Here is a 57,671-nt window from a genome sequence, read left to right as displayed (position 1 = left end):
TCATTTCAGGCATGCCGCCTTTTCTACCACCGATTACAGTTTTACCTTTTAGTTTATCAAAGGTAAAGCTATCGTCTTTCTCCCTGCCTACTAGGAAAGAACCATCCCTTTGTGTTAATTGAGCAAAATTAATTACATAATCATCCCTTCCTTGATTATATACATATACCGATGCCTCAGGTCCCATAAATCCTATATCAGCTTCTTTACTTAACAAAGCAGCCATGCATTTATCGGCTCCTTTACCATTGATTAAATCAATTTTTAGTCCTTCTTCTTCAAAAAAACCTTGGGTTAAAGCTACATATTGTGGGGTATAGAACAATGAGTGGGTAACTTCAATTAATTTTATAGGTTCTAAATCAGTGTCTTTTTTGCATCCTGTTGATCCTAATATGATTATAGCTAAAATTAAAATGAAAGAAATTCTTTTAAAAAAACTTGACATCTTATCCCTCCTCGCATAATATGTGTATACGAAAGCATTATTTAATGTTATAATATTCTAAAACAAAATAAAAGTTCCAAATTAGTTTTTAAAGGTGGGAAAGTATGAATATACCAAATATGCTAACGATTTTAAGGATATTGCTTATTCCAGTGTATCTGTATTTTTTCTATTCTAATATTGAAAACAATATTTTATTTGCAGGATTAATATTTATTTTAGCTGGGATTTCAGATGTTCTAGATGGATATATTGCAAGAAAATACGATATGAGTACTAAACTTGGTATAGTATTAGATCCTATTGCAGATAAATTAATGACCTTTACTATTTTAATTAGTTTTACAACAAAGGGCATTATACCAATATGGATATTAATTGCTTTGGGAATAAAAGAAGTAATGATGATTTTAGGAGGCGTTGCATTATATTTATTTAAAGGAAAACAAGTTCTACCTTCAAATAAATATGGTAAAATAGCAACAATGTCTTTTTATACTGCAACATTGTCCATAGTATTTAAATTACCTAGGACTATTTCACAAACTTTGTTTTTTATAACAGTAGTTCTTAATATAATAGCTTTTATAAATTATTTTATAATTTATATAAAAATGAGAAACAATATAAATAACAGTATTAAAGAATAAATATTTCTCTAGATAAAATCTCAAAATATGCAGTAAAAAAGGGGATAGTTATAATATATAACATGTTAATAGGATTGAATTTAATGGATATTTTAGTAAAAATACTAACTAGAGAACAAAAAGAGAAAAAAGTTGAAAAATAAAAATCTTGACTGAACCTGATTAGGTATACGTGATAAATAGTATATTTGATTGGGTTCAGTTTTTTATATTTTAAATGAGCTAAATACGAATATATATATTAATAGAAGTCATTAGATAAGAAATACTTCTTCATTCTTGACCTATTATTCAGCATAACATATTATAACTTGACTTTTTCACTAAAAAGACAAAAAAATAGCCTGTAACTGTTGTATAACAAAGATTACAAGCTTTCTAAATCAATCATAAAGTTGTTGTGAAATAAATCATCTTTTCATTTTGCCAAAATATTTTTAATCTCACCTATGGTCATAAAATGCTTTGTAAAATCTACACCCACTAAATCTCCTAGATCCTGTACAATTGCACTATTACGGTCAAACATATAATAATTTTCTGCCAAGTATGTCCCAGAAATGTTATTCATTTCATTAACTAATTCTTTTGTAGAATATTTATGTTTAGTTTGTTTCTCTAATAGTCTTAGCAAAAGTAAAGATACAAAGCAAGTTAAAAAATGTGCTTCAATATGTTCCTTTAAAATCAAATATACGGGTCGAGTTTTTAATTCGCTTTTAGTAATTTTAAAGGTTTTCTCTATCTTCCACAGATTTCTGTAGGCATCTAGTATTTCATTGTTTGGCATTTTTAGCTCACTAGTTACAATTACATAATACCCATCATATTTTTCTTCTTCTGATATCTTATCTCTATCTACAAAATGATAGTCTGATAGTTCATCATGTATTTCTCCAGTCTCTTTATCACAAGGAGTAGAGGCAATGTACTTTTGAGCACCCTTCGCTGGAAACTTCACATTCCCGCTTTTTTCAATCAATTTCTTTGCTTTTTCAACCGCCTTTTCTCTTTCGTGTTTAGATCTTTTATCATAATCAGGGCTGTAGAATGCTACTTGCTTTTGTTCTATTTCTACCTGTACGTTTTTAGCCTTAGCATTTTGTACCCATATTTTTGTGGTAACTATTCTGGATTTAACTTTAAATCCATCAGAAGATACTTCATATCCTTCATCTACTAAAACATAATCCTTTAATTCTCTACCTGCTCCACGAACAGATAGGGAATAAATATATCCATTTTTATGAATAATATTGTAGGCGATATTCTCACCTGTATTCATTCCTTTATCAGCTACTACAATAACACGACCAAAGTTATAGTCCTCCTTTAATTCATCCAGAACAGGCATTAACGTAGTAGAATCATTAGTATTACCTTCAAATAATTTGTAGGTAATAGGAAGACTTGAATTATCCATTAATAGTCCCATCTGGACAATAGGAGTAGTTCTATGTTCTTTAGAAACTCCTTTTTTTCTAAAGTCATCTGGCTCTTTAATCTCGAAATAATAATTAGTTACATCATAATAGACATTGCTGGTATCCCTGCCATAATTCAAACGGACCATCTCATGAATATGAAGAAGTAAATCATCCTTGTAAGTATTAAAATAATCCAAGGCTCTGTAAATGTGATTAATATGAAAATTAAAATCTAAGAAATAATTATCCATATTTTCAAATGATGCTTTTTTAGAACAAGGGAGTAAGACTTTTGAATACACTAACATTTGAAAAATATTATTGAGAGAATACTCAATATTTAAGTTTCTCTGCCTGTTAATAAAAAACTTATTAATCTCTAATTGATGATAAAAGTAACTTAAAACAGCGAATCCAAGGTTTTTTCTTAACACAGTAGAAGCATCAATGGTTTCATTAGCGATAAAATTGAAGGTTAATATTTTAGAAGCTTCTTTAGCCTCTTCTGTCATTTTTTTAGCGACGCCTTTGTAGTAGGTAACGGGATCATCGTGCTCTTTTTCTAACTCGTCTAAATATCCTATACTCATAACAGTTCTTTGTTTAACTTTACCTGTACCAGGTTCTCTGTATCCTTCGACAATTGTGAGGAATGTTCTACCAGTTCTTTTTTCAAATATTTGCTTAACATACATTTTTTACCGCCCTGTATTATTATACCATAACGGACTATAACGGATAACCATATAATGTATTAAATTTGACAAAAAATATGCCTTGTATCAATTAAGAGTACAAGGTTACGTAGCTTTTTTATTTAGAGGTTAGTGAAAAACTAGGGAAATATATTAAAAATTTATTTGGAGAATGAAAATAGTGATGTAGTTGACAAATAAAAATTATACATATATAATTAAATCAATAATTTTAGATTTGCTTTGATAAAGAGGAGTAGGTAAATAACACTATACAGAGAGAGGATTCTAGGCTGAGAGATCCTAAGCTAAGTATTTACTGAAGGTAGCTTTTGAGCGTTCAAGCTGAACTTAAGTAAGCTTGAAGGGTGTTAACCCTTATATTATTAAAGAGCCATAGATAGAACTATGGAACTAAGGTGGTACCGCGAATTACCCTTCGTCCTTATAATTATAAGGATGAAGGGATTTTTTTATGACCTAACTTAGCGAACGACAGTGAGCTCTAGTAGGTCAAACGCAATGAGCACCAAATCTATACGAGCATAGCGAGTAAATAGATTTGAGTTGCGAAACTGCGGGAAATGACCTAACTTAGCGAACGACAGTGAGCTCTAGTAGGTCAAACGCAATGAGCACCAAATCTATACGAGCATAGCGAGTAAATAGATTTGAGTTGCGAAACTGCGGGAAATGACCTAACTTAGGGAACGATAGTGAGCTTTAGTAGGTCAAACGCAACGAGAACCAAATCTATACGAGCGTAGCGAGTAAATAGATTTGAGTTTCGAGACTGCGTAAAATGACCTAACTTAGGGAACGATAGGTCCTAACGGACACTACTGTAAATGGATGTTGTAAGTTATTTAATTAAATTGTAAATTATAAATTGAATTAGGGAGGAGATAAAAATGTTAGAAAATTTGCCAAAGACGTATAATCCAAAAGACTTTGAAGATAGACTTTATAAATATTGGAATGATAATGGTCATTTTGTGGCTCATGTTGATAAAACTAAGAAACCATATACTATAATGATGCCACCGCCAAATGTAACAGGAAGCCTTCATATGGGTCATGCATTGAATAATACTATTCAGGATATTTTGACTAGATGGAAGAGAATGGAAGGATATTCAGCATTATGGTTACCAGGTACAGACCATGCTAGTATATCTACTGAAGCCAAGGTAGTAGATAAGATAAAAAAAGAAGGAAAATCTAAAGACGAATTAGGTCGTGAAGGATTTCTAGAGGAAGCTTGGGATTGGACTCATAAATATGGAAGTACAATTAAAAATCAACTTAAAAAGTTAGGAGTTTCTTGTGACTGGTCCAGAGATAGATTTACATTAGATGAAGGACTTAGTAAAGCAGTAGAAGAAGTATTTATTAAGCTATATGAAAAGGGATTAATATACAGGGGAGATAGAATAATCAACTGGTGTCCTAGCTGCAGAACTGCAATATCAGATGCAGAGGTAGAGCATGAGGATTCTCAAGGCCATATTTGGCATATTAGATATCCAATAAAAAACAGTGATGAATATATAGTTATAGCTACTACAAGACCTGAAACTATGCTTGGAGACTTAGCCATAGCAGTTCATCCTGAGGATTCAAGGTATACTAATTTAGTAGGTAAGATGGTTATTCTTCCTCTAATGAATAAGGAAATACCAATAATTGCTGATGAATATGTAGAGATGGAATTTGGTACAGGAGCAGTTAAGATTACTCCATCCCATGACCCTAATGACTTTGAAGTAGGAGAGAGACATAATTTAGGGCAATATATTATAATGAATGAAGACGGCACCATTAGTTCTAATGGTGGAGTATATGAAGGACTAGAAAGATATGAAGCTAGAAAGAAAATAGTAGATGATTTGGAATCGCAAGGATATTTAGTAGAAATTAAAGAACATCAAAATGCAGTAGGACATTGTGAAAGATGTAATACTATTGTAGAGCCTCTAATTTCAAAACAATGGTTTGTAAAGATGGAGCCATTGGCTAAACCAGCTTTAGAAGCATATAAAAATGGAGAATTAAACTTCATACCTGAAAGATTTGGTAAAATCTATACGAATTGGTTAGAAGGAATTAGGGATTGGTGCATTTCTAGACAATTATGGTGGGGACATAGACTTCCAGTATATTATTGTGATGATTGCGGAGAGATTATAGTATCTAGAAATGATCCTGAAAAATGCAGTAAATGTGGCAGTACAAACTTACATCAAGATACTGATACTTTAGATACTTGGTTCTCATCAGCATTATGGCCTTTTTCAACTTTAGGATGGCCAGATAAGACAGAGGATTTGGAATATTTCTTCCCTACAGATGTGTTGATTACAGGATATGATATTATATTCTTCTGGGTAGTTAGAATGGTATTTTCAAGTATTGAGCAAATGGGAGAAGTTCCATTTAAGGATGTCTTCCTAACAGGACTTGTTCGTGATTCCCAAGGAAGAAAGATGAGTAAGTCTCTAGGTAATGGTATAGACCCATTGGAAATAATAGATGAATATGGTGCAGATGCTTTAAGATTTACTTTAGTTACTGGAAATTCTCCAGGAAATGATATGAGATTCTATACTGAAAGAGTAGAAGCAAATAGAAATTTTGCCAATAAGTTGTGGAATGCTACAAGATTTGTGCTTATGAATCTTGAGGAAGATATAGCTAAGGAAGAACTAAGTTTAGATAATCTTGAGGAAGAAGATAAATGGATTTTATCCAGATTAAACTCTGTAATAAAAGAAGCCACAGAAAACCTAGACAAATATGAAATAGGTATGGCTGCTCAAAAAATCTATGATTTTATTTGGGATGAATATTGTGACTGGTATATTGAAATGGTTAAATCAAGATTATATGGCGAAGATGAATCTAGTAAACAAATAGCTGAAAAAGTTCTACTATTTGTTCTAAAAGATATATTAAAATTACTTCATCCATTTATGCCATTTATCACTGAAGAAATTTGGCAGCATCTACCAGATAATGATAATCCATTGATTTTAAGTTCTTGGCCAACATATAAAGATGAACTTAATTTTAAAGAATCTGAAGAAGCTATTGAATTTATTAAATCAGGTATAAAGGGTATAAGAAATGCTAGAGCTGAAATGAACATTATACCTTCTAGAAAATCTAAACAAATATTTATAACTACAGATGAAAATATAAAAAATATTATAGACTATGGTCAAAGATATTTCTTAAATCTTGCATCTGCAGAAGAAATAGAGATAAGATCTAATAAGGATAATATAGGAGAAGATAATATTTCAGTAGTATTAGATAGATGTGAAGTATTCTTACCTTTAAAAGATTTAATTGATTTTGAGAAAGAAATTGAAAGATTAGAAAAAGAAAAGGAAAAACTTGAAGGTGAAATAAAGAGAGTAGTAGGAAAACTATCTAATGAGGGATTTGTGAAAAAAGCTCCTGAAAAAGTAGTAGCTGGAGAGAAAGAAAAACAAAAGAAATATGAAGAAATGCTTGAAAAAGTAATAGAAAGACTTCAAAGCATAAAATCTAATAGATAAGGCGGAGGTTAATATGAATTATCAAGAGGCTTTAGAATATATTAATGATAAAAATAAATATGGTTCAAGACTTGGACTTGATTCAATAGGTAAACTTTTGAGTCTCTTAGGAAATCCTCAAGAGGGATTAAAATATATTCATATAGGTGGAACGAACGGTAAAGGTTCCACCTCCTCTTATTTAGCTCATATGCTAGAGGCAGGAGGATATAAGGTAGGACTCTTTACTTCACCTTATATAGAAAGATTTAACGAACGGATACAAATAAATGGTCAAGATATTCCTGATGAAGCCCTTGGAAGGATAACTAGTCTAGTTAAGGAAAAGGCAGATATCATGGTAGAAGAAGGCCTTGAGCATCCTACTACTTTTGAAATAGTTACTGCCATAAGCTTTATATATTTTAAAGAGGAAAACACAGATTATGTAGTATTAGAAGTAGGATTAGGAGGAAGATATGATTCCACTAATATTATTTCTTCACCATTAGTTTCAGTTATTACAACTATAGATTATGATCATATAGATGTTTTAGGTGATACTTTAGATAAAATTGCATATCAAAAAGCAGGTATAATAAAGAAAAATGGCATAGTGATTTCTTATCCTCAAAAAGAAGAAGCATTGGAAGTAATAGAGGAAGTATCAAAAGAAATGAATGCAGAATTTCATCTTTGTCCCATGGAGAATATTAAAATAAGAGAAATATCCAATACTGGAGCTATATTTGATTATCATTATGAAAAGATAAATATGGAAAATATTAATATATCCATGTTAGGGGAGTATCAGATATATAATGCTACATTGGCTTTGACAACATTATTGATTTTAAAAGAAAAAGGTTTAGTAGATATTTCTGAGGAGCAAATAAGGGAGGGATTAATAAATACTAAATGGCCTGGCAGACTTGAAATTATGAGAAATAATCCAATATTTTTAATAGATGGAGCTCACAATGTACAAGGTGTTGCCCAATTGAAGAAAGCAATTAGCTTATTTAAATATAATCATCTTATATTAGGTCTGGGAATATTAAAGGATAAGGATTCTTCACATATGGTTGAATTATTAGCTCCTATGGCAGATAAAATCGTAGTTACTGAAGTTAATATGCCTAGGAAATTAGATGCAGAGGAGTTGGTAGATGAAATATCAAAATATAATAAAGATATTTTGATAGAAAAGGATATAAAAAAGGCCATAGAAAAGACTTTGGAATTAGCAGAAAAAGACGATATGATAGTATTTGGCGGCTCGCTTTATTTGATAGGAGAAGTAAGAAGTATAATAAAACTACTGTAGTTTAAAACTCAGTAGTTTTTTTATACTTCACCAATATATCATCTACTGCATAAATTACTTATATACAGGGGGTGATATATTGTGTCATAAAATTCTAATAGCTAATACCAGGGAAGATAGTTTGACATTAAAAGATGGTTCCATTTGTAAAACAATTTTTCTATCTAAACTTATAGAAGAAAAAGGAGATAATTGGATTCAGGAAAGTAATATATTAGGTCCATATGATATTGATATAGGAGAAGAAGGTTATATATATATTGCAAATGCTTATGATAATTCTATTATGAAAATAGATATAGAAAATATTAAATTATTGGAATTTATCAAAGTAGGAAGAAATCCTACCTGTATAAAGAGATTTAAAGATAAAATTTATGTTGCTAATAGTGATTCTAATTCCATATCAATTATTGATGAAAAGACATTTTCACTAATAGAGGATATATCAGTAGGAGAAAGACCTACTGATATACAAATAGATGAAGATGGCTTAAAGGTTTTTATAGCCAATGGCAATTGTTACACAATAAATGTATTAAATTTAAATACCGAAAAGATATCTTCTATAATTTTAAGTAAACAGCCAGTAAAAATGGTTATAGAAGATAAAAGGTTATTTGTTTTGTCATATGTAAATAATGGAGTTACTAATTATAGTAATTTATCAGAATTGAAAGCAGAAGATTATAAAACCATAATGAGCATAGATTTAAAAGGGATTTTTGGTAATTTTATTAAAATAAGAGGAGAAGAAATATTTTATCTTTCAAATATGGAGGATGGATATATTTATAGGGTCTTCATAGATAAAGAAGTAAATGTTTCTAAGATCCACTTAGGAGGTATGCCAAATAATATTAAATGGGATGGAAAAACTAAGCTTTATATTGCCAATATATTGGATAACAATTTAACTATAATAGATAAGTCAAACAATGAAATAGTAGATAATATAAGAGTAGGAAAAGAACCTAATGGTATTCTCCTACTCTAATGGAGTTATATTCTCATCTATGAGTATATTAATTATGTTCTGATATATGAAACCCGGATTTTCCTTCCATTTGTTGCAGATTAATTCAACATGCTTTTTTGTTGACACATCTAAATACAGACTAAATAAGGTATCTTCATTTTCTATTAATTTTAGATTTACAACATATTGATTATTTGCTTTTTCATAATAATCCGTGAGAACTTGAGTTTTAATTTTATTTTCCTTCTCGATTTGATTAAATTCTTTATTTAATTCTTCTTTGACTTTATTGGAGATTCTATCCTCAAAATAAGATAGGGCGACCTCACCTTTCTCTAAAATATTATATACTTCCTTTTCATCATCACTTATTAATTCTACAAATTTGGAGTCAACTAATTCAATTAGATATTGTTGAACTAAAAAGAAATTCATATAATTTTTTTCTAATACAAATTCAATTATTTCACCATTAGTAAATGGATTAGGTGACGATTTTATTATGTATAGAAGTAGTAATTTGTTTTGTGCTAATTCTTCGGTATTTTCAATAAACATTATTTAACACCTCTTTTATTGATTGTATCAATATATTATATCATAATAAATAGAGAAGTGGAATTCCACTTCTCTATTTATTATCATATAATGTTATTTTCCAGCTAATTGATTCTGAGCAGACTCAACTAATTTCTTTACCATGTATCCGCCTACGTATCCATTTTGTCTTGAAGTCAAATTGCCTTTATCCACAGAGTTGTAATTTGTCATACCTAGTTCGTTTGCTATTTCTAATTTCATTTGGTTTAAGGCTGCTCTAGCTTCTGGAACAACTATTCTGTTACTATTATTAGCCATTTTATAAACCTCCTTTTTCAACAACATAATTCTGTCGTTGTAATATTAATATAACCTTTATGTAAAAAAATATCCTGGTAAAAAATTATAATTTGTATAAATATAGTCAATTTAGTCAATAATCATAATTTAAATTAGTTTTATGATTATTTTATTATGTAATGATCTTTAGTAATATAAATTAAAATATAGAATAAATTATATTATACAAGTATTTGGAGGTGTAATAATGAGAAATAGATATTATAAGAATGATGTCAACATTACTGTTAGATTGTTAATTATCCTATGTGTAGCGTTAGTTTTTTTAGTTTATATTACAGTTCAGACTACTGGAAATATAGCATCTGTATTTGCCCCTACTAGAGAATTGCCTATATATAGTGTTGAAATACCAGAGAAAAAAATAGCTATAAGCTTTGATGCAGCTTGGGGCAATGAATACACAAATAGTATATTGGATACACTAGATAAATATAATATAAAAAGCACATTTTTCTTAGTAGGATTTTGGGCAGATAAATATCCAGACGATGTCAAAGAAATTGCAAAGAGAGGTCATGATATAGGCAACCATTCAACTACTCATCCTAATATGACAGAATTAAGTCCAGAAAAGATATTAGAAGAAATCAATACAACAGGAGCTAAAATTGAAGAACTAACTGGAAAAAAATCAATCTTATTTAGACCACCATTTGGAGATTATAATGACAATCTAATTCGTATATGTAGAGAAAACGGTTATTATGCAATTCAGTGGGATGTTGATTCTCTTGACTGGAAGGAATTGGGAGTACAGCCAGTAGTTGATAGAGTAACGAGAAATGTAAGAAATGGTTCTATTGTACTATTTCATAATAACGCAAAATATATTAGCGAATATTTACCATTGGTTATAGAAAGATTGCAAGAAAGTGGATATGAAATTGTACCGATATCTGAATTAATATACAAAGAAAACTTTACAATGGATAATACGGGAAGACAGATTTTAACAAAATAACTGATGATTTGTGAGGGGATATAGTGCAAGCGCAACATATGATAACAATTGGAATAGTAGAAAATTCTACGGAAAGAATAACTTTTAAATTTTTGAAAGAGATTTTCTCTATATTCAATTATAAATTATGTTATGAAAACGAAACAGGAAGCATTGCAGTATTAAATAAGGAAAATAATATTATTTTTGTAATTGACATAAAATCTAATTTAATATCTCCCATAACGGAAATCAGCATTGATTTTAATATATTGATTCATACTTTTTTAGATGATAATGATTATAAGAATCAAAATTTACAAAGATTATTTAGTAAATCAGAATACGCAATAATAAATTCAGATGAGGAGAAATGGAATTATCTTTTTAACGATAATATTAAGCCTATAGTTATAACTTATGGATTTAATAACAAGGCAACTATAAATCCATCTAGTTATAATATTGACGACCTAATAGAACTTAATATATGTTTTCAAAGGGAAATAAAAAGAATAAATGGAACTATGATAGAACCTTTTGAATTACCTATAAAAATTCATTCGGGAGAAAAGCTAGATATTTACCCGGTTATATCTGCTATTACTTGTATTTTACTATTGGGAATAGATAAAATTTCTATGGATAATCTTATTGTTTCCAATATTAATATAGTAAAAGGCGAAAAAGAACAATAAAAAATTGAAAAAAAATTAACAAATTTTTCAGGAAAAGAAGGATTTTTGAAACTTTTGTCTAATAATAGATATATACGAAAGATAAAAATTGATTATATCTATTATTTTTTTGTTTTTAATCATATTAATTTTCTAAGAAGAATATATTAGATATAGATTAAAAAACATAGGAATAGAGGGGGACAATAGCAATGTTTGATAAGATTATGGACACTAATAGCGTAAAGTTAGTAGGAAAAGTGGCAAGTGAAAGAGTTTTTAGCCACGAAATGTATGGAGAAGGATTTTATAATGTGGATTTAGAAGTACCTAGATTAAGTGATTCTGTAGATGTATTACCTATTACAGTTTCAGAAAGACTCATGGTAGATGTGGATTTATCCATTGGTCAACATATTATAGTAGAAGGACAGCTTAGATCCTATAACAGATATATTGATAGCGGTAATAGATTGGTTTTAACCATTTTTGCAAAGGATATATATATTCCAAATGAAGATGAATTAACGGAAGTCTTGAGAAAGCCTAATGAAATCTATTTGGATGGATATATATGTAAGAAACCAATTTATAGGACTACACCTTTTGGTAGAGAAATAACAGATATTTTAATAGCTGTCAATAGATCCTATAATAAATCTGATTATATACCATGTATTTCATGGGGAAGAAATGCACGTTTTTGTGAAAAGATGTTAGTTGGAGATCATATTAAACTTTGGGGAAGAGTACAAAGCAGAGAGTATCAAAAGAAACTTGATGATGGAGAAGTACAGAAAAAAATTGCTTTTGAAGTATCAATATCAAAATTGGAATATGTAGAAAATGATAATAATAGATTGGAAGTATGCGAACAAGAGGGGTAAGATAATTTATAGATACAAAAATCATATTTAGTGCTATAATATTGATAATATTAATTTGAGGGGAGAGAATAAGTTTGGATGGTAGCAAAAGAGAAAGAACCCTTTATAGTAGGGAAGATATAAGCACTAGAGTTAAGGAATTAGGAGAAATCATATCTAAAGAATATAAGGATAAAGATTTATTAATAATATCATTACTTAGAGGCAGTTTTATCTTTGCTTCAGATCTAGTGAGGGAATTATCTATACCAGTTGAGATTGATTTTATGACAACTGCTAGTTATGGACATGATGAAGTATCATCAGGTAAAGTGGAAATTGTACATGATATTAGGACAGAAGTAGAAGGAAAAGATATTTTAATTGTAGATGATATTATTGATTCTGGGTATACTTTAAATAAGGTGAAAGAAATTTTAAGTTCAAAAAATCCAAACTCTGTTAAGATATGTGTAATGTTGGATAAGCCTAGTAGAAGAAAGATAGATATAGATCCAGATTTCGTAGGATTTAGCATACCAGATGTTTTTATTGTGGGATATGGGCTTAATTATGGAGATCATTATAGAAATATACCTTATATTTTCACATTTGACTAAAAATTCACCTACAGGAGTTATTCTGTAGGTGAATTTATTGTTATAGAATATCATTTGAAGGAGATGAAAAAATGAAACCATTAAAAAGAAACTCTATTTTAGAAGTCAACTTTTTATATTTAATACTTGGGCTTTTATTATGTTTTGTTGGTTCAATAGTTCAAGATAGAGAAATTTATTCGGGAATACTTATTACAGAGTATATAATAATACTTTTACCTAATTTAATTTATTTAAAATCAAAAGGAGAATCTCTGAAAAAATCATTAAGATTAAATAGAATTAGTTTAAAGCAAGCATTATATGTTATTTTAATTACGATTTTTTCTTATCCTATAGCAATATTTTTGAACACTTTAGTAATAACTATATTAAGTTTCTTTGGAGAATTATTACCTAGTTCAGTTCCTTTGCCTGAAAATATGAGATTATATTTTTTAAGTATTTTTATTATTGCATTTGCGCCATGTATATGTGAAGAAGTAATGTTTAGAGGTACAATAATGAATGCATATAATAAAATAGGAAAGAAAAAAGCAATAATTTATTCAGCTTTTCTCTTTGGGCTTTTTCATCTAAATCTTCAAAACTTTTTAGGGCCTATGTTTCTTGGAATAATATTTGGGATTATTGTATATAAGACTAATTCAATTTATTCTTCTATGCTTGGACACCTATTGAATAATAGTATAGCAATGACCATTGGATACTTTGGTATGAAGGCTCAAAATAAAGTAGCCGAAGTTCCAGTTTATGAAGTCCCTTATATAACTCAAATGTTAATTTTATTATCAATAATTGGTGTATTAGCCATAGCATCATTAATTATCCTTCAAAAATTGATAAAAAAATTACCAGAAGGGGAAAGTATCGTGGAAGAAGATATACAATATGAGGAAACTAAGTTTTTTCATTATATTCCAATAATAGGTATCATTGTTTTATTTATTATAATAAACATTAAATATTTATTTCTTTAAGAATAATTGAAGGGGTTCTTTCTCATAATATAATTAGGAGGGAGCCACTATGAAAAAGGAAAAAATAGAAACCTTAGAAGATAAATTAAAATATGAGATAGCTGAAGAACTTGGTCTAATGGAGAAAATTAAAGAAGTAGGTTGGGCTGGACTAACAGCTAAAGAATCCGGTAGAATAGGCGGATTAATTACTGTAAGAAAAAGAGAAATAAATAAAAAAACTAAGTAGATTTTTAAAGGGGGACTTAGTATGTACGATAAATTTGCTAGTATTTATGATGAATTAATGATGGATTTTAACTATGAAGATTGGTTTAATTATATAGAAGAGATATTTAAAAAATACAATAAAGAACCTAAAAAGGTCATTGAGATGGCTTGTGGAACAGGAAACCTTTCTTGTTATCTTGCTAAGAAAGGATATAATTTAACTTGTTTTGATTTATCAGATAATATGTTATCTCAAGCTTATGAAAAGCTCAGAAGGTTTAAAAATGTAAAGATAATAAGGCAAAATATGATTGATTTTAATTTAAATGGATTATATGATTCAGTTATTTCCATATGTGATAGTATAAATTATATAACAGAGGAAGAAGAGTTGTTTAAAACATTTAAAAATGTCTGGAATCATTTAGAGGATAATGGTATATTTATATTTGATATAAATTCTTTTTATAAATTAAAATACATTATAGGGAATAATACTTTTGTAGAAGATAGAGAAGAAGTATTTTATACATGGCAAAATTATTATGATGCAAATAAAAACATTTGTGAATTTTATCTGACATTTTTTTATAGTGAAGATGGAGAAACATATGAGAGATTTGATGAGGAGCATAAAGAAAGAGCATATAAGTTAAAGGATATAGTAAAATTACTTGAAAAAGCAGGATTCAAATATATAGACTATTTTCAAGCATTTGGATTTGAGAAACCAATGGAAAAGACTGAGAGAATAAATTTCGTTGCAATAAAATGATAAATTATATTTGGGAGTGATTAGAATGAAAGATTATCTAATAAGAGGTATGGATAAAAAGGGAAATATACGAATATTTGTAGCTACTACAACAAATATGGTGGAGAAAGCAAGGAATACTCATAATACTTCACCAACAGCTACAGCAGCATTAGGCAGAGCATTAACAGCTGCAGCTATGATGGGAGTAATGATGAAAAATGATGAAGATAGACTTACATTAAAAATATCTGGAGATGGACCTATAGGAACTATTATGATGGTAGCAAACAATAAAGGAGTAGTTAAAGGATATGTAGACAATCCTTATGCAGATGTACCTAGCAGAGAAGATGGTAAATTAGATGTAGGAAGGGTTGTAGGTTCAAATGGTACTCTTACTACTATTATGGATCTAGGGCTTAAAGACCCTCATGTAGGACAAGCCAATCTAGTAACAGGAGAAATAGCTGAGGATTTAGCAACTTATTATGCGCTATCTGAGCAGCAGCCATCTGCTGTAGGATTAGGAGTACTTGTTGATAAGGATATATCAGTTAAAGCAGCTGGAGGATATATAATTCAGTTATTACCTGATATATCAGATGACGATATAACTAAAATTGAAGAATCCATAGGAAAGATACCACCAGTTTCTTCTTTAATAGATAAGGGATTATCACCAGAAGATATTATGCATGAGTTATTAAAAGAATTTGAGATGGAAATTTTAGGTAAAGTAGATATTAATTATAAATGTGATTGTTCCAGAGAAAAGATAGAGACTGTATTACGTAGTATAGGAAAAGAAGAAATAAAGGATATGATAGAGGAAGATGGTAAGGCAGAAGTAGTATGTCATTTCTGTAATACTAAATATAATTTTTCAAAAGAAGAATTAGAAAAATTGATGGTTGACAAATAGAGGGAATTAGTGTAAACTAAATATTGTTGTGTTTCGAGTAGATAGCTTATTTGATATAAGTAGAGTACTAAAATTGTAGTTTTCATTTTTGTACTCATTGTTTATATCATGATCAGCTATTTAGTTTAAGACACAAGTTATATCTGCCAATATGGCAGTATTATGCCCGGATAGCTCAGTCGGTAGAGCAGTAGACTGAAAATCTACGTGTCGCTGGTTCGATTCCGGCTCCGGGCACCAGTTTATAATAACAGTTAAGAATTAGAAAATTAAGTATTGACAATTTCTGTGAATTTATGTTATTATAATAAGGCAGTGAAAATTGTGCGGAAATGGCTCAGTGGTAGAGCATCGCCTTGCCAAGGCGAGGGTCGCGAGTTCGAATCTCGTTTTCCGCTCCAATTATTTACTCATAGGATATTAGTATCTGAAGAGTTATTTTTAAAGAAGTCCTAAGTTTTTAGAACTATATATTTGGCGCCATAGCCAAGTGGTAAGGCAGAGGTCTGCAAAACCTTTACTCCCCAGTTCAAATCTGGGTGGCGCCTCCAGGAAATACACGTTTATAGGACTTGGAGAAAAGGACGAAAGTTAAAAAACGTCCCAAAACAGTCCAACATAAAAAATATTCATTAGAATCTATTGCTTAATCAAATAATTGAGTGGTAGATTTTTTTATTTATTCAGTAACTGAATAAATATCATCTGCAGCAGATACTCTTGAATGTCTTAATCTTTTAGATATTTTTTGACATTGGCTCCAACTACATAATAATTTATAAAAGCATAAATATATTATATAAAAACTAAGTGGAGAGATTCTATGAAAAAGAAATTTAAACAGGGTAGAAATGGATGGCTGTTTAGTGGATGTATATGGTCATTTATTTTTTTAGCAAAGTTAATAGATGAAGGGTTAACTTTTTATACTATTATAAGTGGAATTACAGGTGTTTTAAGTCTTACTAATGCTTATATTCATCATAAAGAAATTGTGAAAGGTAACGAGGATTAAATATACCTGCCATAAGTCTGTATGAAAAATTACTATATGATAATGAGCATAATCTTACGTAGAATTACTTTATGATATTTAGTTCTATTATAGCATTACTTATATCTATGTTTCTTCTAGACTACAGAATAAAAGCTAAATCTAAAACAATAGTATATTACACTATTATTTTAGAAATAATAACAAAATTATTAGATGAAGAAGACTAAGAATTTAAAAAGTGCAGTATAAAGATTAGAGAAATTAATTGAGTATATTAAGAGCCATTAGGCTCTTTTTTCATACATAAATTTAAGGCAGATGGTGAATAGGTAGATATGGAAAATATAAGAGATTCAGGTTATGAATTTGTTCAAAAGACTATATGGATGGAATGAAGTATAAAGATATTGCTAGGAAATATAATATGTCTTTGAATACAGTTAAGAATTCAAAATGAAGATATAAGTGAAATAGAAATGTGTGTATACATAAGGAAGAAGTATGCACACAAAAAGAAAACAAGATGAAAAGTATAAAAGAATCTTTAATATAAAAGAAATAATTAAGGAATATATTTACTAATGGAGGCATATAAAATAGTATTGAGAAATTTCAATATTATTTTAAAGGAGGACATAAAATGAGTTTAAAAAAATTACTAATTAGTTCTGTAACAGCAATAACCCTTCTTGGTACAGGAATAATACCAAGTACAGTTGTTGAGGCAGCTATAGTCTGCCCAATTTGTGGAGAGAGAGTTGGGAAAGGCGAGAATCATACTCATAAATCTGCAAAAGCAGCATATGTGGGTTGTCCGATTTGTGGAGAGAGAATACGTCCAGGACAAAATCACGTTTGTAGATAGTTGTAGGTCATATGATCTGGAAAGATTGTATAAGTATGTATATATGGAATAGAGAAATTATATTAATCTAAGATTAATTAAGGCTAGGTGTTGTTTCATAACTGATTTATCGGTTATGAAACAACACCTTTTAATTTTTCTTTAGTACTATTTAGTTTTTAAATACGGATCATTTCTGTGCTTATTAGAGAAGTGAAGTTCTGTCTTTTAGAGTATATTTATTAAAAAGAGATGGATGTTCATTAAGATAGCATGTTAAATCTTATCCTATATTTTCTCAATAATTTGTAATTATGACGAAATGATAAACCTTTTATATTGTTTTTCATAATATATTATAGTGGCAAATTATATGATTAACTTTTGTAATGAGAAGTAAATAATAAACTTTCTATTTCTATGGGACTATATGTACTTTAGATATGAAGTGTAAAAATCATTTTAGTTTTTAAATATAGAGAGGAGATTTAATATGTCGTATATGTATAATAATTGGAATGCTGCAAGATATGACCCTTGTAGAAAAAAATATGGACACTGCAAACGCGAATGTACCATAAAATGCCCAACAGGACCGACAGGGCCGACGGGACCAACAGGACCACCTCCTACAACAGTATCTAACGTTTATGTTGTGAACACTAATGATAATACAGTATCAGTAATCGATGGGAATACAGGGACAGTAATAGCAACTATACCAGTTGGAAATTTTCCTGCTTATATAGGAGCAAATCCGAATACTAATTTAATTTATGTTGCTAATAGAGATGAAGATACAGTATCTGTTATAGATGGTAGTACAAATACTGTCATTGCAACTATACCAGTCGGAGATTTCCCTGTGGATGTAGGTGTAAATCCTAACACTAACTTAATTTATATACCGAATTTTGGTAGTGATACAGTATCGGTTATCAATGGAAATACAAATTCTGTGATTGCTACAATTCCTGCTGGAAATGGTCCTACTGGAGTGACTGTAAATCCAAATAACAACTTAATCTATGTTACTAGTCAGTTTGATAATAGTTTATTGGTTATTGATGGAGCAACAAATTCTGTAACTAGTACAATTCCTGTGGGAGATACACCACTTATACCGAGAGTGAATCCGAACACCAATAGAATCTATGTTCCAAACTTTGGTGATAGTACAGTATCCGTTATAGACGGAAATACTAATTCAGTTATTGCTACAGCACCTGTAGGGAATTCACCGGAAACAGTATCTGTAAATCCAAATACTAACTTAATTTATGCGCCAAATGAGTTTGATAATACAGTATCAGTGATAGATGGAAATACTAATACTGTAATTGCTACAATTCCTGTAGGTAATCAGCCTTTATATGCAGGAATAGATACAGTTAAAAATTTAATTTATGTTACCAATGCTGCTGATAACACAGTATCAGTAATAGATGGAGCTACTAATACGGTAATAGATACAATTCCAGTTGGAGATTTTCCTTTTGGATCTGTAGTATTAAATTCATAGGTTTTGCTAAGTTAGGAAATAAGATGATACTTTAATCAATAAGAAATAGAGAAAGCTAGCTGTGGGTAATAGTGACTTTTGTATTCATGAGTAAAACTAAAGATTTATTCAAAAATAAATGTTATTTATGGATAGCTCTTTCTTGGAAAGTTAATTAATAAAATTATATAAAATAAGGAGGAAAGAAAATTGAGAAAAAAACATTCAAAACTATTATTAATAGCTGCAATTTTAGGATTACTGTACACAATCTATCTAATTTCATACTTTGGAGGAGGGATACTTAATAGTGCAGAATCTACTGAAATAGTTGGAGCTGCCATTGCTACAGCATTAGTTATTCCACATATACTATTAGTAGGGTTAGCTACAATATTTAATTGGGTAGCATATTTTACTAATAAAAGAGGATTGGCTCTTACAGGAGGAATTTTATATTCTATAGGAGGACTTCTTTTTATTTTGTATATTATTTTTGTAATTCCACCATTAGTTTTAAGTTTTGTAGGTTATGCTAAGTTGGAAAAAATAAATGAATACAATAAATCGTTAATGGAGGATTCTAAGGCAGAAAATTAATGATATATTAAACGATAGAGATAAGAGCACTCTTTAATAGAGTGCTTGATTTTTAAATATCTTTAATATATTGTATAATATCATTATCATACAAGCCTTATGAATATTTAAAGGAAAATTCTTTACACTATATAAGGTAAAAGGTATTATTCTCAATAGTGTAAAGGATGAAGAAAATGAAGCAATTGATTAAGTATTTAATCTTATTTATAATTGGTGGAATATCTTATTTTTTTATCGAAATTTTATGGAGAGGATATTCTCATATGGCGATGGTTATTGTAGGTGGATTATGTTTTATATCAGTAGGTTTAATAAATGAATATTATTTTACATTTAAAAAGTCTTTATTAATACAGCAGTTTATATCTTGTTTAATTATAACTGTAATAGAATTAATATTCGGGCTGATTTTAAATATAATGTTAGGATTAGATATCTGGGACTATAGTAATTTTAAGTTTAATTTTATGGGTCAGATATGTTTAGAATATACTATATTATGGTTTTTTCTTTCATTACCAACTATAATTCTTTATGATTATTTAAGATATTGGTTATTTGGAGAGGGTAAACCATATTATAAATTTATTTAGCTTACGATAGTACTAATTTTTACTTTTTCTAAAAAAGCGAAGAGTAAATAATAGAAAAGATATTTAAAATAACTTAACCCAATATGCTAATAAATTGGGTTAAGTTGTTTTTGAAGATTTACTTTAACGTATTGGAAAAAAGCAAAAATATTAACCAAGCAGACTTGAACTTTTTCTATCCTATGTTTGCCTTATTATATTTGATAATAGTTAAAAATGATATATAATAATTAAGTGTAAAAATATAAAATAAGGTTTTTACTGTATTTTAGACGGATTATTACTTGATAGGACACTTTAGAATCAAAAATTCTAAGGTTTTTTTATATTTCAATTGAGGTGATTTAATGAATCCTTTTATTCCAGCTAAAGAAGCTAATATAGCCATAGTAGATGGCAGGATAGATAATGAAATAGAAAATAATTTAAAAAGAATGAACTTAAAAATAATTAAGACCATAAGATGTAGTGAGGTGCATGATAGTATTTCGTATCATCCTGATATAGTAATTCATCCAGTAAACTATGATACATTGGTCATTGCACCTAATGTTTTTGATTATTATAAGGAGATATTAGGCAATATGGGTATAAGATTAATTAGAGGAGAGAAATATTTAAGTAGTAAATATCCAGAAGACATTGCATATAATGTAGGGAGACTTACAGGAAGCGCCATTCATAATTTCAAATATACTGATGAAGTTTTAAAATTTTATTTAAAAAAGGAAAATCTTGACTTTATAAATGTAAAACAAGGCTATACAAAATGTTCTCTAGCTGTAATAGGAGAAGATGCAGCTATAACTGCTGACTATCCTATGTATAAGAAATTAAGTTTCCTTGGATATAAAATTTTATTAATCGAACCAGGTTATATAGTATTAAAGGGACAAAACTATGGATTTATAGGTGGTACAAATGGAAATTTGTGTAATGGAAAGTCTATTATATCAGGGAAAATAGATGAGCATCCTAATAGAGATGAGATTTTAAACTTTTTTGTTGAAAATAATGTAGATTTTAAATTTTTATCGCAAAAAAATATACTAGATATTGGTACTATAATTACTCTATATTGCCATTAGAGTAAGTCTTTATATTGTATATGTCTACTCTCTAAGTACATACTAGTAAAAGAAGGGAGTGATACAATGCAAGCTATAAAAATTGGTGGAAATTCCAATAAAGATGAAGTAATAAATTTAATAAATAGGTATTTCTCCAATTCTAAAGTAACTATTCAAGAGGAAGATTATGAAGGAAGATATGAATTTTCACTTTCTTTAGGAATTAAGAAAAGTTTAGAAGATATTGCATTTTATAGAGCTATAGCAAATTTAGTTCAGGATATTATTTTGGAAATATATATTAAATCAGTAATAAAGGAAAGAGTAATAAAAATATGTGGGGATTATTCATTAGATGAGAGAGAAGTAATAGTTAAATCAACTCATTCTACAGTAATAAGTGAAAATTATTATATAAAGGAAAAAAATATGGTTAATGAAGAAATCCTCAATTATTTAATTGAAAATAACTCCATATTTATAGATGGTTTTATGAATTTTAGATTAAGAAGATTTATGTATATATTAGATATTTCTATAGAAAAAGCTATAGGTGAGTTTGAGATAGAAAGGGAGTATCTAGAGTTTTTAAATATGCTTCAATATTTTGTAGATATACAAGAACCTAGATATGAATTAGTTAATGTCATAATCAAAGATGATGATTACTTTCTATTAGATGATGGCAATAATATAATTGAAAATGGTTTGTTAGAGTATGCACCAGATGATAAATGGTATGAAGATATAAGTAAAGCCGACCTTCTGGTCAGTTCTTTAATAGTTCTTTCACCTGTGAAATTAATATTGCATGTAGAGGAAGGGAAAGAAAAAGAGTTAGTTAATGTTATTTCCCAAGTTTTTAGAGATAAAGTACAATTTTGTGATGGATGTGAAGTTTGCAAATTGCAGAGTAAATTGAAAAAGGGGAAATGAAGAGAAGTTGATTAAATCAGCTTCTTTTTTAATAAATAATAGATTGGAAATAATGATTTTATCTGTTATTATATTATAAAAGGATACATATGGAGGTATAATATGAGTAAAAATATAGTTAAGCCATCGATTTTACCGGGCTTTATGGAGTTAACACCAACAGATCAGATTTTATTTAATAAAATGTTAGATACCATTAGAAAGAATTATGAGAAGTTTGGATTTCTTCCCGTAGATACGCCTGTTATAGAAAAAACAGAGGTGCTTTTAGCCAAAGGTGGAGGAGAAACTGAAAAACAAATTTATAGATTTGAAAAGGGCAGTACGGATATGTCGTTGAGATTTGATTTGACTGTGCCTTTAGCAAGGTATGTAGCTCAGCATTATTCAGAATTAAGCTTTCCATTTAGAAGATATCAAATTGGAAAAGTATATAGGGGAGAGAGAAACCAAAAAGGCAGATTTAGAGAGTTTTATCAATGTGATATAGATATAATAGGGAATGGAACAATAGATATTATCAATGATGCAGAGATACCTTCTGTTATTTATTCTACTTTTAAAGAGTTAGGATTTGAAGAGTTTACTATAAAGATAAATAATAGAAAAATATTAAATGGATTTTTCCAAAATATCGATATAGAAGATCCAGCCTCAGTACTTAGAGCCGTAGATAAATTAGATAAAATAGGAATAGAGGGTGTAGAAAAGGAACTTGGAGAGTTAGGAATTAGTACGGATATAGTAGATAAGATTAAAGACTTTATTAGTATAAAGGGAAGTAATCAAGAAATATTATCAAGACTTAGAGAATTAGAAATTGATAATGAGGTATTTATAGAAGGTTTAGAAGAGTTGGCTACAGTAATTAAATATGTAGGACTATTTGGTGTACCAGAGGATAATTATGCAATAGATTTAACTATTGCTAGAGGTCTTGATTACTATACTGGTACTGTATATGAAACTTTTTTAGATAATTATTTATCAATAGGTTCAGTTTGTTCTGGCGGCAGATATGATGATTTAGCTACTCACTATACAAAACAAAGATTGCCAGGAGTAGGCATTTGTATTGGTCTTACTAGACTTTTCTATCAGTTAATGGAGGCTAATATTATTAAATCTACTGATAAGTCCCTGACTACAGCATTAGTTATTCCTATGAAAGGTTGTATGGAGAATGGTGTTGAAATAGCTAATGAATTAAGAAAAGAAGGTATATATACTCAAATATACTTAGAGTCAGGGAAGATAGGAAAAATCTTTAATTATGCAGATAAATTAAATATTCCTTATGTAATAGTAATAGGACAAGAAGAAGTTGAGAATAAAGCTTATTCCCTTAGAAATATGAAAACAGGGGAACAAGAAAGTCTTTCCATAGAAGAGATAATTAAATGTTTAAAATAATAAAAATTATGGTATAAGTATGAATAGTTATCTTGACAGATAGATATGATAATGTTAAAATATATTCTACTTTAATATTATAGGTGTTGATGGGAAGAGTAATATATTATTTCCATGTAGAGAGAGAAGATCGTGGCTGGAAGTCTTCTTATGAGAAAGATATATGAAAACTACCCCTGAACCGAATCCAATTGAAGGATTTCCGCTTATTAGCGTTATTTATATTGAGAAGTAATTAGGGTGGAACCACGGAAAATTTAGCCTTTCGTCCCTACATAGAAATATGTAGGAACGAAAGGTTTTTTTATGACCTAACACAACGAGCGTAGCGAGTTGATGTAGGTCAAACGCAATGAGAACCCAATTTATGTGAGCGTAGCGAGCAAATAAATTGGTGTTCGAAACTGTGGGAAATGACCTAACACAACGAGCGTAGCGAGTTGATGTAGGTCAATAATGTTTTAATTGTGAATGGAAATGGCTATTAATTAAATAAATAGGAGGAATAGGATATGGAAAGGATTAAGATTACACTACCAGATGGTGCTGTTAGAGAATACGATAAAGGTGTATCTGTATATGATGTCACTAAGGATATATCAGAAGGATTAGCAAGAGTTGCTCTTGGTGCAGTTGTAAATGGTGAAACAAAAGGAATGCAGGAAACTATTGATGAAGATTCTTCATTTAGAGTAGTTAAATTTGAAGATAAAGAAGGAAAGGCTATATTTTGGCATACATCAGCCCATATAATGGCTCTTGCAGTACAAAAGCTCTTCCCTGGAGTTAAATTTGCCATAGGACCTGCAATAGAAAATGGATTTTATTATGATTTTGATACAGACCACAGATTTACTCCAGAGGATTTAGAGAAAATTGAAAAAGAAATGGCTAAAATAGCAAAAGAAGGTTATGTTCTTGAGAGATATGTAATGGATAGAAATGAAGCACTTGAATATTTCAAGGAAAAAGAAGAAGTATATAAAGTTGATTTAATTGAGCATTTTCCAGAAAATGAAGAAATATCTTTCTATAAATTAGGGGAGTTTACTGACCTTTGTGCAGGTCCTCATTTATATGATACTAAGAAAGTTAAAGCTGTTAAACTTTTAAGTATTGCAGGGGCTTACTGGCGTGGAGATGAGAAGAATAAAATGCTTCAAAGAATTTACGGAACAACTTATGAAAAGAAAAAGGATCTAGAAGAATATCTTCATATGCTAGAAGAGGCGAAAAAAAGAGACCATAGAAAATTAGGTAAGGAATTGGATTTATTTAGTATTCATGAAGAGGGTCCAGGATTCCCATTCTTCCATCCAAAGGGAATGGTTTTAAGAAATATATTAGAAAATTTCTGGAGGGAGGAGCACACTAAAGCTGGTTATGATGAGATAAAGACACCTCTAATATTAAATGAGAGATTATGGCATCAATCAGGACACTGGGATCATTATAAAGAAAACATGTATTTTACTAAGATTGATGAAGGTGACTATGCAATTAAACCAATGAACTGTCCTGGGTCTATTTTAGTATATAAATCAAAAATGTATAGTTATAGAGATTTACCTCTAAGATGGGGAGAACTTGGATTAGTTCATAGACATGAGCTTTCAGGAGCATTACATGGACTAATGAGGGTTAGGTCATTTACTCAAGATGATGCCCATTTATTTGTATTACCATCTCAGATAAAAGAAGAATTGGTTAATATAATAAACTTAGCTGATTATATATATAATGTATTTGGATTTAAATATTATATTGAATTATCTACTAGGCCAGAAAATTCAATGGGATCTGATGAACAATGGGAAATAGCTACAAATGGTCTTATAGAAGCCTTAGAGGAAAAAGGCATAAATTATATCGTAAATGAAGGCGATGGTGCATTCTATGGACCAAAGATTGATTTCCAACTAGAGGATGCTATAGGTAGAACTTGGCAATGTGGTACAATTCAATTAGATTTTCAAATGCCAGAAAGATTTGATATAACTTATGTAGATAAAGACAATGAAAAGAAAAGACCAGTAATGATTCATAGAACTATATTTGGTAGTATGGAAAGATTTATGGGAATATTAATAGAACATTTTGCAGGTAAGTTCCCAGTATGGTTGGCCCCTGTACAGGCAATTATTCTTCCAATATCAGATAAATTTAATGATTATGCTTATGAAATCAAGAAAGAAATGTCTGGTAAAGGTATTAGAGTTGAACTAGATACTAGAGCTGAGAAAATAGGTTACAAGATTAGAGAAGCTCAGTTACAGCAAATACCTTATATGTTAGTAGTAGGGGAAAAAGAAGTAGAGGAAAAATTAGTTTCTGTAAGGAAGAGAGACGAAGGAGATAAGGGACAAATTAAAGTTGAAGACTTTATTGCTCAAGTAAATGAAGAAGTAAAAGAAAAAAGGAAATAATATCAAAAAAGGAAGAGTCATGACTCTTCCTTTTTAATTGGATTCACTTGCATAAGGTAATGGCTTTTTATACAATTTAAATATATTATCTAATTCATCACTATCGATAGTTTCTTTCTCTAGCAAAGTATTAGAAATATAGTGAAGTAAATATTTGTTTTCATCTATAATTCTAAGTGCTTCACTATATCTTTCGTCTGTAATTTTCTTAATTTCAATTCTGATTATATCAGAATTATACTTCATGAAGTTCTCATCTAAGGCCATAGTGCCTAAGCTGCTCATACCATAACTGCATACCATTTCCCTAGCTATATCTGTGGCTTGATTTAAATCATTTTTAGCACCTGTGGTGATTTCCTTAAATATTAATTCTTCAGCAGCTCTACCAGCCAGTAAGCAAGTGATTTTATTTTTTAATTCTGATTGGGTTAGTAAATATCTTTCTTCATCTGGGAATTTAAGTACATATCCTAAAGCTTGACCTCTTGGGATTATTGATATCTTTTGAACTATATCAGTTTCTAGAATTTTACCAACTAAAGCATGCCCAGCTTCATGTATTGCTACAGTTTCTTTTTCTTTTTTAAGCACAGAAGGATTTTTGACTTCAAGTCCTGCTAAGACTCGTTCAATAGCTGCATCAAATTCATTTAAAGATATAATGTTTTTATTTTTCCTAACTGCAATAATAGCTGCTTCATTGGCAATATTAGCTAGTTGTGCTCCAGATAGTCCAGTGGTTTTTTTGGCAATCATTTTAATATCAATAGACTTATCTAATGGTTTATTCTTTGTATGAACTTCTAAGATTTGTTCTCTAGCTCGTATATTAGGGTTACCTACAAATATATGTCTGTCAAATCTTCCAGGCCTAAGTAAGGCTTCATCCAATAAATCTATTCTATTTGTTGCACCTATTACTATAATAGTTTCATCAGTATTAAATCCATCCATTTCTACTAAAAGTTGGTTTAAAGTTTGATCCTTTTCATTATTGGATTCTAGATTTCTCCTTGCACCTATGGCGTCTATTTCATCTATAAAGATAATGCTTGGTGCTTCCTTTTTTGCTCTTTCAAATAGAGTTCTAACCCTTTTAGCACCTACTCCTACATATTTTTCTACGAATTCTGAACCAGATGCATAGAGAAATGTTGAATTAGTTTCCCCAGCTACTGCTTTAGCCAACAGAGTTTTACCAGTACCAGGTGGACCATGAAATAAAATACCTTTAGGTATTTTGGCCCCCATTTTTTTGTACTTCATAGAATTGTTGATAAAGTCTATGGTCTCTTGTAGTTCCTCTTTTATTTCTTCTAATCCTGCCACGTCTTTGAAGGATACATCTGACTTGTCTTTTTCTCTTCCTGAATCTTTTTCAATAGATAAAACAGAGGGGACCAGTTGCGGGTTTGTATCTGTTTTTATATAAAGAATAAATAGGACTAGAGTGATTCCCCATACTGCTAATCTATCTCTAATTCTAAAGGATGAGAAACTGGCAGTTGGGAAAAAGCCATCGTAAATAAGTATAGAGGATGCAATCAACCCTAATACTAGAAATAAAAATATTATCCTTTTCTTTTTCAATTTATCCCCACCTCATATATTGTTCTAAAAATAGTGTAACCATTTAATTCAATTTCTATAAAAGAAAATATAAAAGTTGTGAGAAAATAACAAGAAAGGTATAATAGTGATAGATATGAAAGGAGAGATGACCAAATGAATTACATTAATTTAATTGATGATTACAAGGAAGAAATTGTTAAATCAACTCAAGAAATCATTAAAATTAAAAGTGTAGAAGAAGAAACTAAACCAAATATGCCCTTTGGTGAAGGACCATATAAAGCTTTGGAGTATGCCTTGGAATTATCTAAAAGTTTGGGATTTGAAACTAAAAATTTAGAAGGTTATGCTGGATATGCAGAATTTGGAGAAGGAGAAGAAAGTGTAGGTGTTTTGGTTCATCTAGATGTTGTACCAGAAGGTACAGGCTGGACTTATCCTCCATATGGAGGAGAAATCCATGATGATAAAATATTTGGCAGAGGAACTATAGATGATAAGGGTCCCGCTATATCTACTCTTTATGCCATGAAAGCATTAAAAGAATCTGGCGTAAATCTTAATAGAAAAATTAGAATAATATTTGGTACAAATGAAGAAAGTGGATGGGGTTGTATGGACTATTATTTCAAACATGAAAAGCCACCAACAATGGCATTCTCTCCTGATGCAGATTTTCCTGTGATTTATGGAGAAAAAGGAATAATAGTATTTGATTTAGTACAGAAATTAAATTCAAATGGATGCTGCGGGATTAAACTTGTAGATTTAAAAGGTGGAAATGCACCTAATATGGTACCAGATTATGCAGAGGCTGTTTTAGAAGTTAAAGATATAGCTAAACTTGAAGATAAATTTAAAAAATATAAAAAAGAAAAAAATAATCCAGTGGATATTGATATAAATGACAATATTGTTAAAGTAATGGCTAAGGGAATATCAGCCCATGGAAGTACTCCTGAAAAAGGATATAATGCAATATCTTATTTAATGGATGCATTATCATATTTTATGGAAGGAAAATGTGAGCTTTGTGAATTTATCAATTTTTATAATGAGGGAATAGGATTTAAACATTATGGAGAAGGCATTGGGTGCGGTCTTGAAGATGATGTATCAGGTAAGTTGAATTTTAATCCCGGAATTATAAAATTAGAAGAAGATAAAATAAAATTAACTATAAATGTAAGATATCCTATAAAAAGCAGTGCAAAAGAAGTATATGATGGAATAAGAAAAAATATTGAAGGAACAAAAGTTGAATTAGTAGAAGGTAAAGGGGATACGAAACCTTTATATGTACCTAAAAATAATTTTTTAGTTGAAAAATTAATGGAGGTATATAAAGAACAAACTGAAGATTTAGAAAGAGAGCCGATTACAATTGGCGGAGGAACTTATGCTAGAGTAATGGATAATGCAGTAGCATTTGGACCAATGTTTCCAGGTCAACCAGATGTTGCACATCAGAAAGATGAATATATATCTATAGAGCATTTAATAAAGATAACTAAAATATATGCTCATGCACTATATGAATTAGCAAAGTAAATATAATTAGATAGACTTTCTCTATTATGAATTAATGGAGAAAGTTTTTTATTAATATAACGACAAATAAAATCTTAAATTTGACAATTCAAATTTGCTATGATATATTTTACTTAAAATTTAATACTTTGACCATTGGTATAATCTTATAATAGGATTATTTAAAAGGGAAGTTCGGTTAAATTCCGACACGGTCCCGCCACTGTGATGGATAGAATCTTACGGATACCACTGTATTAGTATATGGGAAGGTGTAAGATTTGTTATTCTTAAGTCAGGAGACCTGCCAATGGAAAAACGCTGTTTATTACTCACGCGGATGAGGAGGTGTTATTTATAAAGTAGATTAAATATTTATTCTACTATATTGATAATATCCTTTCTATTGCAGAAAGGTTTTTTTATTCTGTAAAAATAATTGTAATAACTCAGCAAAAATTGTTGAGTTATTTTTTTATAAAAATAGAATTGGAGGTATAAAATGAATATTCATGAGTATCAAGCAAAGGAACTATTGAGAAATTATAGAATTCCAGTGCCTAATGGAAAGGTTATATATGATGTCAAAGATGCAGAACCTACATGTTGGACAATAGGCACTGATATAGCAGTTGTAAAGGCTCAGATCCATGCAGGAGGAAGAGGAAAAGCAGGTGGAGTTAAAATAGCTGAATCAATAGACGAAGTAAAAAAATATGCTAAAGAACTCTTGGGTAAAAAACTGGTGACCCATCAGACTGGGAAAGAAGGAAAAGAGGTTAATGCTGTTTTAATTGAAGAAGGATGTAATATCAACAAGGAATATTATCTGGGATTTGTATTAGATAGAGATACATCAGGGATAACTCTTATTGCTTCTGAAGAAGGTGGAACTGAAATCGAAAAGATAGCATCGAAAAGTCCAGATACGGTTTATAAAGAGCCTATAGACTGTATAGTAGGATTAACTGAATTCCAAGCTAGGAGAGTATGTTTTAATATTAATATTCCCTCGGAAATAATAAATGAAGCAGTAAAACTTATGATGAATTTATATAAACTTTTTGTTGAGAATGATTGTGTATTAGTGGAGATAAATCCCTTAGTGGTCACTGAGGAGAATAAATTAATTGCATTAGATGCAAAGATGAACTTTGATGAAAATAGTATATTTAGAAATAAGACTATACTTGATTATAGGGACCTAACAGAGGAAGATGAAAAGGAAACAGAAGCATCAAAATATGGATTATCTTATATATCTTTAGATGGAAATATAGGGTGTATGGTAAATGGAGCAGGTTTAGCCATGGCAACTATGGATATAATAAAGTTTTATGGTGGTGAGCCAGCAAATTTTTTAGATGTTGGCGGAAGTGCAACTGAAGAAAATGTTAAGAAAGCTTTTGAAATAATATTATCTGATGAAAAAGTTAAGGGCATATTCGTAAATATATTTGGTGGAATAATGAAATGTGATGTAATAGCTAAAGGGATTGTAAATGCTGCTAAAGAATTAGAATTAAAGGTTCCAGTAGTAATTAGACTAGAAGGAACTAATGTAGATTTAGGTACAGATATAATAAAAAAAGCCAATTTAAATGTATTTGCAGTGAAAGATATGGGTGAAGGTGCTCAGAAAATATTAGAGTTAATTAAGTAGGAGGGATAGGTAATGAGTATATGGGTTGATAGATCTACTAAATTAATGGTGCAAGGAATAACAGGTAGCACGGCTATTTATCATACAAAACAAATGCTAGAATATGGGACAAATATAGTGGCTGGAGTAACTCCGGGTAAGGGAGATATGGAAATTGAGGGAGTGCCTGTATTTAATACTGTAAAAGAGGCTGTGGATAAGACTGGAGCAAATGTATCTATAATATATGTTCCCGCAAAGTTTGCAGCAGATGCTATTTTAGAAGCTGTAGATGCTGAATTAGATATGGTAATTTGTATTACAGAACATATTCCTATAAAGGATATGATAGTAGTTAAAAAATATATGGAAGGTAAAAAGACCAGATTAATAGGACCAAATTGTCCGGGAATTGTAGTTCCTGATGAGTGTAAAATTGGTATTATGCCAGGATATATACACAAAAAAGGAAAGATAGGTGTTGTATCTCGTTCTGGTACTTTAACATACGAAGCAGTTTATCAATTATCACAAAGAGGAATAGGACAATCTACAGCCATAGGAATTGGTGGAGACCCTATAAATGGAACGGATTTCATTGATGTACTAAATGCATTTAATGAGGATGAAAATACTGATGCTGTAATTATGATAGGGGAAATAGGTGGAAATGCAGAGGAGAAAGCTGCATATTGGATTAAAGAAAATATGAAAAAACCAGTAGTAGGATTTATCAGTGGTAAAACTGCACCTTCAGGAAAAAGAATGGGGCATGCTGGAGCAATTATTTCATCAGGTAAAGGTACAGCAGATGAAAAAATAAGAATAATGAAAGAATGTGGGATATATATTTCTGAGATTCCTACTAATATAGCTAATACCTTAATTAGAGCATTAAAAGACAATAATCTTTGGACAGATGAATATGAAAATGCATATAAAAACTTATATAAAAATGCCATAATTTAGCCTATATACTATCTATTCAAAGTTATTATTATTTGTTATCATATACTATAGATAGAGTTAATTTTAAATAATCCTTGAGAGGTATAATGGTGATGAAATCATGGTTAAAAATCATAAAAATATAAAACTTCCAGGAATGAGAGTTATTAAAACAGTTATAGCTGTATATATATGTTTCTTAATAAATTTCATGAGAAAAGGAATACCTTTCTATTCAGCAATAGCTGCGATTCTTTGCATGCAAAATGATCATATTAACGGTTTTAAAACGGGTAAAAACAGGTTGATAGGTACATTAATAGGAGGAACATATGGATTTTTAGCAATAGTATTAATAAATTTTTTAAATGTTGAATTATTTAACTATATTCATTATTTGATTTTAAGTTTGTTTCTAATTCCAATTATATATACAAATGTATTTTTGAAATCCAGTAGCTCTGCTTATATTAGCTGTGTTGTTTTCTTTAGCATAACTATTTCCCATGGAGGAGATATAGCCCCTATGTACTTTGCTTTAAATAGGGTAATTGATACATTAATTGGAATAGGAGTTTCCCTTATTATAAATAGAATTATGTAAAGGAAGCTTTTATATATTATTTCTTTTGAAAGATTGATTCTAAAATAAAATATAGAAGAAGTATTTTTAGTATTTTGTTTATTTTGGAAAATCACGACTAAAATATAAAAAATAATTGACAAACAACTGTACCTAATGTATAATCATAGGGTAAACTAAATATTGGGTATAAGTAGAAGTGTCCGCTTCTCACCTTATAGCTTTGCTCATAAGGTTTTAGATGAAAAAAATAGTCTTTATTATATAAGGCTCATGTTTTTGTGAATTTAAGCGGGTATTCTATACCCGTTTTTAATTTTTTTTGAAAAACTTAGGAGGTGCTGTACTATCAAAGAGCTTCAAATTAATGAAGAGATCAGAGATAAAGAAGTAAGGCTAATTGATGTAGATGGAACACAACTTGGAATTTTGCCTATAAGAAAGGCAATGGAGATTTCAGAAGATAAAAAGCTAGATTTGGTAAAGATAGCTCCAACCGCTAATCCACCAGTATGTAGGATAATGGATTATGGAAAATACAAGTATGAGTTAGCTAAAAAGGAAAAAGAGGCTAGAAAAAATCAAAAGGTGATTAATATTAAGGAAATTCGACTAACACCTAATATTGAATCCCATGACCTAAATGTAAAGGCTAGAACGGCTAGTAAATTTTTACAATCAGGAGATAAAGTTAAGGTATCTGTTAGATTTAGGGGTAGAGAAATGGGACATACAGAAATTGGTAAGGAAGTATTAAATGATTTTGCTAAATTAACTGAAGAAGTTGGAACAATAGAAAAGTCAGCAAAATTAGAAGGAAGAAGTATGGTAATGTATTTAACGCCAAAAACTGAGTAATAAGGGAGGTAACATCATGGCAAAAATGAAAACTCATAGAGCATCAGCAAAAAGATTTAAAAGAACTGGTTCAGGATTATTAAAGAGATTTAAGGCTTATAAGAGCCATAAGACTGGTAAAAAATCACCAAAGAGAGTGAGAAATCTAAGACAAGGTACTTTAGTAAGTAAAGGTGACCAAAGAAGAATAGATTCAATGATACCATAATAAGAAAAGATTATTAGAATTAGCTTTTCTTGAAACTTATTTATGAAAAGTTCTTGAAATAAAAGAGGAAAGATTAGAACTTTTCTATTCGTTATAAAACTATATTAGGAATACGGGAGGTACTAGAGATGGCAAGAGTAAAAAGAGCAGTAAATGCCAAGAAAAGACATAAAAAAGTATTAAAACAAGCCAAAGGTTATTACGGAGCGAAATCTAAGTTATTCAGAACTGCTAACCAAGCTGTTATGAAATCACTTAATTATGCATATATAGGACGTAAACAAAGAAAAAGAGATTTTAGAAAACTTTGGATTGCAAGAATTAATGCTGCAACAAGATTAAACGGAATGAGCTATAGTAGATTTATTAATGGTCTTAAAAAAGCAAATATTGAAGTAAATAGAAAGATGTTATCAGAAATGGCTATACATGATGCAGCAGGTTTCTCTAAATTAGTAGAGATTGCAAAGGCTGCAATTTAATAAGATTTGTAGATTAGAGTAAAAGTTCCATAAAGGGACTTTTATTTTTCTTTTATTTTATATATTATTGTGATTATGGGATAATATATGTATTATAGAAGGTGGGGGGATTTTTATGAGTTTTATAAAAGAAAGACTTAAAAGAGTAAAATTAAATCCTCCAAGAGTCTTAGCCTTAGGATTTGGTAGTCTAATACTTATTGGAGCTATATTGTTAAATTTGCCTATAGCCACACAAAATGGTGAAAGTATTGGTTTTATCAATGCTTTATTTACTTCTGCCTCGGCAGTATGTGTTACAGGGTTAGTAGTTGTAAATACTGGTGAGTTCTGGTCGTTGTTTGGGCAGATTATAATAATTTTACTTATACAAATGGGTGGATTAGGCTTTATGACTATGGCTACCATCGGGGCATTGATTATCGGAAAGAAAATTACATTAAAGGAAAGACTTATAATAAAGGAACAATTGAATCAGGAAACCATGTCGGGATTAGTTAAATTGACTAAATACGTTATACTCTCCACCTTTGTCATAGAAGGTATAGGAGCATTACTATTATCAACTAGGTTCATACCAATATATGGAAGGGTAAAGGGAATTTGGTTTTCAGTATTTCATGCCATATCTGCTTTTTGTAATGCAGGATTTGACCTTACTGGAGATAGTATAGCCCCATTTGTAGGAGATTTTATTATAAATATGACTATAGCATCTTTAATAATCTTAGGAGGACTTGGATTCTCTGTTTATATAGATGTTTCAAGAAACAAAAGTTTAAAAAAACTTAGCCTACATTCAAAATTGGTGTTATCAATTACAGGAATTTTAATATTAGTAGGGATGATAATGATTTTTTTGATAGAGTATAATAATCCTCTTACACTAAAACCCTTAAATGTTTTTGAAAAACTTCTTGCATCATTTTTTCAATCTGTAATTCCTAGGACGGCAGGATATTACTCTGTTAACTTAGCAGGACTTTATGATACAACTGTATTTCTCATGATAATATTGATGTTTATAGGAGGATCTCCTGGTTCAACAGGAGGTGGAATAAAGACTACAACTTTTGGTACTCTTATATTAACTACCATAGGAGTAATAAGGGGAGATAAGGATATTGTAGCATTTAGGAAAAGAATATCTTATGATGTTATAAATAGATCTTTAGCTATAGCTACTGTGGGAATGATTTTAATACTAGGTGTATCCTTTGTTTTAACAGTAACAGAACCAGCTAACTTTTTAGATGTATTATTTGAAACTACATCAGCTTTTGCAACTGTTGGATTAACGAGAGGACTTACACCAAATCTTACACATTTTGGTAAGATAATGATAATTTTAACTATGTATATAGGTAGAGTGGGACCATTAACTATGGCGTATGTATTTGCTAGAAAAAGCAGACATAGTAACTTTAGATATTCAGAAGGAAATATTATGGTAGGATAGAGGGGGGTTGTTTAGTATGAAATCATTTGTAGTTATTGGCTGTGGAAGATTTGGTGCAGCTGTTGCTCGAACTTTATATAGTTTAGGTAATGAAGTTTTAGCAATTGATATTTCTGAGGAAGTCATTAAAGAGTTATCTGATGAAGTAACCCATGCTGTCCAAGCAGATGTAATGGATGAAATGGTATTGATGGATTTAGGATTGCGAAATTTTGATGTGGCAGTTGTAGCGATTGGTTCCGATATTGAAGCATCTATAATGGCAACATTAGTTGTAAAGGAACTAGGTATTAAAAAAGTAATTGCAAAGGCACAATCAGAGCTTCATGGAAAAGTTCTTAATAAAATAGGAGCTGATAAGATAATATTCCCTGAAAGAGATATGGGTGTTAGAGTAGCTCATAATTTAGCATCTACAAATATATTAGATTTTATTGAATTATCACCAGATTATAGTATTTTAGAAATTGCTGCCTTAAAAGAGTGGGAAGAAAGATCTTTGGCCCAATTAAAGTTGCCCACTAAGTACGGAATTAATATAATGGCTATTAAAAGGGGAAATGGCATTAGTGTTTCACCAAATGGAGAAGTTACTATTGAACAAGGTGATGTTTTAGTCATTATAGGAAGTACAAAGGATATAAAAAGAGTAGAGCAAAAAGCTGGTGAATAATATGTTAGAAATCACTAGTACTAAAAATCCATTGATAAAGGAAATAAAATCTCTATATAGAAAAAAAGGAAGAATAAAAAACAACTCTTTTATTATTGAAGGTATAAAAGTAATTGAGGAAGCAATAGATAATGGATATTCTATTAAAAATATTATATATACAGATCAAATTTTTAAAATTAAGGATGGAGAAGATTTCTTTAATAAAATAAAAGATTTAGATAGGACAATATATGTACCTAATAATATTTTCAAAGAAATATCAGACACTGAAAATCCCCAAGGAATATTGGGAGTTGCTAGAATTGAAAATAATTATATTAAAGAAATTGAAGATAAAGAAAGACCTTTCTTATTATTCCTAGATGGAGTGCAAGATCCGGGAAATATGGGAACCATAATTAGAACAGCAGATGCTTTTAATGCAGATGGTATAATAATTACAAATGGGTGCGTGGATCCATATAATCCTAAGGTAGTTAGAGCTACAATGGGTTCTATTTTTAGAGTCCCGTTATACTATGTTTCTAATGGTATTGATGAATTGAAAAGTTTAAAGGGTATAAATATAAAGATATATTCAACATCTTTAAATGGTAGTATTCCTATATATAAAACTAATTTTAAGGAAGGATTTGTTTTAACCATAGGCAATGAGTCAAATGGTGTAAGTGAGGAAGTATTTAGTTTATCTGATAAACTAATAAATATACCTATGTTAGGAGGAGCAGAATCTTTAAATGCCGGTGTAGCAGCCTCCATTATAATGTATGAAGTAATGAAGCAGAGAACCTAATACTTCTTGAGTTTTAAAATTCTAGGTGCTATAATTGAGTAAATACTTTGAAATTTTGACCTTTGTTATTTTGAAAGGTCTTGTTTTTATACTATGGCAAAGGAGTAGAGATATGAAGGAAAATATGAGAGAAAAACTACTAGAAATTAAAGAAATTGCATTGAATAATATTAATGAAGTGACAGCTTTAGAAGAGATAGAACAATTAAGGGTAAAATTTTTAGGGAAGAAAGGCGAGTTGACTTCTGTATTAAGAGATATGGGAAAATTAATAGCAGAAGAAAGACCTATAGTAGGACAAATCGCCAATGAAGTAAGAGATGAATTAGAAGATGCTATTTCTTCAATGAAAGAAAGATTAACTGAAGAAATGAAAGCAGCTAAGATCAGTAAGGAAAAGATAGATATAACCATGTCTACAAATAAGGAAAAACTAGGTCATAGACATCCGCTTTTGGCTACAATTGAAGAATTAGAGGATCTATTTATATCCATGGGATTTTCAGTAGTTACTGGACCGGAGATAGAAACAGTTGAAAATAATTTTGATGCATTAAATTCTCCAGAGAATCATCCTTCCAGAGATTTATCAGACACATTCTACATAACTGATGATATACTTTTAAGGACTCATACTTCTCCAGTACAAATTAGGGCAATGAAGGAAATGGGTGCACCTCTTAGAATCGTATCTGCAGGTAGAACCTTTAGATTTGATGATGTAGACGATACTCATTCGCCAATGTTCCATCAACTTGAAGGTTTAGTTGTAGGGGAAAATATTACTATGGCTAATCTTATTCATACCTTAGATATATTTATAAAGGAATTGTTTGGCAGTGATATGAAAACTAGATATAGGCCACATTATTTTCCATTTACTGAACCATCTGCTGAAGTAGATGTATCTTGTCTAAAATGTAGAGGAAAAGGATGCCCAGATTGCAACTATACTGGATGGAGTATGGAACTTTTAGGATGTGGTATGGTTCATCCAAAGGTATTAGAGCATTGTGGAATTGATTCGGAAAAATATAGTGGATTTGCCTTTGGTATGGGAATAGACAGGATCACTATGGTTAAATATGGAATAGATAATATTAGATTATTATTTGAAAATGACAATAGATTTTTGGAACAATTCTAGATAGAAAAGGGAGTGGAAAGATGCTATTACCTGTAAAATGGTTAAAAGATTATATTGAAACGAAGGAAGAGACTAGGATCTTGGCAGATAAACTTACTCTGTCTGGCTCTCATGTGGAGTCAATTATATCCTTAAATAAAGGCATAGAAAATGTTGTTGTAGGAAAAATCATTAATATAGAAAAACATCCAGATGCAGATAAACTTTTAATATGTAAAGTAGATATAGGGAGTGAGACTTTACAAATTGTAACTGGTGCTGCTAATTTAAAATTAGATGATTATATACCTGTAGCTGTAATAGGATCTAAATTGCCAGGTAATATAACTATAGATAAAACTAATTTTAGAGGAGTGGACTCCTATGGAATGTTATGTTCTTTAAAGGAATTGGGATATAGTGACAATGTTATCCCAAAAGAAATGAAGGATGGAATCTTTGTATTAGATAAAGAATATACATTGGGAACTCCTATAGTGAGTATAATGGGGTTAGATAGTGAAGTTATAGAATTTGAAATAACTCCAAATAGACCGGATTGTTTAAGTATTATAGGAATGGCAAGAGAAACTGCGGCTACTTTTAATATAGACCTTAATGAGCCTGAAATCAGTATAAAAAATGAAGTTGAAGATATAAAGGATTATTTAGATTCTATTGAAGCACCATCAGATAATTGCAATAGATATTATGCCAGAGTAATAAAAGATGTAAAAATAGAACCATCACCACTTTGGATGCAAACAAGGCTTATGGAGGCAGGAGTAAGACCTATAAACAATATTGTAGATATAACAAATTTTGTAATGCTTGAATATGGAGAGCCATTACATGCTTTTGATTTGGAAAAGGTTGATGGTAGAAAAATAATTGTAAGACAAGCAGAAGATGGAGAAAAACTATTAACACTAGATGAAGTAGAAAGAAATCTTAAATCATCAGATTTAATTATAGCAGATGCTAAAAAACCTATTGGAATAGCTGGAGTTATGGGAGGATTTGATACAGAAATTACAAAGAATACTAAATATGTACTTTTAGAAGGTGCAAATTTTAATAGTAAAAATGTAAGACTGACATCAAAAAGATTTGGACTAAGAACAGAGGCTTCTACTAGATTTGAAAAGGGAATTGGCCTAAATTTAAGTCAAGTTGCTGTAGAGAGAGTATGTCAATTAATTGAGGAAATTAATGCTGGTGTTGTTATTAAAGGAAATATAGATATATATAAAAAGGTTAAAGAAGAAGATATAATAACTGTAAGACCAACTAGAGTAAATGAACTTTTAGGAATAGATATTTCTCTTGAAGATATGATTAAGTATTTAAATGGATTGGGATTTGAAGTTAAAAATGAAGAAGAATTAATTAAAGTGAAAATACCAACTTTTAGATTAGATATTGAAAGAGAAGTTGATTTAATCGAAGAAATTGGAAGGCTTTATGGTTTCCACAATATAGAGAGCAAGCCTTTAATAGGGGTATTAACTAGGGGAGAGAAACCAAAAGCAAGAAGAATAGAAGAAAGAACTAAAAAGATACTACAGGGATTAGGATTAAATGAAGTAATGACTTATTCATTTATTAGTCCTAAAGCATATGATAAAATAAATCTTCCAGAAAATAATAATTTAAGGAAATATATAAAACTTATGAATCCACTGGGCGAAGACTATAGTGTAATGAGAACCACTCTTATACCTAATATGTTAGAATTACTTAGCAGAAACTATAATCGTGGTGTGTCCCAGTGTGCCTTATATGAAATAGGAAACACATTTATAGCTAAGGAGTTTCCTATAGTAGAATTGCCGCAAGAAAAGAAAATTTTATCATTAGGAGTATATGGAGACAAAGATTTTTATTATCTAAAAGAGGTTGTAGATAAGACATTATATAGACTTGGAATTAAGGATGTAGAATATATTAGAGAAGAGAATAACTCAACTTTCCACCCAGGTAGAACAGCTAAGCTTATATTAAATGGTGAAGAACTAGGAATATTAGGTGAAATCCATGTTGATGTAGCTGAAAATTATGATATAAAAGACAGGATATATGTTGCACAATTAGATTTTGATAAAATAGTGGAATTGACAAATTTGGAAATCAAATATAAGCCATTGCCAAAGTATCCTTCAATGCTTAGGGATTTAGCTTTAGTAGTTAAAGAAGAAGTGTTAGTGGGAGAAATCCAAAAGATAATATCTAGACATGGTGAAGGATTGATAGAAAAAATAGAGTTGTTTGATATATATACAGGAAATCAAATTCCAGAAGGCATGAAGAGTGTAGCATATTCTATTACTTATAGATCCTATGAAAGAACCCTTCGAGATGATGAAGTAAATAATATTCAGAAATCTATTATCAAAGATTTAGAAGATACCTTTGATGCAAAACTCAGATCATAAAAAGAGTAGATTCATCTACTCTTTTTTCTAAAAAAAGAAGGAGATTTAAGAGTTGCGTCGAATATATTAATATAAACTATAAAGGAGTGGTATAGTTATGACGGAAAAAAACAAAATAAATATATTAATAGATGGTCGTAACTTTACAGTTGTGGGATCAGATAATGAAGATTATGTTAGATTTCTAGCTAGCTATGTTGATAAAAAAATTAAGGAATTATCAAGTAAAAATGATAGACTGTGTCAGACAAGTTCAGCTACATTAGCAGCTTTAAATATTGCAGATGAGCTTTATAATACTAAATCAAAATTAGAAAAATTACAAAACCAAGCTAAGGACCCTATGGAGAAATACGGGAATCTAATATCTGAGCTTGATAAAGCAAAGGCTACTATACAGAGTTTGGAACTACAATGTTCTGAGTATAAAGATGATTTACTTAAAACCAAGATTGAAAATGAAAATATAATGAAGGAAATGAAAAAGAATAGTCAAGCTTTGGAGTTAAAGGAGAAAGAGCTTGTAGAAAGTCAAAAGATGATTAAATCTTTACAGGACAAGATATTTGACAATCAAATTGAGTTAATAGAAACTAAAAAAGAATTGGGAGAAGTAATAAGAAAATTAGACAGGGAAAAAAATATATTTGTCAAGGAGGAAGTTTAATACTTGTGAATAATAATATTGAATTACTGGCTCCAGTAGGTAGTATGGAATCACTTTATGCTGCTGTACAAAATGGGGCAAATGCAGTTTACTTAGGTGGAAAGCTTTTTAATGCAAGACAATATGCATCTAATTTTGATTCTGAGGAATTAAGAGATGCTATTACTTATGCTCATTTAAGAGGAGTTAAAGTATATGTAACCGTTAATATTTTAGTAGACAATTCTGAGATGGAAGATGTAATAGATTATATAAAATTTCTTTATGAAATAGATGTAGATGCTATTATTGTACAGGATTTAGGTTTAGCTAATCTTATAAGAGAATTTTTTCCTGATTTTCATGTTCATGGAAGTACACAAATGACAATAAATAATTTACCAGGAGCAGAATTTGTCTATAATATGGGATTTACTAGAATTGTACTTGCTCGAGAAACACCTATTGATGAAATAAGATATATTCATAAAAATACCCCCATTGAGTTAGAAGCATTTATTCATGGGGCTCTTTGTGTTTGCTATTCGGGACAATGCCTAATGAGCAGTCTTATTGGAGGTAGAAGCGGGAATAGGGGTAAATGCGCACAGCCTTGTAGGATGCCTTCTTCTTTAGTAGATAAAGAAGGAAATACAATTAGTGGCTGGGAGAAAAAACATTTACTTAGTCCCAGAGACTTAAATACAATTAATGAAATTGAAGAAGTAATTGATAGTGGAATTATATCCTTAAAGATAGAAGGAAGAATGAAAAGACCAGAATATGTGGCCACTGTAGTGAAGAACTATAGGAAGGCATTAGATGAAGGTAGTAAAAATCTAAATCCAGAGGATAAAAAAGATGTGGAACAAATATTTAATAGAGGATTCACCAAAGGTTTAATATTTGGAGATTTTGGCAGAGATTTTATCACCATAGAAAGACCTGATAATAGAGGAGTTCTAGTAGGAAAAGTAGCAAGAGCAGATAAATATAATGTTTTTATATCACTTGAAGAAGATGTAAATGAAGGTGACGGACTAGAGTTTGTTACTGGAAGAGGTGAGTATAAAGGTATAAAAGCTCCATTCCATGGTAAAAAGGGGACAACTATGAAACTGGAAAAGCCAGGATATATATTGAATGATTCTTTAGTATATAAGACTTCTAGTGTTAATCTATTAAATAGTGCTAAAGCAAGTTATCAAGAAGAAAATATAAAGAAACCTATAGATATGGAAATAAATATAAACATAGGAAAAGGTCCACAGCTAATGGTTATGTTTAAAGGTAATATGGTTATAGCAGTATCTGATGTACAAGTAGAAAAATCTGAAAAAGTTTCTTTGACAAAGGAAAAGGTAGTGGAGCAGTTATCTAAACTTGGTGATACTACTTATACTTTAAACAATGTAAATATAAATTTAGATGATAATTCTTATTTACCAGTATCAGTACTAAATCATCTTAGGCGAGAAGCAATACAGAAAATAGATATGGAAGTAAAGAATATAAACAAAAGAAAGCCTATAGATGAAAAAATATATAATGAGAAAAAGCAGAGATTTTTTGGACATAAGAATATTAAAAAAGAAATAAACAATAAGCTAAGTATAAGAGTCAACACTATAGAACAATTTAATAAATTGGACTTAGAGAAACTTGATAGAGTTTATGTAGGATTTTATAATGGTTTAGAAGAGGTAATTTCTAAAGTCAAAAAACATAATAAAGAGATATATATTTGGACTGACAAGATTTTATATCAAAAAGACTTGGAAACTTTAGGAGAGATTATAGAGCCTATAAAGGAAAATTTAGATGGTATTTCTGTATCTAACTTAGGCAGTTTAAAATATATGAAAGATAGATTTAATGTAAAGATTCATGGAGATATAGGCTTAAATGTATTTAATAGTTTTACCTTAGATTATCTAGATAATACAGGTTTAGAAAGTATCACATTATCACCTGAATTAAACTTAAATCAAATTAAAAAAATTGAAGAATCATCTCATGCCTTTACAGAGGCCATTGTATACGGATATCTACCTCTTATGGTGACTAAGCATTGTCCTATGTCTTTAGTAAAGGGATGTAAAGATGATAAGAATTGTAGCAGTTGCAATTTTTCCAAAGGATATGGCATAAAGGATAGAATGAATGCTGTTTTCTATATGGATAGAAGAAGAGGATTTTCAAATATTTACAATTCAGTACCATTAATGGTAATAGATAGCTTAAATCAAATAAGAAATAGTGGAATTTCAATGATGAGATTAGATTTTACAATTGAGACAAAGGGAATTAGAGAAATTCAAAGAATTCACTATGACTATATCAATAATAAAATAGACGAAATGGAAGTAAAAGAATTTTTAAATAAATTTAAAGAAGATAAAAACATAACAAATGGTCATTATTTCAGAGGTATTATGTAGTAATAGAATAATAGGTTATAGTTTAAAAACATAAACAATTAGAAAGAATACATTAGTGGAGAATGGAAATTTGATAATCACCATTCTCTTTTTTATTATGAATAACTAACAAGTTATTACTTTGGTATATTGAGATAGTTATTTGAATGATTAAATATGAAAATTCTTAATTTAGTTAATTAATCATATTATAATTATATAACTAAAAATATATTATATATTATACAATAAAATTTTACATAAATAGTATCCTTTTTTATTATATATAAATATGTTATAATTGCATTACTATAAGGTAATTTATGAGAAGGAATGATTATTGAAATGAATTTAAAGACCTTAAAAACATTAGAATACGATAAAATAATAGACTTACTTCTCGAAAAAGCTGAATCTAGCTTAGGAAAAGAGAAAGTAAAAGATATAAAACCACTGACAAATATAGAAGATATAGAGTATCTCCAAAGGGAAACAGAGGAATCGACTACATTATTAATCAAAAGAGGAGCACCGCCTTTATATGGAATACACAGTATTACACCAGAAGTTAAAAGAGCAGAAATAGGAGGAGTTCTTAGTCCTTCTGGACTCCTTAAAATATCAGATTCTTTAAGAGTATCCAGGGGATTAAAAAACTATATAAAAGAAACAAAAGAAGATAAAGTATCGGATTATCCTATAATTGAAGGTTTAGTTGAAGGACTTAGGGCTTTTAAATCTATTGAAGATGAAATAAATAATGCCATAATATCAGAAAATGAAATCTCAGATAATGCCAGTTCTACGCTTAGAAGTATTAGAAGACAGATAATAAGCAAAAATGAAAGTGTGAAGGATAAGTTAAATTCCATAATAAATTCCCAAAACAATAAAAAATATCTTCAAGATAGTATTGTAACTATTAGAGAAGGAAGATATGTAATACCGGTTAAATCAGAGAATAGAGGAAATGTGCCTGGATTAGTCCATGATATGAGTGGAAGTGGGGCAACATTGTTTATAGAGCCTATGGCAGTAGTACAGTTAAATAATGAGTTAAGAGAGTTAGAATTAAAAGAAAGAGAAGAGATAGAAAGAATTTTGAGGGAACTTTCCAATTTAGTTGCAGAGGAAGCCGAGGGTATTGCCAATAATCAAAATATACTTCAAGAATTGGACTTTATTTTTGCTAAAGGGAAACTCGCTCTTAGTATGAAGGGAACAAGACCTATATTAAATGGGAGAGGTTATATCAATATTAAAAAAGGCCGTCATCCATTGCTCAAGGTAGATAAAATAGTACCAATAGATGTATATTTAGGTAAGGATTTTAATTCTTTAATAATAACAGGACCAAATACTGGTGGTAAAACTGTTACATTAAAGACTGTAGGATTACTTACTTTAATGGCTCAATCAGGACTTCATATACCAGCAGATTTCAATTCTGAAATAGCTGTATTTAATCAAGTTTTTTCAGACATAGGTGATGAGCAAAGTATAGAACAGTCTCTTTCTACTTTCTCATCTCATATGGTAAATATAGTAGATATATTATCTAATGTGGAATATAATAGTTTAATTTTATTTGATGAGCTTGGGGCGGGAACAGACCCAACAGAGGGAGCAGCACTTGCTATGTCAATCCTTGACCATTTATTAAAGTTAAACGTTAGAACTATTGCTACAACCCATTACAGTCAATTGAAACTATATGCATTGACTACAGAAGGAGTAAAGAATGCCTCAGTAGAGTTTGATGTAGAGACATTAAGTCCTACATATAGGCTATTAATTGGAGTTCCTGGAAAATCCAATGCATTTGAAATATCTAAAAGACTTGGATTAGAAGATTATATCATTGGCTATGCAAGAAATCTTATTTCTAAGGAAAATGTAGAGTTTGAAGATGTATTACAGGCTATGGAAAAAGATAGATTAGCTACAGAGGCAAATAGGCAAGAAGCAGAAAGATATAGATTAGAAGTAGAAAAGTTAAAAGAAGATTTAGAAACAGAAAAAGACAAAACCAAGGAAATGCGAGATAAAATAATAAATAAAGCTAAGGAAGATGCAAGAAATATATTAAGGTTAGCTAAGGAAGATGCAGATTCTCTAGTAGGAGAAATAAGAGAAATTTCTAGTGAAATAGAGAAGGATAGAAATAAAAAACTTCAAGAGGCACAAGATAGATTAAAAGATAAATTAAATAAGGCAGAGGGAGAAGTATCTCGAAGTATATTAAATGTAAAGTCTAATAAACCTCCAAAGAATCTAAAGGTTGGAGAAACTGTAGAAGTACTTACATTTAATCAAAAGGGAACTGTATTAGAAGAACCTGATGACAACGGTAATGTAAAGATTCAAGTAGGTATAATGAAAATAACTTCTCATATATCTACACTAAAACGAACTACCTCAGATGAAGAGGAGAAAATTCATGTTAGTACTAAGAAAATCATGGGTTCTAAGTCTAAGGATATAAAGAGTGAGATTGATTTAAGAGGAAAAAATTTAGACGAGGCATTTTTAGAATTAGACAAATATTTAGATGATGCATATATTGCAGGACTAAAGCAAATTAATATAATTCATGGTAAAGGTACTGGAGTGCTCAGAGATGGCATAAAAGGATATTTAAGAAGTCATAGGCATGTGAAATCATCGAGATTAGGTGTTTATGGAGAAGGCGGAGATGGTGTTACAGTAGTAGAAATTAAATAAATGATGTATTTAAGATTATAGAAAAGATACTTGTTTATAGTAAAACAAGTATCTTTTCTATAATAAAAATTGAAGGGTGTAAATATTTATCTTATGATATTAATAATATTAGGTGGTGATTTGATGAGAATAGGGAAATTTGCTGAGAATAGCAATCTTACTATTGATACTGTTAGACATTATATGGATTTGGGATTGATTATACCTGAGATGCATGGTGGTCAATACGATTTTGACAATAGATGTGAAATAGACTTACAAGATATTTTAGATTTAAAGAATATGGGATTCACATTAAATGAAATTAAATCTATATTTATGTTTAGAAGATTAGGAAATCTTACTCCATATGAACAAAATCAGTATTACAAAACATTTTTTGAAAGTAAATATGAGATTATAGGAAAAGAAATAGAAAATCTCAAAGAAATGAGAAATAATCTCAGGAAAAAAATAGATAAATTACAGAGCTATAATAAAGAAATAAAAAATAAAATAGGTATAAATCTTAAAAATTTAAGTATATTTAAATGTCCAAGATGTAACAGGGATTTGATGATTTCCAAAGGGGATATAGATAATAACCAAATAATTAATGGAGAGTTAATATGTAATTGTGGAGTAGAATATAAAATTGATGATGGAATATTAATAAGTAACAGTAAACATATAGAACATAGGTTGATTTTTGATAATAATTATATAGGAGAATATATAAGTTCAACGGATATACAATATTTAGATAATGTATACAAAGGTTTAGAATTAATACATAAAAAAATAGATTATAATAATTTTAAAAATAAAACAATATTGGAATTAGGTTCTGGAATGGGTTTCTTTTTAAGGCATATCTATGATGAATTACCAGAGGGTTCCACTTATATAGCTGTTGATAATGATTTAGGAAGACATAAATTTTTGAAGGGAATACTAGATTTTATAAATTGTAATAAGAATATAATATTTATATGTTCTGATTTTACTGAAGTTCCCATAGAAAATAAATCTATTGATGTTCTCGTAGATTTTTCAGGAAGTAGTAATTATGGGTTTGAAAATGAACAGTTTTTGTTAAATAAAATTGATAATTATATTAAAGAATCTGCTTGGCTAATAGGGACATATATAATGTTTAAAAACTTCAATGCAAATAGTAGAATAGATAGTAAATATAGAAAGAACTTTAATATAAACTATGTAAAGAAAGAAATAGAAAAATTAAATTATAAAATTATTTATGATAATATATCACAGCCTATTAATAAGGGTGGAAAATATGAAGATTATTTTGTAAAAGGAGAAGAGGTATATTCTTATTTATATTATGGAAAAAGATAGGGTTAACCCTATCTTTAGTTATTTGTGCAAACAAAAAGACTTAGAAATTATATTGACATCGGCTAAGGACTACTATTTAGAATGTAGTTAAGATAGGAGGAATCAATATGAAAGATAAAAGACAGAGATTAAATTTTATATTATTTTCATTGGGAAAATTCGTATCTATTTTTGGTGCATCTATTTATTCATTTGCCACAGGACTTCATGTATTAAAGATTACAGGATCAGGGATGAACTTTGCTTTGAGCATTATAGTTAGTATAATACCAATAGTAATTATAAATCCTTTTGCAGGGGTTATAGCTGATAAATTTGATAAAAAGAAGATAGTCGTTGCTATGGATATAGTAAATGGAATATTTCTTATATTATTATATATAGTTAGCGGCATATATGGTCTAGGAGTACAAATGATATATATAAGTACATTTATTACTTCGATCTTCACCACTATATTTGGTATATCTATGGAATCAGCTATTCCTAATATTGTATCAGAAAATATGTTGATGAATATTAATTCTGCTAGTAAGATTATAGATTCAATGTCATCCATACTAGGACCGATGGTTGGAGGAATAATATTTGCTTTCATAGATATTAGATATTTTATTTTATTCAATGGAATATCCTATATATTTTCAGGAATATCTGAAATGTTTATAGATTTTAAATATAATTATAATGGGAATAATAAGCAAGAAAATAGCATTAGTTTTGCAGAAGATATGAAAAACGGATTGAAATATATTATAGAGAGAAAAGATATAATAGGGATTTTAAGTGTGTTTATTAGTTTGAATTTTTTTATGGGCTTATCAATCACAATACCTTTACCATATATAATTAATAATGTATTGGTGTTAGATTCTAAGAGTTTAGGAATAATTCAGAGTGCATTTCCAGTGGGAATGATAATTGGTGCATTGCTGATTAAAAGAATTATGCAAAAAACTCCTTATAAAAAAATTTTAACATTTGCCAGCTTAGGATTAGGTATATGTATAAATTTATTAGGAGTTCCAATATTGTTTAAAAATTTATTATTTACTAATACTATATATACTTTATATTATTGTGGAATAATGATAATCTTTGGAGTTACTATTTCCTTTATAGATATACCAATTATGTATATATTACAAAGATTAATACCTGATGAATATAGGGGTCGTGTTTTAAGTATAGTTATGAGTGCTGCTAAAATTATATTACCATTAGGATTAATGTTATCTGGATTTTTATTAAATAGAATACCAGCTTATTTTATAACAACAATAGGAGGCACACTTTTATTTTTAAGCAATATACTAATTTTAAATAAGAAAAAGGTAGTATTTTTGGAGATAAGTGGAGAAAACTAATATTAAAACCATATATTAATAATGGGTGGAAATAATAATCCTTGTATTTATATAGATAATATTGTATATTATAAAGTAATAATTATATATAATTCGTAGATTAAGAGAGTAGAATATTTAACCATGTTAAAGCGAGCTGGGACGGTGGGAGCCAGTATATAGGAAATATTTGAAGAGAACTTAGGAGAATATATCTGAACTTAGTAGGATATTACGCTAGTAGCGTTAAAATTTCGAGTGGGCATTTGCCAACAAGAGTGGTATCACGGGATAGCTCTCGTCTCTTATATTAGAGATGAGAGCTTTTTTATGACCTAACACAGCGAACGACAGTGAGCTGATGTAGGTCAAACGCAATGAGCACCAAATTTGCACGACCGTTAGGGAGTGAACAAATTTGAGTTGCGAAACTGCGGGAAATGACCTAACACAGCGAACGACAGGTCCTAACGGACACCACTGAATTATACCCTACGGAGTAGATAGAGGTTGTGAGTTGATGTAGGTCAAACGCAACGAGAACCAAATCTATACGAGCAAAGCGAGTAAATAGATTGAGTTTCGAGACTGCGAGAATTATTTAAGGAGGATGAAACAATGTTTAACTTTAGAGAAGAAGTTATTAAGTTGATTAAATCGGAGGTAGACTCATTTACAGAAGAAGAAATATCTTCTTTAATAGAAGTACCGCCATCATATGATATGGGTGATTATGCTTTTCCGGTATTTAGATTAGCTAAAACTTTTAGAAAGGCACCACCTGTAATAGCAGAAGAATTAGTGAGCAAGTTTGGACAAAATGATTATTTTGAAAAAATAGAGAATAAAGGTCCATATATAAATTTCTTTATAAATAAAAATAAACTTACAGAAGTTACTTTAAATGAAGTAAAAGAAAAAGGACCTAAATATGGTTCTTCTGATATGGGGAATGGGAAAACAGTTATAGTAGAGTTCTCATCACCTAATATTGCAAAACCTTTTCATATTGGACATATTAGAACAACAGTTATAGGAAATGCTTTATATAAAATATATACTTTCTTAGGATTTGATACAGTTGCTATCAATCACTTAGGTGACTATGGAACACAATTTGGTATGCTTATTTCTGCATATAAGAAATGGGGAGATAAAGAAGTAATAGAAGCTGACCCTATAAATGAATTATTAAAATTATATGTTAGGTTTAATGCCGAGGCAGAAGAACATGAAGAGTTAAGAGATGAAGCTAGATATTGGTTTAAAGAATTAGAAAATGGAAATGAAGAAGCTTATAAATTATGGGAATGGATTAGGGAAATATCCTTAAAGGAATTTAATAAAGTATATGATATGCTAAATATTAAGTTTGATTCCTATGCAGGAGAATCATTCTATTCCGATAAAATGCCAGCAGTAATTGAAGAATTAAAGGAAAAAGGGCTGATGAAAGAATCAGAAGGAGCATATTTAGTAGATTTAGAGGAATATGGAATGCCTCCTGCGCTTATTATGAAGAGTGATGGCTCAACCTTATATACTACAAGAGATATTGCAGCAGCTTTTTATAGAAAGGAAACTTATGATTTCTATAAAAATATCTATGTAGTGGCTTCACAGCAAAACCTACACTTTAAAGCTTGGTTTAAAGTAATAGAGCTTATGGGATATGATTGGGCAAAGGATTGTGTTCATATACCATTTGGTATGGTTAGTCTAGAAGATGGTACTTTATCTACTAGAAAAGGCAGAGTTGTATTTTTAGAAGACGTATTAAATACTGCAGTTAGGAATACTTTAAATATAATAAATGAAAGAAATCCAAAACTAGAAAACAAAGAAGAAGTAGCAAAACAAGTTGGAATAGGGGCTGTAATATTCCAAGAATTATTTAATCAAAGAATTAAAGATTATGTTTTCTCTTGGGATAGAACATTGAGCTTTGAAGGTGAAACAGGTCCTTATGTTCAATATACTCATGCAAGAATAAATTCCTTACTTGAAAGAGGAGAGTTTAATATAGAAGATAAGGCAGACTATAGTATTCTCAATAAGGAAGAGGAAATAAATATAGTAAGACTTATATACGATTTCCCTAAAGTAGTAGTAGATGCTATGGAAAAGAATGAACCGTATTTCATCACTAGACATATAGTTGAAATAGCAAAAGCATATAATAAATTCTATAATTCTTGCCCTATAATAGTAGATGATATAGAAGTTAAAAAAGCAAGGCTAATGTTATCATTTACAGTTGGAACTGTATTAAAAACAGGATTAGGCTTATTGGGCATGGAAGCACCAGAAAGAATGTAGATATCCATGGGTGAAATAGGTATTGAAAGATTAATATTAGATTTATTTGAAGAGGATTTTAATAGAAATAAAAGCTATAGCTATATATCTCAATTAGCCATAATAAATATAAAGTCTTTAATTCCAATGCTAAACGAAGAAGCAGTGAGAGTTGATTATATTAGGTTTTTAGAGGAATTTAAATTATGGTTATGCTATAAAGTTGGAGATAACTCTTCCTTGCTAAATTCGCAAGGAAGGGTAAACTCAAGTATATATTGGGAAGAAAAAGATGATTCTATAATAGGCAGAATAATACCTTTAATTTTGGCAAATCAAAGATATGAGGTAATAGAGGAAGAAGTAATAAAAAATATATTATTTACAACTGGGAATTTGAAATCTTTATTTGAAACAGTATCTATAGCTTATTTATTATATGAAATAGTTTCAAATTCATTTAAAGGGAATATAATAGAAAGGTTAAAAGAAAATATTATTGGATTCTCTCAGGTTAATTATATCAACAAATATAGAAAATATTATAGAGTAGAAGTTGAAAAATATGATGGTAATTTTAAAGTTGACTTTGAAAGGGAAAAAATTCACCTATTAAATGCTTTAAATGATGCACAAGATGGTAGATATCCAAATTTAGAGGATATTATAAAAGTTTTAGATAAAGAAGAACCAGAGACCTTTATAGGAAAAATATTATATAATTTTTTATATGATACAAATAAGGAATACAATATTCCTAAATTCTGTACTAATCTTGGCAAATATATTGTAGAATTAAGAAAATCTAGAATAGATCCTGATAAGTTAAAGATAAAAGAATATATTTTACCAGATGTTTTTAGTTTCAATGAGGGAGAAGTATTCTTTCATTCCTTACTTAGAGAAGCTAAAGTAATAAAAAAAGAAGTAAAGGATAACACCTTAACTTCTTTAATTCAAACTAAAACTGGTATGTATTTATTTAGAAGACCCTAAGGGGTCTATTTTTTTAGATATTCTAAAAAATCTTTTTCGTCAACTTCTGCCAAAGAACTTAATTCTTCGAGAATACTATCCTTTAGACTTAGAAAATCATTTATTTTGGTGTTACTGCCTGTATATTCTAGGGCTTCGATAATTAAGAGCATATCATCTTTAGACATTTCTTGAATAGAAATCTTATCAAACTCTCTCATGGATTATCTCCTTTCTTGTCATATTATACAATATATTCTATAAGAAATTTGTCATAAATTCAATTACTATTCTTATCTTTTAGTAAATTCTCTGTATAAGACTAAAAACTAATGATATAATGTATTTAATATATTTGCAAGGAAGGTAGAATAATGAAAATAATATTAAGTACATTGAATTCCAAATTCATTCATTCTTGTTTAGCTGTTAGGTATCTGCAGGGATGCGTTAAGGATTTAATTGATGTTGATATAAAGGAATATACAATAAATCAAAATATAGATTTTATAGCTTCAGATTTATATAAATTGGAGCCTGATATTATTGGATTCTCAACTTATATTTGGAATTTAAAAGAAACATTGAATATATGTAAAATTTTAAAAATGGTTAATCCAAAATTAAAGATAATTTTAGGAGGACCAGAGGTTTCTTTCGATGGAGAAAAGGTTTTAGCTGAAAATAAATTTATTGATTTTATTATTTATGGAGAGGGAGAAGAAACTTTTAGAGAGTTTATAAAGAGCATAATAGATAATGAAGATTATACTAATATACAAGGATTAATTTATTCCCAAGGAAATATAGTAATTAAAAATCCACCTAGACCATTGATTGAGGACTTAAATATTATTCCATCTCCTTATAAAAATGTAGGAGATGAGTTTAAAAATAAAATAGTGTATTTTGAATCCTCAAGGGGATGCCCATTTGGATGTAAGTTTTGTCTATCATCAACGATTAAAGGAGTAAGATATTTTGGTATAGATAGAGTCAAAGAAGAATTAGGAAACTTAATTGATGGACAAGTAAGGCAGGTAAAATTTGTAGATAGAACCTTTAATGCTAATAAAAAATATGCTATGGAAATCATGAATTTTATTATAGATAAGAATCCAAAGGATATAAATTTTCACTTTGAAGTTACAGCTCATCTGCTGGATAAAGAGATGTTAGATTTTCTATCTGGAGTTAAAGAAGGACTATTTCAATTTGAAATAGGGGTGCAATCAACGAATTTAGACACAATAGAAGCAATTGGAAGGACTACTGATTTTGAAAAATTAAGGGATATCACTAAAAAAATAAAATCATATGAAAATATTCACCAACATTTAGATCTAATTGCAGGACTTCCATATGAAGGTTATGATTCTTTTAAAAAATCCTTCAATGATGTATATGAAATAAAACCTGAAAAAATACAACTAGGATTTTTAAAATTACTTAAGGGTTCAGAACTGAGAATAGATGAGGTTAAATATGGATTTAAATATTTAGATATGCCGCCTTATGAAGTATTAGAAAATGACTTTATAAAATATAGTGAGATAATAAAATTAAAGACAATAGAGGATTTAGTAGAAAGGTATTATAATGAAGGATATTTTGAACATTCATTAGAATATATAATTAACAACTATTATACTAATCCATTTGATTTTTATGAAGAATTTTCATATTATTGGGAGTTGAAAGACTATCATAGGGTATCTAATAGTAGAAATAAATTATATGAGATATTTATGGAATTTTATAAATATAAGGAGTTCGGAGATGGTTTGATTTTTAATGAACTATTGAAATTCGATTTTATAAAGAATAATAAAGGTTCTAAAGCTCCAAAGGGTATTTTAAACTTTGAAGGAAATATTCAACAACGAGATATTCACGAAATATTAAAGGATGAGAAGGTAATTGAAAATTATCTAGGTGAATATAAAGGATTACCAACGAAAAGAATAATTCAAGATATTGTTATTGAAAGTTTTGGAATTGATGTTTTTAAAGTTATAGAAAATGGTTATAGTCTAATAGATAATAAATATAAAATAGACATATTATTTGTATATCAAAACGGAGTTATAAATAGGTGTAATGCCTATAATATAAGCCATATAACAAAGGAGTTGGTTTAATTTGGATATAATAAAGGATTTTTTGATGATAAACAAGGAAACTTTGAAAAAAACATTAAGGAGTCTAAAGGATAATTGGGCTATAATTTTTACAGGTATAGTATATATAGTTTTAAACACTCTTATATTTACTGTAGTTCTCAAATTGTTTACAGGTATATTATCTATTTTTGCAGGGATTATTTTGGCCATAGTTAGTGCTAGTTTGATTTCAAACTATTTGTATTTGTTATATAATATAATCAATTATAATAGGATGACATTTCAAGACTTTAAAGATGGGTTTAAATACTTTCTTAGAAAGGTTTATACCATATTCTTTTTTGCTTGGATAGGTGGCTATTTATTATCTGCTATTCGTGGGATGTTAGGCCTAGATGCTTATCTTTTAAATATGATAATAACAGTATCTGTATTTTTTATCCTTAATGCCTTGCCTGAAACCTTATATTTAAAAGTTTTAGAACCTATGGATAGTATTATGTATTCTATTGATTTTATTAAAGAAAATTGGCTAAATTGGTTATTGCCAAATATAATATTTTATGGGGTTATTTATTATCTTACAGGCAGTATTGTCACAAATTTATTTGCAACTCATATATCCTTAAGTTTCGGATTAGATATATCTAGTATTATAAAATACTTGTTAGGACAAGGATTGTTTTCGTTTATAATGATTTATAGAGGATATTTGTTTAAACTGTTAAGTACTAGCACTAGAAGAAAAAGAATGTTTATGAATAAGTTTTAAGAATAGAAGGTGAATTATGGACTTTATCAATGAGTATTTTAAGAAGAAAACCAGTAAAGTAACATTTATTGAATTGAAAGAAGGAGCAAGGACTAATATTAAGGGGTATCCAACAGATAAGGAAATTCCTCTTCCTATATTAACAGATGTTTTAGTTAATGAGATTGTAGATGGCAATATGGAAGAAGAAATGAAATTATCAAATGTAATAGATGGAATTATTTATTTAATGGGCATAGACCCTTTGTTTGTTCATATGGATGATTATAAGAATATATTAATGTCCTATAATAAAAAAGCCGATGACTATGTTTTTTATAAAGGAATTAGGAGTATGGATAAGAATGACTATGATAATGGAGCCATTTATTTTAGAGCATTAAAATATATTAATCCTAAAAATGTTAATGGTATATTTAACTATGCTATTGCCTTAGAAGAAATAGCGAAGGAATATTTTAAGAAAGAACAAAATGAAAAGGGAATGGAGTTTTTCGATAGATCTACAGAGGAACTAGAAACTATTTTAGATATAGATGATAAATATCCATTGGCATATTATAAATTAGGATATCATTATAAGTTTTCTGAGCAGTATTTAAAAGCAAAGATTACTTGGACAAAGCATTTAACATTAGATAGAGATCAGACAAGACTTCAAGAGATAAGAGGGGAGATAGAGCTTATTGAAAATGATGTAGCTTTGGAAACAGGATTAACATATTTATCACGTGAATATTTTGATAAAGCACTTGATGTATTTCTAAAGTTGTTATCTAAGCTTGATAGTTGGTGGGAGCTTAAGTATTTAATAGGTGCATGTTATAAGGGACTTTCAGATTTTGAAAATGCAATTAATTATTTTGAGGAAGCATTAGAACTTTATAAATCAGATTCTGATCTTTACAATGAATTAGGAATATGTTTGTTTACTATAGGGGATATGAGTAGTGCAATAAATGTATTTACAGAAGGCATCGAAAACATACCAGATGACTATAAGATTGTATTTAATAGAGGGTTATGTTATTTACAAATAGGACAATTAGAAGATGCCTATAATGATATGCAAAATGCAGTAATATTAAACCCTAATGATATAAATATGAATGCACATAAAGAAGCTTTAGAAAAGCTTATGGGTAAATAATATTAATATGGAGGGATAATGATGAAAATTAAAAGGCTAGAAGAATTATTAAAATTAAAACACCAAGAACCTATGAAACTTGCAGTAGTAGCTTGTCATGATGAAGAAGTTCTAGAAGCTGTTTTTGAAAGTAAAAATCTTGGAATAGCTGAACCGATATTAATTGGTAATAAAGAAAGAACGATTGAAATTGCTAAAGGAAAAGGATTTGATATAGATAACTATACAATAATAGATGAAAAAGATTTAACTATGGCAGCAGAAATAGGGGTTAAAATGGTATCAAGTGGGAAAGCTAATTTTATAATGAAAGGTTTAGTCGATACTTCCATATTATTAAAGGCAGTTTTAAATAAAGAATGGGGACTTAGGACAGATTCCTTGCTCTCTCATGTAATGTTATATGATATACCTAGTTATTCAAAGCTAATTTATTTAACTGATGGTGGAATGAATTTACAACCAACATTAGAAGATAAAGTAAAGATTATAGAAAATGCAGTAACAGTAGCAAAAGCATTGGGAAAAGATAAAGTTAAAGTAGCTTGCTTAGCTGCTAAAGAAAAGTTAGACCCTAAGATGATAGCAACAGTAGATGCTAATGAGTTAAAGAATAGATACAAAGAAGGTAGATTTTCAGATGGAACAGTAGTGGATGGACCTATGGCATTAGATTTAGCAGTATCTTCATCTTCCGCAGAGATAAAGGGATATAAATCTGAAGTGGCAGGTGATGCGGATATTTTATTAGTCCCAAATATTGAAATGGGAAATGGAATAGGAAAGAGTATTACTTATTTCGCAGGCGGAAAATCTGCAGGTGTAGTAATGGGTGCTAAGGCTCCTATAGTATTAGTATCTCGTGCAGATGATCATGAAGCAAAACTATATTCAATTGCATTAGGTAGTTTAGTAGCTGCTTATAATAAATAGATAATAGAGATTTATGTATTATAATTGAGATACCTAGATTAGTGATTACAAAGCATATAGCATTGCAAGAATGTACTTTAAACATCCAATTATTTACTTCTTTAGGAAAAGTTGAATATTTTTTTGAAAAAGGTGTTGACTTTATTATTAAAACCGTGTATCATAATAAAGGTCGGTTGTGACACTGAATTAAACAAGTCAAGTAAAGACTTGAAAAAAGTTCAAAAAAACAGTTGACAACTCTTGAAAAAGAGAGTATGATAGTAAAAGTCGGCTGCGACATTAAACTTCACAAATCAACA

The 57,671-nt window shown here is 29.5% G+C and carries 52 protein-coding genes, 3 tRNA genes, 1 riboswitch and 3 other annotated features (1 of these 59 running past the window's edge); of the genes, 49 read left to right on the top strand and 6 right to left on the bottom strand.

Translation table 11 applies throughout. The features are described 5' to 3' along the window. Window positions 1-448: the 5' end (the start) of an ABC transporter substrate-binding protein gene (locus ABWP20_RS00275; RefSeq protein ID WP_353092573.1), read on the bottom strand. The gene continues 551 nt to the left of window position 1, outside the view; only the first 448 of its 999 coding nucleotides appear in the window; it begins with the start codon at window positions 446-448; its stop codon lies off the left edge, out of view. A gap of 104 nt (window positions 449-552) precedes the next feature. Between ABWP20_RS00275 and pgsA the strand changes: the two genes are divergently transcribed. Next, on the top strand, window positions 553-1,098 hold the full coding sequence (pgsA, locus tag ABWP20_RS00270; protein ID WP_353092571.1) for a CDP-diacylglycerol--glycerol-3-phosphate 3-phosphatidyltransferase: 546 nt from the start codon (window positions 553-555) through the stop codon (window positions 1,096-1,098). 418 nt (window positions 1,099-1,516) lie between these two features. Here the strand turns inward: pgsA and ABWP20_RS00265 are convergent, their stop codons facing one another. Beyond that, a complete protein-coding gene (locus ABWP20_RS00265) occupies window positions 1,517-3,220 on the bottom strand; it encodes an IS1634 family transposase (RefSeq protein WP_353092569.1) in 1,704 nt (567 codons plus the stop codon). A 234-nt stretch (window positions 3,221-3,454) separates the two neighbouring features. Beyond that, window positions 3,455-3,670, top strand: a binding site (T-box leader). 461 nt (window positions 3,671-4,131) lie between these two features. Here ABWP20_RS00265 and ABWP20_RS00260 point away from each other — a divergent pair. The 3 genes from ABWP20_RS00260 (at window position 4,132) to ABWP20_RS00250 (ending at window position 9,086) form a co-directional block, all read left to right on the top strand. Further along, a complete protein-coding gene (locus ABWP20_RS00260; RefSeq protein WP_353092567.1) occupies window positions 4,132-6,783 on the top strand; it encodes a valine--tRNA ligase in 2,652 nt (883 codons plus the stop codon). 13 nt (window positions 6,784-6,796) lie between these two features. Continuing rightward, window positions 6,797-8,089 carry a bifunctional folylpolyglutamate synthase/dihydrofolate synthase gene (locus ABWP20_RS00255; protein ID WP_353092565.1) on the top strand — a complete coding sequence of 431 codons (1,293 nt, stop codon included), beginning with the start codon at window positions 6,797-6,799 and terminating at the stop codon, window positions 8,087-8,089. A gap of 79 nt (window positions 8,090-8,168) precedes the next feature. After that, complete coding sequence (locus ABWP20_RS00250) at window positions 8,169-9,086, top strand: YncE family protein (RefSeq protein WP_353092563.1); 918 nt, start codon at window positions 8,169-8,171, stop codon at window positions 9,084-9,086. On the opposite strand, the gene ABWP20_RS00245 is transcribed toward ABWP20_RS00250, so the two are convergent. After that, window positions 9,078-9,626, bottom strand: a complete 549-nt coding sequence (locus ABWP20_RS00245) for a DUF4364 family protein (protein ID WP_353092561.1) — start codon at window positions 9,624-9,626, stop codon at window positions 9,078-9,080. The genes ABWP20_RS00250 and ABWP20_RS00245 overlap by 9 nt on opposite strands. Window positions 9,627-9,719: 93 nt before the next feature. After that, window positions 9,720-9,926 carry an alpha/beta-type small acid-soluble spore protein gene (locus ABWP20_RS00240; protein ID WP_353092559.1) on the bottom strand — a complete coding sequence of 69 codons (207 nt, stop codon included), beginning with the start codon at window positions 9,924-9,926 and terminating at the stop codon, window positions 9,720-9,722. 229 nt (window positions 9,927-10,155) lie between these two features. Here ABWP20_RS00240 and ABWP20_RS00235 point away from each other — a divergent pair, with 229 nt between their 5' ends. The 22 genes from ABWP20_RS00235 (at window position 10,156) to thrS (ending at window position 26,326) form a co-directional block, all read left to right on the top strand. Next, window positions 10,156-10,932 (top strand): polysaccharide deacetylase family protein, encoded by a 777-nt coding sequence (locus tag ABWP20_RS00235; RefSeq protein ID WP_353092558.1) that lies wholly within the window; start codon window positions 10,156-10,158, stop codon window positions 10,930-10,932. 23 nt (window positions 10,933-10,955) lie between these two features. After that, on the top strand, window positions 10,956-11,609 hold the full coding sequence (locus ABWP20_RS00230) for a hypothetical protein (RefSeq protein ID WP_353092556.1): 654 nt from the start codon (window positions 10,956-10,958) through the stop codon (window positions 11,607-11,609). Window positions 11,610-11,800: 191 nt separating this feature from the next. Beyond that, window positions 11,801-12,475 (top strand): single-stranded DNA-binding protein, encoded by a 675-nt coding sequence (locus ABWP20_RS00225; protein WP_353092554.1) that lies wholly within the window; start codon window positions 11,801-11,803, stop codon window positions 12,473-12,475. 74 nt (window positions 12,476-12,549) lie between these two features. Continuing rightward, complete coding sequence (gene hpt, locus ABWP20_RS00220; RefSeq protein WP_503012504.1) at window positions 12,550-13,074, top strand: hypoxanthine phosphoribosyltransferase; 525 nt, start codon at window positions 12,550-12,552, stop codon at window positions 13,072-13,074. 71 nt (window positions 13,075-13,145) lie between these two features. After that, the gene (locus ABWP20_RS00215; protein ID WP_353092552.1) at window positions 13,146-14,054 is read left to right on the top strand and encodes a CPBP family glutamic-type intramembrane protease; all 909 of its coding nucleotides are present in this window, start codon (window positions 13,146-13,148) and stop codon (window positions 14,052-14,054) included. Window positions 14,055-14,103: 49 nt separating this feature from the next. Further along, a complete protein-coding gene (locus ABWP20_RS00210) occupies window positions 14,104-14,283 on the top strand; it encodes an alpha/beta-type small acid-soluble spore protein (protein WP_353092550.1) in 180 nt (59 codons plus the stop codon). Between the two features lie 21 nt (window positions 14,284-14,304). Beyond that, a complete protein-coding gene (locus ABWP20_RS00205) occupies window positions 14,305-15,039 on the top strand; it encodes a class I SAM-dependent DNA methyltransferase (RefSeq protein WP_353092548.1) in 735 nt (244 codons plus the stop codon). A gap of 25 nt (window positions 15,040-15,064) precedes the next feature. Then, the gene (gene hslO, locus ABWP20_RS00200; RefSeq protein ID WP_353092546.1) at window positions 15,065-15,943 is read left to right on the top strand and encodes an Hsp33 family molecular chaperone HslO; all 879 of its coding nucleotides are present in this window, start codon (window positions 15,065-15,067) and stop codon (window positions 15,941-15,943) included. 164 nt (window positions 15,944-16,107) lie between these two features. Further along, a tRNA-Phe gene (locus ABWP20_RS00195) sits at window positions 16,108-16,183 on the top strand. A gap of 86 nt (window positions 16,184-16,269) precedes the next feature. Continuing rightward, window positions 16,270-16,344: transfer RNA gene (locus ABWP20_RS00190), tRNA-Gly, on the top strand. A 75-nt stretch (window positions 16,345-16,419) separates the two neighbouring features. Beyond that, window positions 16,420-16,494: transfer RNA gene (locus ABWP20_RS00185), tRNA-Cys, on the top strand. 272 nt (window positions 16,495-16,766) lie between these two features. Further along, a complete protein-coding gene (locus tag ABWP20_RS00180; protein ID WP_353092544.1) occupies window positions 16,767-16,958 on the top strand; it encodes a hypothetical protein in 192 nt (63 codons plus the stop codon). Window positions 16,959-17,029: 71 nt separating this feature from the next. Then, window positions 17,030-17,167 (top strand): hypothetical protein, encoded by a 138-nt coding sequence (locus ABWP20_RS00175; RefSeq protein WP_353092543.1) that lies wholly within the window; start codon window positions 17,030-17,032, stop codon window positions 17,165-17,167. A gap of 155 nt (window positions 17,168-17,322) precedes the next feature. After that, window positions 17,323-17,397: a hypothetical protein gene (locus ABWP20_RS00170; RefSeq protein ID WP_353092928.1), complete on the top strand. Its 75-nt coding sequence runs from the start codon at window positions 17,323-17,325 to the stop codon at window positions 17,395-17,397. Window positions 17,398-17,580: 183 nt separating this feature from the next. Then, the gene (locus tag ABWP20_RS00165) at window positions 17,581-17,805 is read left to right on the top strand and encodes a hypothetical protein (protein WP_353092541.1); all 225 of its coding nucleotides are present in this window, start codon (window positions 17,581-17,583) and stop codon (window positions 17,803-17,805) included. Between the two features lie 472 nt (window positions 17,806-18,277). Next, on the top strand, window positions 18,278-19,306 hold the full coding sequence (locus ABWP20_RS00160; RefSeq protein ID WP_353092539.1) for a beta-propeller fold lactonase family protein: 1,029 nt from the start codon (window positions 18,278-18,280) through the stop codon (window positions 19,304-19,306). A gap of 189 nt (window positions 19,307-19,495) precedes the next feature. Continuing rightward, a complete protein-coding gene (locus tag ABWP20_RS00155) occupies window positions 19,496-19,885 on the top strand; it encodes a hypothetical protein (protein WP_353092537.1) in 390 nt (129 codons plus the stop codon). Between the two features lie 176 nt (window positions 19,886-20,061). Continuing rightward, window positions 20,062-20,481, top strand: a complete 420-nt coding sequence (locus ABWP20_RS00150; RefSeq protein WP_353092535.1) for a putative ABC transporter permease — start codon at window positions 20,062-20,064, stop codon at window positions 20,479-20,481. Between the two features lie 347 nt (window positions 20,482-20,828). Further along, window positions 20,829-21,569, top strand: coding sequence for a DUF6873 family GME fold protein (locus ABWP20_RS00145; protein WP_353092533.1), 741 nt, complete (start codon window positions 20,829-20,831; stop codon window positions 21,567-21,569). Window positions 21,570-21,635: 66 nt separating this feature from the next. Further along, window positions 21,636-22,487 carry a sporulation protein YtxC gene (ytxC, locus tag ABWP20_RS00140; protein WP_353092531.1) on the top strand — a complete coding sequence of 284 codons (852 nt, stop codon included), beginning with the start codon at window positions 21,636-21,638 and terminating at the stop codon, window positions 22,485-22,487. Between the two features lie 102 nt (window positions 22,488-22,589). Beyond that, window positions 22,590-23,900 (top strand): histidine--tRNA ligase, encoded by a 1,311-nt coding sequence (gene hisS, locus ABWP20_RS00135; RefSeq protein ID WP_353092529.1) that lies wholly within the window; start codon window positions 22,590-22,592, stop codon window positions 23,898-23,900. A gap of 77 nt (window positions 23,901-23,977) precedes the next feature. Further along, window positions 23,978-24,176, top strand: a binding site (T-box leader). Window positions 24,177-24,412: 236 nt separating this feature from the next. Beyond that, window positions 24,413-26,326 (top strand): threonine--tRNA ligase, encoded by a 1,914-nt coding sequence (gene thrS, locus ABWP20_RS00130; protein ID WP_353092527.1) that lies wholly within the window; start codon window positions 24,413-24,415, stop codon window positions 26,324-26,326. A 33-nt stretch (window positions 26,327-26,359) separates the two neighbouring features. Here thrS and ftsH read toward each other — a convergent pair whose 3' ends face one another. After that, a complete protein-coding gene (ftsH, locus tag ABWP20_RS00125) occupies window positions 26,360-27,919 on the bottom strand; it encodes an ATP-dependent zinc metalloprotease FtsH (RefSeq protein ID WP_353092525.1) in 1,560 nt (519 codons plus the stop codon). Between the two features lie 135 nt (window positions 27,920-28,054). Here ftsH and pepV point away from each other — a divergent pair, with 135 nt between their 5' ends. The 19 genes from pepV to ABWP20_RS00030 all read left to right on the top strand — a co-directional run bounded on the left by pepV (window position 28,055) and on the right by ABWP20_RS00030 (window position 52,412). Beyond that, window positions 28,055-29,452 (top strand): dipeptidase PepV, encoded by a 1,398-nt coding sequence (pepV, locus tag ABWP20_RS00120; RefSeq protein WP_353092523.1) that lies wholly within the window; start codon window positions 28,055-28,057, stop codon window positions 29,450-29,452. Between the two features lie 119 nt (window positions 29,453-29,571). Next, window positions 29,572-29,757, top strand: a riboswitch (cobalamin riboswitch). 176 nt (window positions 29,758-29,933) lie between these two features. Then, a complete protein-coding gene (gene sucC / locus ABWP20_RS00115) occupies window positions 29,934-31,094 on the top strand; it encodes an ADP-forming succinate--CoA ligase subunit beta (RefSeq protein ID WP_353092521.1) in 1,161 nt (386 codons plus the stop codon). A gap of 12 nt (window positions 31,095-31,106) precedes the next feature. Continuing rightward, window positions 31,107-32,042 (top strand): succinate--CoA ligase subunit alpha, encoded by a 936-nt coding sequence (gene sucD, locus ABWP20_RS00110; protein WP_353092519.1) that lies wholly within the window; start codon window positions 31,107-31,109, stop codon window positions 32,040-32,042. A gap of 100 nt (window positions 32,043-32,142) precedes the next feature. Further along, a complete protein-coding gene (locus tag ABWP20_RS00105) occupies window positions 32,143-32,625 on the top strand; it encodes an FUSC family protein (RefSeq protein ID WP_353092517.1) in 483 nt (160 codons plus the stop codon). A gap of 294 nt (window positions 32,626-32,919) precedes the next feature. Next, the gene (gene infC, locus ABWP20_RS00100) at window positions 32,920-33,462 is read left to right on the top strand and encodes a translation initiation factor IF-3 (protein ID WP_353092926.1); all 543 of its coding nucleotides are present in this window, start codon (window positions 32,920-32,922) and stop codon (window positions 33,460-33,462) included. 16 nt (window positions 33,463-33,478) lie between these two features. Beyond that, window positions 33,479-33,670: a 50S ribosomal protein L35 gene (rpmI, locus tag ABWP20_RS00095; RefSeq protein ID WP_353092515.1), complete on the top strand. Its 192-nt coding sequence runs from the start codon at window positions 33,479-33,481 to the stop codon at window positions 33,668-33,670. A gap of 128 nt (window positions 33,671-33,798) precedes the next feature. Continuing rightward, a complete protein-coding gene (rplT, locus tag ABWP20_RS00090; RefSeq protein WP_353092514.1) occupies window positions 33,799-34,152 on the top strand; it encodes a 50S ribosomal protein L20 in 354 nt (117 codons plus the stop codon). Between the two features lie 115 nt (window positions 34,153-34,267). Next, a complete protein-coding gene (locus ABWP20_RS00085; protein WP_353092512.1) occupies window positions 34,268-35,611 on the top strand; it encodes a TrkH family potassium uptake protein in 1,344 nt (447 codons plus the stop codon). A gap of 16 nt (window positions 35,612-35,627) precedes the next feature. Then, window positions 35,628-36,284, top strand: coding sequence for a potassium channel family protein (locus tag ABWP20_RS00080; protein ID WP_353092510.1), 657 nt, complete (start codon window positions 35,628-35,630; stop codon window positions 36,282-36,284). A gap of 1 nt (window position 36,285) precedes the next feature. Next, window positions 36,286-37,080, top strand: a complete 795-nt coding sequence (gene rlmB, locus ABWP20_RS00075) for a 23S rRNA (guanosine(2251)-2'-O)-methyltransferase RlmB (RefSeq protein ID WP_353092508.1) — start codon at window positions 36,286-36,288, stop codon at window positions 37,078-37,080. 124 nt (window positions 37,081-37,204) lie between these two features. Beyond that, window positions 37,205-38,227 (top strand): phenylalanine--tRNA ligase subunit alpha, encoded by a 1,023-nt coding sequence (gene pheS, locus ABWP20_RS00070; protein ID WP_353092924.1) that lies wholly within the window; start codon window positions 37,205-37,207, stop codon window positions 38,225-38,227. 20 nt (window positions 38,228-38,247) lie between these two features. Further along, window positions 38,248-40,641: a phenylalanine--tRNA ligase subunit beta gene (gene pheT, locus ABWP20_RS00065; protein ID WP_353092506.1), complete on the top strand. Its 2,394-nt coding sequence runs from the start codon at window positions 38,248-38,250 to the stop codon at window positions 40,639-40,641. A 97-nt stretch (window positions 40,642-40,738) separates the two neighbouring features. Next, on the top strand, window positions 40,739-41,308 hold the full coding sequence (locus ABWP20_RS00060; protein WP_353092504.1) for a cell division protein ZapA: 570 nt from the start codon (window positions 40,739-40,741) through the stop codon (window positions 41,306-41,308). Window positions 41,309-41,313: 5 nt separating this feature from the next. Next, the gene (locus tag ABWP20_RS00055) at window positions 41,314-43,728 is read left to right on the top strand and encodes a U32 family peptidase (protein ID WP_353092502.1); all 2,415 of its coding nucleotides are present in this window, start codon (window positions 41,314-41,316) and stop codon (window positions 43,726-43,728) included. A gap of 324 nt (window positions 43,729-44,052) precedes the next feature. Then, a complete protein-coding gene (locus ABWP20_RS00050) occupies window positions 44,053-46,431 on the top strand; it encodes an endonuclease MutS2 (RefSeq protein WP_353092923.1) in 2,379 nt (792 codons plus the stop codon). A 123-nt stretch (window positions 46,432-46,554) separates the two neighbouring features. Continuing rightward, complete coding sequence (locus ABWP20_RS00045; protein ID WP_353092500.1) at window positions 46,555-47,772, top strand: MerR family transcriptional regulator; 1,218 nt, start codon at window positions 46,555-46,557, stop codon at window positions 47,770-47,772. Window positions 47,773-47,879: 107 nt separating this feature from the next. Then, window positions 47,880-49,139, top strand: a complete 1,260-nt coding sequence (locus ABWP20_RS00040) for an MFS transporter (protein WP_353092498.1) — start codon at window positions 47,880-47,882, stop codon at window positions 49,137-49,139. Between the two features lie 87 nt (window positions 49,140-49,226). Continuing rightward, window positions 49,227-49,427: a binding site (T-box leader), on the top strand. Between the two features lie 309 nt (window positions 49,428-49,736). After that, window positions 49,737-51,437, top strand: coding sequence for an arginine--tRNA ligase (argS, locus tag ABWP20_RS00035; protein WP_353092496.1), 1,701 nt, complete (start codon window positions 49,737-49,739; stop codon window positions 51,435-51,437). Between the two features lie 6 nt (window positions 51,438-51,443). Next, complete coding sequence (locus ABWP20_RS00030) at window positions 51,444-52,412, top strand: hypothetical protein (protein ID WP_353092494.1); 969 nt, start codon at window positions 51,444-51,446, stop codon at window positions 52,410-52,412. A 5-nt stretch (window positions 52,413-52,417) separates the two neighbouring features. On the opposite strand, the gene ABWP20_RS00025 is transcribed toward ABWP20_RS00030, so the two are convergent. Further along, on the bottom strand, window positions 52,418-52,612 hold the full coding sequence (locus tag ABWP20_RS00025; protein ID WP_072977613.1) for a hypothetical protein: 195 nt from the start codon (window positions 52,610-52,612) through the stop codon (window positions 52,418-52,420). Window positions 52,613-52,765: 153 nt separating this feature from the next. Between ABWP20_RS00025 and ABWP20_RS00020 the strand changes: the two genes are divergently transcribed. Genes ABWP20_RS00020 through ABWP20_RS00005 form a run of 4 tightly spaced genes read left to right on the top strand, consistent with a single transcriptional unit; the run spans window position 52,766 to window position 57,369 of the window. Then, window positions 52,766-54,532 carry a B12-binding domain-containing radical SAM protein gene (locus ABWP20_RS00020; protein WP_353092491.1) on the top strand — a complete coding sequence of 589 codons (1,767 nt, stop codon included), beginning with the start codon at window positions 52,766-52,768 and terminating at the stop codon, window positions 54,530-54,532. A gap of 1 nt (window position 54,533) precedes the next feature. Next, window positions 54,534-55,286 carry a hypothetical protein gene (locus ABWP20_RS00015; RefSeq protein WP_353092490.1) on the top strand — a complete coding sequence of 251 codons (753 nt, stop codon included), beginning with the start codon at window positions 54,534-54,536 and terminating at the stop codon, window positions 55,284-55,286. Window positions 55,287-55,302: 16 nt separating this feature from the next. Then, the gene (locus ABWP20_RS00010; RefSeq protein WP_353092488.1) at window positions 55,303-56,436 is read left to right on the top strand and encodes a tetratricopeptide repeat protein; all 1,134 of its coding nucleotides are present in this window, start codon (window positions 55,303-55,305) and stop codon (window positions 56,434-56,436) included. A gap of 21 nt (window positions 56,437-56,457) precedes the next feature. Then, window positions 56,458-57,369 (top strand): bifunctional enoyl-CoA hydratase/phosphate acetyltransferase, encoded by a 912-nt coding sequence (locus tag ABWP20_RS00005; RefSeq protein WP_353092487.1) that lies wholly within the window; start codon window positions 56,458-56,460, stop codon window positions 57,367-57,369. Window positions 57,370-57,671 lie beyond the last annotated feature (302 nt).

This window comes from Tissierella praeacuta (genome assembly GCF_040396155.1).
Lineage (GTDB): Bacteria > Bacillota > Clostridia > Tissierellales > Tissierellaceae > Tissierella > Tissierella praeacuta_A.
This window is presented reverse-complemented; position numbering and strand designations above follow the sequence as displayed.

What these genes read in the sequence shown, in the direction of transcription:
- pgsA (WP_353092571.1), top strand. Translation starts at nt 553, where the DNA reads ATGAATATACCAAATATGCTAACGATTTTAAGGATATTGCTTATTCCA.
- ABWP20_RS00265 (WP_353092569.1), bottom strand. Translation starts at nt 3,220, where the DNA reads ATGTATGTTAAGCAAATATTTGAAAAAAGAACTGGTAGAACATTCCTC.
- ABWP20_RS00260 (WP_353092567.1), top strand. Translation starts at nt 4,132, where the DNA reads ATGTTAGAAAATTTGCCAAAGACGTATAATCCAAAAGACTTTGAAGAT.
- ABWP20_RS00255 (WP_353092565.1), top strand. Translation starts at nt 6,797, where the DNA reads ATGAATTATCAAGAGGCTTTAGAATATATTAATGATAAAAATAAATAT.
- ABWP20_RS00245 (WP_353092561.1), bottom strand. Translation starts at nt 9,626, where the DNA reads ATGTTTATTGAAAATACCGAAGAATTAGCACAAAACAAATTACTACTT.
- ABWP20_RS00240 (WP_353092559.1), bottom strand. Translation starts at nt 9,926, where the DNA reads ATGGCTAATAATAGTAACAGAATAGTTGTTCCAGAAGCTAGAGCAGCC.
- ABWP20_RS00235 (WP_353092558.1), top strand. Translation starts at nt 10,156, where the DNA reads ATGAGAAATAGATATTATAAGAATGATGTCAACATTACTGTTAGATTG.
- ABWP20_RS00225 (WP_353092554.1), top strand. Translation starts at nt 11,801, where the DNA reads ATGTTTGATAAGATTATGGACACTAATAGCGTAAAGTTAGTAGGAAAA.
- ABWP20_RS00215 (WP_353092552.1), top strand. Translation starts at nt 13,146, where the DNA reads ATGAAACCATTAAAAAGAAACTCTATTTTAGAAGTCAACTTTTTATAT.
- ABWP20_RS00210 (WP_353092550.1), top strand. Translation starts at nt 14,104, where the DNA reads ATGAAAAAGGAAAAAATAGAAACCTTAGAAGATAAATTAAAATATGAG.
- ABWP20_RS00205 (WP_353092548.1), top strand. Translation starts at nt 14,305, where the DNA reads ATGTACGATAAATTTGCTAGTATTTATGATGAATTAATGATGGATTTT.
- hslO (WP_353092546.1), top strand. Translation starts at nt 15,065, where the DNA reads ATGAAAGATTATCTAATAAGAGGTATGGATAAAAAGGGAAATATACGA.
- ABWP20_RS00180 (WP_353092544.1), top strand. Translation starts at nt 16,767, where the DNA reads ATGAAAAAGAAATTTAAACAGGGTAGAAATGGATGGCTGTTTAGTGGA.
- ABWP20_RS00175 (WP_353092543.1), top strand. Translation starts at nt 17,030, where the DNA reads ATGATATTTAGTTCTATTATAGCATTACTTATATCTATGTTTCTTCTA.
- ABWP20_RS00165 (WP_353092541.1), top strand. Translation starts at nt 17,581, where the DNA reads ATGAGTTTAAAAAAATTACTAATTAGTTCTGTAACAGCAATAACCCTT.
- ABWP20_RS00160 (WP_353092539.1), top strand. Translation starts at nt 18,278, where the DNA reads ATGTCGTATATGTATAATAATTGGAATGCTGCAAGATATGACCCTTGT.
- ABWP20_RS00150 (WP_353092535.1), top strand. Translation starts at nt 20,062, where the DNA reads ATGAAGCAATTGATTAAGTATTTAATCTTATTTATAATTGGTGGAATA.
- ABWP20_RS00145 (WP_353092533.1), top strand. Translation starts at nt 20,829, where the DNA reads ATGAATCCTTTTATTCCAGCTAAAGAAGCTAATATAGCCATAGTAGAT.
- ytxC (WP_353092531.1), top strand. Translation starts at nt 21,636, where the DNA reads ATGCAAGCTATAAAAATTGGTGGAAATTCCAATAAAGATGAAGTAATA.
- hisS (WP_353092529.1), top strand. Translation starts at nt 22,590, where the DNA reads ATGAGTAAAAATATAGTTAAGCCATCGATTTTACCGGGCTTTATGGAG.
- thrS (WP_353092527.1), top strand. Translation starts at nt 24,413, where the DNA reads ATGGAAAGGATTAAGATTACACTACCAGATGGTGCTGTTAGAGAATAC.
- pepV (WP_353092523.1), top strand. Translation starts at nt 28,055, where the DNA reads ATGAATTACATTAATTTAATTGATGATTACAAGGAAGAAATTGTTAAA.
- sucC (WP_353092521.1), top strand. Translation starts at nt 29,934, where the DNA reads ATGAATATTCATGAGTATCAAGCAAAGGAACTATTGAGAAATTATAGA.
- sucD (WP_353092519.1), top strand. Translation starts at nt 31,107, where the DNA reads ATGAGTATATGGGTTGATAGATCTACTAAATTAATGGTGCAAGGAATA.
- ABWP20_RS00105 (WP_353092517.1), top strand. Translation starts at nt 32,143, where the DNA reads ATGGTTAAAAATCATAAAAATATAAAACTTCCAGGAATGAGAGTTATT.
- rpmI (WP_353092515.1), top strand. Translation starts at nt 33,479, where the DNA reads ATGGCAAAAATGAAAACTCATAGAGCATCAGCAAAAAGATTTAAAAGA.
- rplT (WP_353092514.1), top strand. Translation starts at nt 33,799, where the DNA reads ATGGCAAGAGTAAAAAGAGCAGTAAATGCCAAGAAAAGACATAAAAAA.
- ABWP20_RS00085 (WP_353092512.1), top strand. Translation starts at nt 34,268, where the DNA reads ATGAGTTTTATAAAAGAAAGACTTAAAAGAGTAAAATTAAATCCTCCA.
- ABWP20_RS00080 (WP_353092510.1), top strand. Translation starts at nt 35,628, where the DNA reads ATGAAATCATTTGTAGTTATTGGCTGTGGAAGATTTGGTGCAGCTGTT.
- rlmB (WP_353092508.1), top strand. Translation starts at nt 36,286, where the DNA reads ATGTTAGAAATCACTAGTACTAAAAATCCATTGATAAAGGAAATAAAA.
- pheS (WP_353092924.1), top strand. Translation starts at nt 37,205, where the DNA reads ATGAGAGAAAAACTACTAGAAATTAAAGAAATTGCATTGAATAATATT.
- pheT (WP_353092506.1), top strand. Translation starts at nt 38,248, where the DNA reads ATGCTATTACCTGTAAAATGGTTAAAAGATTATATTGAAACGAAGGAA.
- ABWP20_RS00060 (WP_353092504.1), top strand. Translation starts at nt 40,739, where the DNA reads ATGACGGAAAAAAACAAAATAAATATATTAATAGATGGTCGTAACTTT.
- ABWP20_RS00050 (WP_353092923.1), top strand. Translation starts at nt 44,053, where the DNA reads ATGAATTTAAAGACCTTAAAAACATTAGAATACGATAAAATAATAGAC.
- ABWP20_RS00045 (WP_353092500.1), top strand. Translation starts at nt 46,555, where the DNA reads ATGAGAATAGGGAAATTTGCTGAGAATAGCAATCTTACTATTGATACT.
- ABWP20_RS00040 (WP_353092498.1), top strand. Translation starts at nt 47,880, where the DNA reads ATGAAAGATAAAAGACAGAGATTAAATTTTATATTATTTTCATTGGGA.
- argS (WP_353092496.1), top strand. Translation starts at nt 49,737, where the DNA reads ATGTTTAACTTTAGAGAAGAAGTTATTAAGTTGATTAAATCGGAGGTA.
- ABWP20_RS00030 (WP_353092494.1), top strand. Translation starts at nt 51,444, where the DNA reads ATGGGTGAAATAGGTATTGAAAGATTAATATTAGATTTATTTGAAGAG.
- ABWP20_RS00025 (WP_072977613.1), bottom strand. Translation starts at nt 52,612, where the DNA reads ATGAGAGAGTTTGATAAGATTTCTATTCAAGAAATGTCTAAAGATGAT.
- ABWP20_RS00020 (WP_353092491.1), top strand. Translation starts at nt 52,766, where the DNA reads ATGAAAATAATATTAAGTACATTGAATTCCAAATTCATTCATTCTTGT.
- ABWP20_RS00010 (WP_353092488.1), top strand. Translation starts at nt 55,303, where the DNA reads ATGGACTTTATCAATGAGTATTTTAAGAAGAAAACCAGTAAAGTAACA.
- ABWP20_RS00005 (WP_353092487.1), top strand. Translation starts at nt 56,458, where the DNA reads ATGAAAATTAAAAGGCTAGAAGAATTATTAAAATTAAAACACCAAGAA.